We start from the raw sequence: 55,881 nt of genomic DNA on the forward strand, positions 1-55,881 counted from the left end.
ATGCCGCGACCGCCGCCGCCGCGTCGTCGAACGCGCGGCGGCTCCCGGAGGCGCGCACCACACTATCGGGCTGGGCGAGCAGAAAACCGTTCATGGTTTCTCGACCATATCCCCGCTCATCACGGTGCTCTCGTTCGAGCGACCGAAATCTCATCCGGCCGCGGGCACGAGTCAGAAGCGCTGTGGTTCCCTGCCCGGCGGGACCATGAGTACGGGCCGATGGCAATGTTTGAGTACGGCGTCGGCGACGCTGCTGTGCAGCAGTGCGCGGATGCCGGTGGCGCCCCGGGTGCCCGCCACGATGATGTCGACGTCCAGGTCGTCGGCGCATTCGACGATGGCGTTCCAGATCGTGGTCGTGCATTCCGCCGTGCGGGCCTCGGCATTCAGACCTGCCAACTTGGCCAGCCGCACGCCCTCGGTATTGATGGTCTTGGCGTCGACGTAGGCGATGTCCTCGATCTCCTCGTCCGGCACCCACTCCGGCTGCATCACCCCGGACAGCCCCGACAGTCTGGCGGCCTGACGCACCATCGGTTCCCAGGCGGTGAGCACCACGGCTCTATTCGCCGACAAGAACCGTCCGGCGTATTCGATGGCGCGCTTGGCATTCTCGGAACCGTCGTAGGCGATGAGCATCAGGTCGCAGGGCACGATGACCTCCTGGGGAGAGTCTCACGGCTATCTCCCAAGGCTACTCCCGGCGAGTCGCGCGGCAGGGGAGGCGGCGCGCGGATAATCGGCGCTACGGCAACACGGTTGAGCAGCGAAAACAGATCCGTGGGGAGTGCGATGGACCAGATCGAAGCGGTGTTCTTCGGCAGGCTCGAGTCCGACCCGCGCGCGTTGCTGTTCTTCGAATGGCGCCAGCGTGTCGAATCCGGGTATGCGGTGGCCGAGTTCGACGCCGAGGTACGCACCCTGGTGGCCGCCGACCCCATCGACGCGCCCGCCTGCCGGATCCTGCTCGACCGACTCGAAGCGGCTCCGCGCGATGCCGCGTGGGCCTACGACGAACCGGAACCGCCCGAGATGAGCGGGCCGACGACGACGGCGATATCCGGCTCGCACGACGATGGGTGGCCCGCTGCCACAGCGGACGCGCCCGCGCTGGCGTACCGCGCGGGGACCTCCTCCGATGAGCTGTTCGACCGTATCCACGGGGGCTGGCTGGGCCGCTGTGTGGGCTGCACCCTGGGAAAGCCGTTGGAGAACGGATTCGTCTGGACCCCCGGGCATATCCGCTCCTACCTGGAGCGAGCCGGGGCGTATCCGCTGACGGATTACGTGCCCGCGCTGCTGCCGCCCTCGCCGAAATTCCCACTGAATCCGACGTGGACGGTATCGGCGCGCGGCCGTATCGACGGCGGCCCGCGTGACGACGATATCGACTACACCGTGCTCGGCCTGCACCTATTGGAGACCCGCGGCACCTCGTTCGGCACCGCGGATGTCGCCACCGCCTGGCTCGAGCGTCTGCCGTTCCTCCAGACCTATACGGCCGAGCGCGTCGCCTACCGCAACCTGATCGACGGATTGTCCGCGCCGCGGACGGCCCGCCATCGCAATCCTTATCGCGAGTGGATCGGCGCTCTGATCCGCGCCGACATCTACGGCTACATCAGCCCCGGCGACCCGGCCCGCGCCGCGGCGCTCGCCGCCCGTGACGCGCGCCTGTCGCATACCGCCAATGGTGTGTACGCCGCGATGTGGGCCGCCGCTCTGATCGCCGCGGCATTCGCCGCCGACGGCCCACGCGCGGCGCTGACCCTTGCCCGCCAACACATTCCGTCGCACTCGCGGCTGGCCGTGGCGCTGTCCGAGGTGTTCACCGACCACGAGCGCGGCGTGACCTGGGACCGGGCCGTACAGGACATCCACCGGCGGCACGGCCATTACAACTGGGTGCACGCCATACCCAACGCCTGCCTGATCACCGCCGGATTGCTCTGGGGAGCCGGAGATTTCACCCGCACCATCGCCTATACCGTGCAAGGCGGTTGTGACACCGACTCCAATGGCGCCACCGCGGGCTCGGTCGCCGGAATCCTGCTCGGCGCCCAGGCGATCCCCGTCCACTGGACCGATCCGTTCCACGACCGTCTGCATACCGCGGTCTTCGGATACGACGGCAGCCGCATCTCCGAGCTGGCTCGCCGCACCTGCGCACTGGCCCGCCCCGGCATCTGGGATCCGATCTGAGCGTTTTCCGCCGCGTCCGCCGGCTCCGCCGCCGGCCGATCGCGTGCGCCGGTATCGCGATCGATGCATTGCCGTGACCGACCCGCGGGCAATCGGATCGGCCGCGCGCACTACCGTGGGTGACCATGAGGAAGACGCCTCTCGTCCTGCTCGCGATTTGCGCCGCTGTGGCGACCGCCTGCGCCGGCGGTGGCTCCGATACCGCCGCGCCGACGACGGCGGAAACGCCCGATTCGACCACGACCTCGATGCCGGCGGTCACCCCGGCGCAGCGGGACTGCGGAGCCGCTTACCTCGCGCGGTTCACCCCGCGTCAGAAGCTGGCACAGCTGCTGACGGTCGGGGTCACCGGAACCGCCGATGCGCTGGGCACCGTGCAATCCGAGCAGGTCGGTGGCATTTTCATCGGCGGCTGGACCGATAAATCGCTCCTTTCCGCCGGACAGCTCGATCAGGTCAAGGCGGCGGCCATCGTGCCGCTGATGGTGACCATCGACGAGGAGGGCGGCCGCGTCTCGCGGGTCAAGGATCTGATCGGTCCCGTGCCCTCGGCCCGGGACACCGCGCAGACCATGACCACCGAACAGTTCTACGAGGCCACGCTGACCCGCGGTCGTGCGCTGAAGGATCTGGGCGTGACGGTGAACTTCGCGCCGGATGTCGACGTCAGCAGCCAGCCCGCCGATTCGGTCATCGGGGACCGCTCCTTCTCCGACGATCCGGAGGTGGTCACCCGCTACGCGGACGCGTACATCCGCGCCATGAACGAGGTCGGCGTCGGCGCGGTGATGAAGCACTTCCCGGGGCACGGCTCCGGCTCGGGTGATTCGCATACCGGCGCGGTCCGCACCCCGCCGTTCGAGCAGTTGCAGACCGTCGATCTGGTCCCGTTCCGGGAACTCATCGATTCCGGCGCGGCGGTCATGGTCGGCCATCTCGACGTCCCCGGCCTGACCGCCCCCGATATCCCGGCCAGCATCAGTCCCGCGGTCATGTCGCTGCTGCGCAATGGCACCGGTTACGGTGCGGAGCCATTCGAGGGCCCGATCTTCACCGACGACCTGAGCGGTATGGCCGCCATCACCAGCAGGATGGGGATCGAGGCCGCGGTGGAGGCTTCGCTCGTCGCCGGTGCCGACAATGCCCTGTGGATCAGCACCGATGCCGTGCCCAGCGTGCTGGATCGGCTGGAGGACGCGGTGACGAGCGGTCGGCTACCCACCGCGCAGGTCGACGCCTCGGTACTGCGCAACGGCAAGTACAAGGGCGCCGTGCGCTGCTGACGTACGGGCCGCTGACCTGCGGCTCGTCGAGCAGGCTATCCGCTGAGCGGGAGGTTTTACCCCGTCATGCCGGTTATCGCCGGGTCTGGCCGTAACGTAGGCGAGCCCGATCCACTACCGGATAACACCCGGAGTCGGACCGAAGTCCGATAGGTGTGACCGTGCACAGTCCGGGATTACGGCGACTAGTGAGCAAATCCAACCCGCCGAACTTACCTTGGAGTAATATAAAGGTTTCACATGCGGTAGGAGAGTGGATGGCGGGCGGAACGAAGCGACTTCCTCGGGCGGTTCGTGAGCAGCAGATGCTCGACGCGGCGGTCGAGGTCTTCTCGCGTAAGGGGTTCCACGACACGTCGATGGACGCCATTGCCGCCGAGGCGAAGATCTCCAAGCCGATGCTGTATCTCTACTACGGCTCCAAGGATGAATTGTTCCGCGCCTGCATTCAACGCGAGGGGCTGCGGTTCATCGAGTCGGTGGCGCCCGCGGGCAACCCGCTGCTCTCCCCGCACGAGCAGGTCCGCACCGCGCTGGAGGGGTTCCTCGGCTTCGTCGATCGGAATCGGCGCTCCTGGCAGGTGCTCTACCGGCAGGCGATCGGTCAGCAAGCCTTCGCCTCGGAGATCGAGAATGCCCGCGAGCGGGTCATCGAACTCACCGCGAAACTGCTGGAGTCCAGCGCTAAGCACCCCGAACCCGGTACCAACTTCGATGTTGTCGCGGTGGCTGTTATCGGTGCGGGTGAGGCTATCGCCGACCGCCTCGCCAGCGGCCGCATCGAGGTCGCCGAAGCCGTGGATCTGCTCGACGACCTGGCCTGGCGCGGTCTGGCCGGGCGGAAGAAGGCCGAGTAAGTACTCGGCCAATACCTCACGGGCCACGCCTGCATCGCCGACCACACTCGCCCGTGCAGCGGCCGCCGGAAGAGGGCCTGGCGCAAGCGCATGGATTGCTGCGACTGCGCGGATTGCTGCTGTGACTGCTGATATCCGGCCCGTCGTGGTCGATCGAATTGGCCTCGCATGCACTTCCGGCCCGATCCGGTCGGCCTGTGGCGGAACACGGGTAAGGGGAACACCCGGGTCGCGCACAGGTTGACGGCCTGTCAGTATTCGGGAGATCAAAAGTAGGACCGGCCACGATCACGGCCGGAGAAAACGGGGCGGAAAGTGTTCGGGATGCTCAGGCCGTGTGCGCACGGCGCCGAGAAGTATGGGATCGATGCGGCCGAGTGGCGGGCGCATATGTGCGGCCTCTGTCTCGGCCTGCGCGACGGCCACGGCCAAATGGCCCGCACCGCAACCAATACCGATGCGATCGTCCTGAGCGTGCTGACCGAGGCCCAGTCCTCGGGCGCGATGCGGCGCACCACCGCGGGTCGCTGTGCCCTGCGCGGCATGCAACGCGCCGAGGTGGCCGCCGCGAACTCGCCGGGTGTGCTGCTGGCGTCCACCGCCTCACTCCTGCTCGGCTCGGCCAAGATTCGCGACCACGTCGACGATGGTGACGGTTCCGTGCTCACCCGCCGCCCGATGACGAAGGTCTCGAACCGCTGGGCCGAACGCGCCCGCACCCAGGCCGACCTCATCGGACTGGATATCGCCCCACTGGTGGCCGCGATCGGTGCGCAGGCGGATCTGGAGCACCGCGCGATCGCCAGCCACCCGGGCGCCGGACAGCATTCGCATACCGCCGGTGTCGCGGTCCCGATGCGCGCGCTCGACGAACTGACCGGACCCACCCAGCTCTGCGCGGGGGAATTCTTCGCGCACACCGCTTTTCTGGCCGACCGCCCGGAGAATATCGCCCCGTTGCGCGAGGCGGGAAGGTATTTCGGCCGTATCGCCCATCTCGCCGACGCCGTCGAGGATTTCGACGCCGATCGCACCCGCGGCCGCTTCAACCCCCTCGCCGCCACCGGCACCACCATGCCCGAGGCGTACGAGCTACTCCGCGAATCGGATTCGGCGCTCCGCGAGGCCATCGCCGAGGCGCACATGGCCGACCTGCCCGCGGTGCGCTGGATCCTGCTCGACCCGCTGACCGCATTGCTGCGGCGGCTGCGTCGCGGCATCGGTCTGCCGATCGCCCACGCCTGCGCCACCACTCACGAACACTCCACCCCGCATGCCCACCTGCCCGGCGCTGACCGCCGTCCGCCGACCCGTCGCCCCGATCTCGGTACGGCCCTTGCCCTCGGCCTCGGCGTCTACTGCACCGGTTACGCCTGCTGTGCCGACCACACCAGCCCCTGCACGGGCGAGCGCAAGGATGCCTGGTGGAAGAGCTGTGACTGCGGCTCCTGCTGCGATTGCGGTGAGTGCTGCGGCAACTGCGGCAGCTGCTGCGACTGCGATGGTTGCGGCTGCTGCTGCGATTGCTGATCCCGACCCTCGAGGGAACTCGACCCGCGATCCCCATGCGCGGCAGGCGAATACGACGGAAATGCGGACGGCCCCCGGATCACATCGATTCGGGGGCCGGTCCGGTGCCGGATCAGCGCAGGGTCGCCGTCAGGTGCGGGTAGCCCTTCTTCGGATGCAGCAGCGAGAGTTCCCAACCGCCGTCGACCTGATCCGCGTACACGTTCACGGTGGACGGCAAGAGGATCGGCTTGCCGAATTTCACCGCGTAGGTGGCCTTTTCGGGGATGCGGCCCTCGATATTGCCGAGGATGTTGGCCGCCGACCACATGCCGTGCGCGATCGGCTTCGCGAAGCCGAATGCCTTGGCGCCCAATGTCGAGGTGTGGATCGGGTTGTGATCACCGGAGGCAGAGGCGTACCGGTTGATCATCTTCTGATCCACCCGCAGCGCACGCATCGGCGGCGGGGGCACTTCCTCGGGCTTGGGCTCCGGCTTGGGTCCGCCCGACAACGAGGTCCACTGCTGGTGCAGGAAGGTGGTCACCTGCCGCCACACCAGTTCACGTCCGACGCTCACCTCGGTGACGGCGTCGACCAGCAGTCCCTTCGGATGCTCGCGCAGATTCTCGATGTGGGTCTCGAAATCCAGCGGCTCGGATACCGAGATCTCACGGCTGCGCTCGATCCGGTTCTCCGCGTGCACCGCGCCCACCGCGACGAACGGGAAGTCACGGGCGACGACCAACCGCATGGCCAGCGGGAAGCTGAGCACGAACGGGTAGGTTAGCGGCAGCGAGTCACCGAAGCGCAGCCCGGTGGCCCGGCAGTAGGCGGCCAGATGATCCGGGTCGACCCGGTAGCCGTCGAGCCGGACGACCCGATCCGGCAGCGACGACTTGCGCTGCGACAGCAGCGGAACGGGCACCGCGCCGAGCGCGGCCTTGACGAACAGGCTGCTGTTCTTCGGCGGTTCGGTGAGCATGATCATCTGCGTCATCATGCTCCGATCAGGCTCTGCCCGCAGACCCGAACGATGTTGCCGCTCACCGCGTTCGAGGCCGGGCTGGCGAAGTAGGCGATGGTCTCCGCGACATCGACGGTCTGGCCGCCCTGCAGCAGCGAGCTCATCAGGCGACCGGCCTCGCGGGTGCCGAGCGGGATGGCGGCGGTCATCGCGGTCTCGATGAAGCCCGGCGCCACCGCGTTGATGGTGATGCCCTTCTCGGCCAGCTTCGGCGCTTCGGCGTTGACCATGCCGATGACGCCGGCCTTGGAGGCGCCGTAGTTGGTCTGGCCGCGGTTACCGGCGATGCCCGCGATCGAGGACACATCGATCACCCGGCCGCCCTCCTTCAGCGCACCGCGGGCCACCAGGCCCTCGGTGATCCGGTGCGGTGCCGCGAGGTTCACGTTGATGACGGAGCTCCAGCGGCCCTCGTCCATATTGGCGAGCAGCTTGTCGCGGGTAATGCCCGCGTTGTGCACGATGATGTCGATGCCGCCGAAGCGGGCGGTGGCGAACTCGGCCAGTTTCTCGGCGGCGTCCGGGGCGGTGACGTCCAGGGCGAGGGCGGTGCCGCCGACCTTGTTGGCGGTCTCCGACAGCGCCTCACCGGCGGCCGGGATATCGGCCACGATCACGGTGGCGCCGTCGCGGGCGAAGACCTCGGCGATGGTCGCGCCGATGCCGCGGGCCGCACCGGTCACCACGGCGATCTTGCCGTCCAGCGGCTTGTCCCAGTTGGCCGGTGCGACGGACTCGGCCGAGCCGACCCGGATCACCTGGCCGTCGACGAACGCCGACTTGGCCGAAAGTAGGAAGCGCAGTGTGGATTCCAGACCGGTCGCGGCCGGCGCGGCGGCCGGGGACAGGTACACCAGCTGGGCCGTGGAGCCGCGCAGCAGTTCCTTGGCGACCGAGCGGGTGAAACCCTCCAGCGCGCGCTGGGCGATCTGCTCGTCGACGCTCGCGGTCAGCTCGGGGGTGGTGCCGATGACCACGATGCGGCCGGAGGCGGTCAGGCTGCGCATGGCCGGCTGGAAGAACTCGAACAGCTGCGACAGATCTTCGATGGAGCCGATGCCGGTCGCGTCGAAGACGAGCGCGCCGTACTTGGTCCCCTGGCTGGGCCCACCCACCCCGTCGGCTCCGCCGACTGCCGTCCCCGTAGGCGAGTCCGCAAAGGTGTAGTCGGTCAGTAGCGCGCGCACCGGTTCGGCCACGCGACCCTTGCCGCCGACGAGCACCGGGCCGACCAGCGGCGACTCGCCCTTGGCGTAGCGACGCAGATTCTCCGGCTGCGGAAGACCCAGCTTGCTCGCCAGGAACTGGCCGGGGGCGGAGTGTACGAACGATCCGTAGAGGTTGGGAGCACCCTTGCTCTTGCTGGCTGCCACGGTTCCTACCTTTTCTGAGTGTCGTGGTGGTTTCGTTCACTGCATGCCCCGAAGCGGAATTGCGCACACGTGCGGGGTACGGTGTCGACAATGAACTTACTCCAGAGTAAGTTTAAAGTAAACCGATACACACGGGGCGCCGATCTGCGCGGAGTGTTCCGCCGCGACACCGGAGCGCCGACGGTTGTGTCAGCAAGATGCCCACCCACGAGACCTGGAGACTCGAGTGACAAGCAAAGCCCGTTCGGCGAAGACCCCGGCCAAGACAACGCGGCAGCCGCGCCCGATCGCGATCGTGGGTGGCAACCGGATCCCGTTCGCCCGCTCCGACAAGGCCTACGCGCACGCCTCCAACCAGGACATGTTCACCGCCGCGCTGGACGGTCTGGTCAGCCGGTTCAATCTGCAGGGTGAGCGTCTCGGCATGGTCGCCGGCGGCGCCGTCCTCAAGCGCGTCGGCGAGCACGGCATGATCCGCGAGAGCGTGCTCGGTTCCAAGCTGAGCCCCTACACCCCGGCCCACGACCTGCAGCTCGCCTGCGGCACCGGCCTGCAGGCCATCGTCACCGTCGGCGACGCGATCGCCGCGGGCCGTATCGACGCTGGTATCGGCGGCGGCACCGACACCACCTCCGACGCGCCGATCGGCGTGAGCGAGGGCATGCGTGAGTGGATGCTCGACGCCAACCGCGCCAAGACCAATAAGGACCGCCTCAAGCTGGTCGGCCAGCTGCGTCCGGGCATGCTCGGCATCGAGATCCCGCGCAATGCCGAGCCGCGCACCGGCCTGTCCATGGGTGAGCACGCCGCCATCACCGCCAAGGAATTCGGCATCGCGCGCGAGGCCCAGGACGAACTCGCCTACCTGTCGCACAAGAATATGGCGGCCGCCTACGACCGCGGCTTCTTCGACGACCTGATCACCCCGTTCCTCGGGCTGACCCGCGACGACAACCTGCGACCGGGTTCGACCATCGAGAAGCTGTCCACCCTGAAGCCGGTCTTCGGCGTCAAGGCGGGCGAGGCCACCATGACCGCGGGCAACTCCACCCCGTTGACCGACGGCGCCTCCGCGGTGCTGCTGTCCACCGACGAGTGGGCCGCCGAGCGCAACCTGCCGACCTTGGCCTACCTGGTCGACTCCGAGGTCGCCGCGGTCGATTACATCCACGGCCCGGACGGCCTGCTGATGGCCCCGACCTACGCGGTGCCGCGCATGCTGGCCCGTAACGGCCTGACCCTGCAGGATTTCGACTACTACGAGATCCACGAGGCCTTCGCCTCCGTGGTGCTGGCCACCCTCCAGGCATGGGAGTCCGACCAGTACTGCAAGGAGCGTCTGGGACTGGACGGCGCGCTCGGCTCGATCGACCGCAGCAAGCTCAATGTCAACGGCTCCTCGCTGGCCGCGGGCCACCCGTTCGCCGCAACCGGCGGCCGCATCGTCGCCTCCACCGCGAAGATGCTGGCGGAGAAGGGATCCGGGCGCGCCCTGATCTCCATCTGCGCCGCGGGCGGCCAGGGCGTCGTCGCCATCCTGGAGCGCTGATACAGGTGTAACCAAGGCGGGTATCCGGTCTATCCGCGACCGGGTGTCCGCCTTACGTCTGCGGTTGGTTGCTATACGGCAGAGCCTTCAAGCGCCGCGCGGCGCAAGCGCAGTTCTTTTTCGGTGCGGTGCAACGGTGATCCGATGAACGGAAGCCCCCGAAAATCGACCGACGCGGCAGCTCTCAACGCCATTTCGCGTGCCGAGGCCGCGGCGCGGTCGGGTAGCCCTATCTCGGCGGCGAACCCGACCCAGTCGTGCGCCCGCAGGCGTCGCGTGCGTCCCGCGATCGGCAGTGCCATCGAATCGTCCCCATAGATCAAAGTGCATGGGATGTCGTAGATCGGAGCGATGCTCCATTTCCCGCCGTGATCCCACAGCACACCGACGTTCTTGGCGTGCAGATCTCCGTTGCCGGTCAGCCAGGCGAAGAGGAATTGCAGGTAGAGATTTCGGATCGCCACCAGCGGCGCATCGGTGATCCCGGCGAGAGCGGCAACGACCGTCGCCGCATCCGTTTGATACTTCGCCGCGGGTGGAAGCCCGAGCACTTGGGTCGCATCCTCGAATGCAAGACGGATCCATGCGTCGCCGTCCACGACGCGATCGAAACGCTGCACCAGAAGCCCGTATTCGCCGGTCCGATCGGTAACGAGCTGTGATCGCGTGACCGCGAGCTTCAGCATATGTGCGGCCCGCAGGTGCGCGGCCTCGTTCTCGACGAGATGTGGAAAGTCGGGCTGCGACAGTTTGAGAATGAAGCGGCCGTAGCGAGCCGAAAGCGGCACGCTGATCATTGATGCGCTCGCTTTGCGCTGCACCCCGGGAATCGCATGGGGATCGACATCGTCGACAAAGCTGGCGAAATCGAGTTCCGACGGCGAATCTCCCTCGACGAGTGCCGCGGTGTCGGCAGGCGGTTCGCCCGCGGGAACGATCTGAACGTCCCCCGGAGCGTCCGAACCGACCGCCAGGAGCAGGCTCAATTCGTCGTCGGTGCTTGTCTTGACCGCCCGTCGCAGCACGGTCAAGCGATGCCCTTCGGGGAGCAATCCTTCGAAGAATGCGGGCACCGATCCAGCGGGGCTGTGCACCGGCGCTGGATCCAGCGGCAATGTGGTTGCGATTTGCTCGCCATCGCCTGCGAGATATGCATCGAGGTATCGGAATTCGGTGCCGCCATCCGCTGTGCGGGTGAGTGTCGCCGCACACATGCCCGCTTTGTACACATCTGCCCCACGGATGTGCCGAAGTTCCTCGAGGCGGGTCAACCGACGACTCCCAGGGTCAGCCCGACCGCGTCGGCCGCGGCGGCAACGGTGGCAATACTGGTCGATCCGCTGCCGTGTTCGATCTCGCGGATCGTTCGTGTCGAAGTGCCTGCGAGCTCGGCCAGCTGCTCCTGGGTCAGCCGGTGTCGCTGTCTCGCGGCACGGATCGCCTGTCCGATGCTGGTAATCGCAGACATATCGCCTTCCTATAGCGGCAATATCTCGCCGATTGAGCGGAATGCTGCCGATCATACCGGGAGATCCGGACCTTTTCGGCAGAATGCTGCCGATCAAGATCTATCCGTCCCTGATTCGGGGGTGCTGACAGTCGAATCGGCGTAATTCTGCCGATTGCGGTCGTGGCTCGGTGTCGTGAACTCTGGCGGAGAAGGGATCCGGGCGCGCCCTGATCTCCATCTGCGCCGCGGGCGGCCAGGGCGTCGTCGCCATCCTGGAGCGCTGAGCGGGATCTGGAGCGCTTAGCCGGATAGTGAACCGAAAGGTGGCATCCGATCCTTCCCCGGGACCGGATGCCACCTTTTGGGGTCGGTTTACCGCACCAGACTGCCTCGGGCGGCGCCGAACCGGACCAGCCCGGGGGCCAGCCGCTGAAAAACGTACTGCAGTCGGGCTTCCGGGGTGACCGGAACGACCTGTTTGTTCTTCTGGACCGCGCGGACGATCTGTTCGGCGACCTTGTCCGGGCCGTAGCCGCGCAGCCGGTACAGGCGGTCGTAGATCTGCTGCCTGCGGGCTTCCGCATCGGCCGAAACCCCTGACATGCGGGTGGTACGCACGATATTCGTATGCACGATGCCGGGGCAGACGGTGCTGACGCCGATGCCGCGGCCCGCCAATTCCGCGCGCAGGCAGTCGGAGAACATGAAGACCGCCGCCTTGCTGGTGGAGTACGCGCTGAAACCCTGCTGCGGTGGGTAGGCGGCCGTGCTCGACAGGTTGACGATATGTCCGCCGAGCCCGCGATCGGCCATCGGACCGGCAAAGGCGCGGCAGCCGTTGACGACTCCGCGCAGATTCACATCCGGTACCCGCTGGAAGTCGTCGGACGAGGTGTCCAGGAAGCGTCCCGCCTGCCCGATGCCCGCATTATTGATCAGCACGTCGGGCACTCCGTGCTCGGACAGTACATCGTCGGCGTGTTCGCGCACCGCGTCCTCGTCGGAGACATCCAGTTCGTAGGCGTGGCCGAGACCGCCCGCCTGCGCGATCAGCGCCACTGTCGCCTCGGCGGCGATGCCGTCGATATCGGAGACCACGATCTCCGCCCCCTCCCGCGCGAAGGCCAGCGCGGTCTGCCGGCCGATTCCGCTACCGCCGCCGGTGATCACGACCAGTTGGTCCTCGAACGGCGCGCGCCGCACACCCATTCGGGCGCGCCGCAGGCTGCGCGCGGGTGGTGCGCCCGCCGTCGCATCGATCAGTTCCACGGTGGCGGCGGCCAGTAGGGCCGGATGCGAGAACGGCAGCCAGTGCCCGCCTTCGACGACCCGCGGCCAGACCGCGTCGGCCCAGCGATCCTCATCGGTGTAGCTGGACCGGCGCACCGCGGGATCGCGGGTGCCGATAATGATCTGCACCGGCACCTCGGTGCGCGCCTCGCGGGCCCGCGGCGGATTCGAGGCCCAGGTCGAGCGGTAGATGCGCAGCCCGTTCGCCATATCCTGTTCGAAGGTCGGCGCGAGATGGATATTCTCCGCCGTCGCCCCCTCGGTCGCGGAAAGCATAGTGCGCCAGAGCCGTTCGCTCGTGCCGAACTCGAGCGCGGTATTCGGTAGCACCGGCAGCGCGAGGACCGTCGAATAGGCGAACGAACCGAGCTGTGCCAGCGGCAATGCGATATTGCGCGGTGTCGGCCGGGTGAGCCGGCTGCGGGCCCAGGCCGCGGTGTGCGCGAGGCTCGGTCCGCAGACCGAGGTGAACGAGGCGACCAACCGCGCGGCGTCCGGCCGGCACACCACCTCCCACATCGCCACGCTGCCCCAATCGTGTGCCAGCACGTGCACGGATTCGTCGGGACACAGCTGCTCGATCACCGCGACGTAGTCCTCGGCCAGCGCCTCGATCGAAATGGCCAGGCTGCCTTCGGGGTTGGTGGATTCGCCGTGACCGGGATTGTCCACGCTCAGCACGCGAAATCGATCGATGAACTCCGGAACGACGTTGTCCCACAGATGATGACTGTCCGGCCAGCCGTGCAACAGCAGGATGACCGGGCCGTCCGGGTTGCCCTGCTCGTAGACGGCGATATCGACCTCGCCGTTGCGCACCATGTGCTTCACGACCATGGAGTCACCCCACTATCCGGACCGCATGCCGCCGTCCGTGGACCTCATTGTCTCGACCATTCTGTCTCAGACGGTACGATTCGGGGAGTTCCACGGAGGTCGCGACGCGCCGTTGCTCGATGATGCGCAATAGGTCGACCTTTCTCATCAATTTCACCCGGGACATTGCTCGCAATTCGGCAGCCGCGTCGAAAGTGATAATCGGCTATTGTCGGGAAAATTCAGCGCATACACGGCGCGCGGCCTCGTGTGGCGCGCCAGTCGAAGGGTATGTACCGCTTACACCTGTATGTTTATCTGCAACTTACCTGGTGAAACATTGAGAGCAAGGCTTCGCAACCGCTTGTTCTGAAAATTCTCGTTCGATTCATGGCAATCGATGGGGAAATCGACTTCGGTGGCGACCTGGTCGGATTTCGATCCGATGCGCGCACTCGAGCTCGGCGCGAAAGGGGACCGTGCTCCGAAAGGAGCGCGGTACCTGTCGGTTTCGGCCGAATCTACTTCTGCGGCAGCTCGTGGTGTCCGCCGAAGGCCTGACGCATGGCCGAGAGCATCTTGTCCGCGTACAGCGATTCACCCCGTGAGGAGAACCGCTGGAAGAGCGCGGCCGACAGCACCGGCGCGGGCACGCCGGTATCGATCGCGGCGTCGATCGTCCACCGGCCCTCGCCGGAATCCGAGACCCGGCCGCCGAAGGAATCGAGGTTCGGGTCCGCGTACAGTGCGCTCGCGGTGAGATCCAGCAACCAGGAGGCGACCACCGAACCGCGTCGCCACACCTCGGTGACTTCGGGCACATCGATGTCGTACCGGTAGTACTCCGGATGTTCCAACGGCGTCTCCTCGGCGGAGAACTCCGCGTCGTGGCTCGCCCCGATATTGGCTTTGTGCAGGATGTTCAGGCCCTCGGCGTAGGCGGCCATGGCGCCGTACTCGATGCCGTTGTGCACCATCTTCACGAAATGCCCGGCGCCCGCGGGCCCGCAGTGCAGGTAGCCCTGCTCGGAGGTGGAGGGTGCACCGGTGCGTCCCGGGGTCCGCTCGGCGGCCTCGATGCCCGGTGCGATGGATTTGAGCAGCGGATCGAGGTACTCGACCTGCTCGGCTTCGCCGCCGATCATCAGGCAGTAGCCGCGGGTGAGGCCGAAAACGCCGCCCGAGGTGCCGATGTCCAGGTAGTGAATGCCCTTGGGCGATAGCTCCGCGGCTCGCTTTATGTCCTCGTGGTAGCGGCTGTTGCCGCCGTCGATGATGATGTCGCCCGGCTCGAGCAGCTCGGCCACCTGGTCGATCACCGCACCGGTGGCGCCCGCGGGGATCATCACCCACACCACGCGGGGGGTCTCCAGCGCGGCGACGAACTCCTTCAGGTCGGTGGTGCCATCGAAGCTGTCGCCCAGTTCGGCCTTCAGTTCGTCGATGTGGTGGGGTTTGCGTTCGAAGCCGACGGAGGTGTGCCCGTCCTCGACGATGCGTCGCACGATGTTGGCGCCCATTCGACCGAGGCCGATCATTCCCAGCTGCATTCCAACCATCTCCCTCGTATGTGGCGAGCCTGTGTCGAGAGTCGTGGTCGATTGTCTCGCGCTGGACCGACCTGTGCTGCTCGACGTGTGTAACGCGCGGTGCGCTGCGCCGATAAACAGATCGGCTCCGCGCAGTTGCCAGACCCCCGACCCGGCAACTGCGCGGGGCTCTTCCATGTGTCAGGTGGTTCTTTGCGTGAGGTTTGCTGTACCTCCGGACTGTGCGGAGGCCCGCGATAGGGGCCACTATCGTGGGTAAGGACTCGCACCGTGCGAGTTCCTTTTCACCTTCAGCGGGGAGGACGATTCGTGACGAGCGAGTCGAGCACCGGACGCCAGGACCGCAGCCGACAGCAAGGCGGCGAGGTCGGGCTACAGCAGCTCCTCGAGTCGAAGCGGAACGCGGGCGCGTATCCGGCGCCCGAATGGGGTTCGGACTCGGCTCCGACGCAGCCGCTGCCCACCCAGCAGCCCCGTGCCCCGCGCGCCGTCCGGCCGTCGAAGCCGAATCCGCCGCGGCCACCGGTCCAGCCGCCGAACAACCGTTCGAGATCGGGCGAACAACCGGCCCCGTGGTGGAGATCACCCGTGGCCAAACGCGTCGGCATCGCGGTCGGCGCGGTATTCGTGCTGGCGGGAATCGGCTACGCCACGGACTGGCTGCGCACCTCGGGTGAGGTGCCGCGCGGCGTGGTGGTGGCCGGTGTCGACATCGGTGGCCTCGATCACTCCGCCGCCGATACCAAACTCCGTGCGGCCCTGGGCGATCGGTCGAGTGAGGAACTGCCGTTGCGGATCGGTGACGTGCAGACCAGGCTGGTCCCGGCCACCGCGGGGCTCGAGGTGGACTGGGATACCACCTGGGACCGCATCGGCGATCAGCCGCTCAATCCCTACACTCGATTCATGTCGTTGTTCACCATGCGGCATGTGCCGGTGGCGAGCCGGATCGACGAGGCCGCACTGAATCAGCAGCTGACGGCGCTGCGTGTGCACGATCGCGCGACGGTCGAGGGCACCATCGCCTTCGATAAGGCCCGGCCCGTCGCGGTGCCCCCGGTACCGGGCAGGCAGTTGGATGTGGCCGCCGCCCGCACACTGTTGATCGACAGCTGGGTCCTCGGCGCGGCGGTGGACTTGCCGGTGGTGCCCGCGCCGCTCACGGTGCGCCCTGAGGCCGTCGAGAAGGCGATGCGCGAGATCGCGCAGCCCGCGGTGCGGGCCGACGTGGTTTTCGCTGGTAAGGGCGGCAGCGCCAAGCTGGATCCGGCCCAGATCGCGACCGTGCTCACCTTCGCGCCGGACGGGCAGGGTGGGCTCGCCGCCGCCTACGATCAAAACATCGCGGTCGGTTTGCTGGCGCCACAGTTGGCGTCCTCCGAGGTCGAGCCGAAGGATGCGACCTTCGCGCTGTCCGGCGGTACGGCCAATGTGGTGCCCGCGATCATCGGCGACAAGATCAATTGGCCGAAGACGCTGGAACAACTGCCCGCCCTGCTGACCGCCCCGCAGGAGCGCACCGGACAGACGGTCTACGAGCAGGTGGAGCCCAAGCTCACCACCGAGGCCGCCCAGGCCCTCCGCATCGTCGAACCCATGGGGGTTTTCACCACCAGTGGCTTCAGCGGTCCCTCCGGGGTCAATATCCGCACCGTCGCCGGCAAGGTGAACGGCGCCGTGGTGCGACCCGGAGAAACATTCTCGCTCAATGACTTCACCGGCCCGCGCGGCGTGGCCGAGGGCTACGTCGAGTCCGGCATCATCGATCACGGACGCCCCAGCACCGCCGTCGGCGGCGGCATCAGCCAGTTCGCCACCACCCTCTACAACGCCGCCTACTTCGCGGGCCTGGAGGATGCGGGCCACACCGAGCACAGCTACTACATCTCCCGCTACCCGGCCGCTCGCGAGGCCACCGTTTTCGATGGCGCCATCGACCTGAAATTCCGCAACAACACCGAGAACGGTGTCTACATCGAGACTTCGGCGACCGGCTCGGACATTACAGTCCGGCTCTGGGGCACCAAGACGGTCGAGGTCGAATCCATTACCGGCGAGAAGAGCAAGCCCACCGAGCCCACTACGGTCACCCTGCCGAAGGGTAAGGAATGCATCGCCTCCGAAGGCGCCCCCGGCTTCACCATCTCCGACACCCGCGTGATCAAGGATCGCAAGACCGGCCGCGAGGTCTCGCGGACCACCCGTACGGTGAAGTACGACCCGATCCCGATCGTGAAGTGCGAGTAGGGATTACCGCGCTGCACCGCGAGTAACCCGTGCGCCATAGCGAACAATCGGCAATTTTGCTTTACGGTGTCATTACTTACAGGTCACCGCGAATCCCCATGTAGCCCGGCGACTTTGGCGCGCCCCGGGCGATTCGATGGGATATAACTACCCTGATTCTGGGACGCGGGTCTGATTCTGCCCCCGGGTCGCTGCTCGAAGTAGGGCGAATGAGATGAAGGGGAACTGAGGTCGTGGAGCATTTCTCGGTGTCAGAGCTAGTAACGGTCCGGGGTATCGATGTCGCGGCGGCACTCGGGGCGGCTATTGGGGAGGATGCCGCCCAGCGAGTCCTGCACGGCGGTGCGACGGTATGCGATGTGGTGCTCGCCTCCTGGGCGCTCGGCGTCGATTCGGTGCAGGCGGTTGTGGAATACGCCGAGGCCGCGTTCGGAGCCGCCATTCCAGGCGCGGCGGATTCGCGCTGCGCCTGACCTGATGCATCGGGGCCCGCCATGGCCCCGTTTACACCGCCGCGAGTCCACCGCGCGGATCGAACGATTCGAGCCGGGCGGCGTGCTGTTCGTGGTGCGTGCCGCCGGATCAGCTTTCCGGACGCTCGATATCCTTCAGTGCCAGTGTGACGAACTCACGCATGGGGATCTCCAGCGCCTCGCACAATGCGTGCAGCTGCTGCATGTCCGGGGAACGCTCCCCGTTCTCGAATCGCTGGATCGTGCTGACCGCGAGTCCGGTCAGCTCGGCCAGCTGCTGCCGGGTGAGGTCCCTGCGCGCCCGCGCTGCTCGCAGCTCGTTCCCCACCGCACGATTGATATCCGAAGCCGTCTCTTTCGCACCCATACGGACCATTCTGAGGTCCGAATGGCTACCTGGCAAACGACATGCCGCGTGTCCAGGCGTTTTTCTCTCCTGTCTGCACGTGGAGTTGGACCAACTCCATTTGGAGTTGCAACTAGTCCGAATGGACCTTATTGTATTCCGTATGGATCAGTTGGATGTGATGGTTGCGGAGGGTGTGCAACGTGCGCTCGCTGAAACCGGACTTGGAATAAAAGACCTGGTCAAAGGCACTTCCATACCGCCTTCGGTGTTGTGTCATCAATTAGCTGCCGAGACCTCGTTTACGTTGTCGGATCTCGTCCGTGTCGCGTCGGCACTCGGCCGTCGGACCGTCGATCTGCTGCCCGATGTGGGGCGTATCCCGTGACCGATGCCGCCACCGGGCAAGCGTCCATCGCTTCGTCGAGGGGGCTCGTCAAACAAACTGTGACTGGAATCACTGTGTGGCGTGGATCGGAATCGTGCCGATGAGCGATCGATCAGCAACCGTGGTGACGGGGTCGTCCGGCGCGTCGCTGGCGGAATTCCGCCGCAATATCGGCCGCCGCGTCCTCTTCGTGCCGCCCGCATCCGGCCGTACCGAGCGCGGCACCGTCGCTCACGTGGACCACCGGATGGTGTATGTCGACTACGGCTATCCCAACCCGGTCCGGCCCGAGCTCGGCAACGCCATAGCCACTCATCCGAGCAATCTCCGTCTCGAACCGCCTGTCCCGCAATCGGATACGTGCCTGCACTGCGCCGCTCCGGTGTTCTCCGACGCCGCACCGTAGTGACCGAGCGCCTCGTTCCCGAACCCGAATAGGAGACCAATCATGTCCAGCTTCGGCTCGAATCATCTTCGTGCACTGTGGAATCCATCGACAGCTGACGAAATCTTCGAAGTGCTGATCGTCGGTGGGACGTGGAACCCCGACGGCGAGGCCGTGACCGCGACCTTTTCCGCCGCGCTCGATCCGGCACGGTTCCGTACGCGCATGGTCCCGTATCCGGCCGACTACGGCAGGCAGGTCGCCTACGCCGACAGTGTGGCGGCGGGGCGCAGCGCCCTGATCAACGCGATCGAGTCGACCCCGCACCGGGTGATCCTGGCGGGGTATTCGCAGGGCGCGGCGATCGCGGGCGATGTCGCCGCCGAGATCGGGCGGGGCGAGCTGGCCCACCTCGAGGTGGTGGCGTGCGCGTTGATCGCCGATCCACTGCGCCCGGCCGACAGCTACCTCGGGGCCGACCCCGGCGGATACGGCATCGCGGGGCAGCGATGGGTTCCCGGCATCCCAACATATTGGGTTGCGGCCCAGGGTGATCCGATTACGGCACTGCCCGCCGGAAATCCGTTGCGCCTGATCGCCGACCTCAGTGCCTATTTCAGCCTGTCCGACCCGGAGGCGGCCCTGCGCTGGGGACAGAGCCTCATCGATGTCGCCGCGCGCAGGCAGCTGCAACGATGGTGGTCGCCGCGGAACTGGCGCAGCTGGGCGGGCGCCATCGCCTACGCCCGCGGCTACCTCTTCGACGGCAGGCATACCGACGACTACGTCCGCCACGGCCATGCCCGGCGGCTCGCCGAGGCCCTCAACGACCTGACGATCGAGCGGGCGGGTTCGCGTTGAGCGAGCACCCCGGCCACCTCTACCTCGACCGCACCGAACTACGCGCCCTCGCCGAACTGCTGCGCGAAATCCCGGATCTGGCCGATGATCTCACCATCTCGAGGACGAGGCAGTCCAGGACCGGCGCGCAGGGCGACTTTCGTATGCACCGGCGTCCGAGTGAACAACCCCTGCCGTACAACCCGGCCGCCGCGCGTGCCGCCGACGAACTGCACGCGGTCCTGGTGTCGTGGGTGCGCTTGGTCTGCGAGCAGCGCGGTATCGACTACCCGGGTTCACCGTCGACGGCGGGGATGGCGCGTTGGCTGGACCGGAATCTGATCGCGCTGGCCATGACCGAGGGTGTCGTGCAGGCGCCCGCCGAGATCCGCCGGGTGGTCCAGGCCGCGCAGTGGATCGTATGTCCGCCGAGCGCCCCGATCGTCCTCGACGAATCCGAGCTGGCCCGGGCGCGTGCACACCGTCTCAATGCTTCCGGAATCGCCACTCTGGCAAAGGAACTGGGGGAGGAATACCGCACGCTCACGGTCCGCAGGGTGCAGACCTTGCGCGATGCGGGAAAGATCGCGCCGCTGCCGGGACCATGGGCGCCGGATTGGCCCGAGCAATTCCTGGTCGGGCATGTGCTGGATCAGCACATCGCACATCCGAGCCGCGCCCGCCGTGTTCCTGCCGACCGCTAGCGCAAACCTCTCCGGCGATCTGTCATTGGCTCACCCTGATCGGAAGTGGAAGCGCTCTGTTACAGGTATATCGAGTGAACTTTCCCTCATCGTAACTCGACAATTGCTGAGATTTGAACGGGCAATACGGAATTCGAGATCGGCGGATCGTCTCCGGCTCTTCGGACGCTCGAAGTCGAGAATAGCTACCGGTTGGATTCCTTCGCTTCCTGCGGTTCTGCCCCGGTTCCGTGCGGTCGCCTGAAGATGTGTTTCACCGACGGAGAATGCGGGTATCAGGCTGTAGGGCCGACTGTCCACCCTCGGGATGCAACCCTCGCCTCTGTCCGAGTTTTCGAGCTCGAGTCTTTCAAGTCGAAGTGCCCGTTAATATTCGGTGAATGGAAAGTTTTCTATTTGCCGGGCAGATTGCCCTGGGTTCCCGCAGTCCTGTAATAGGACTGTCCGGGTCGACAGCCCGATCGCGGTCGACTGCGAAAACTCTTCGAGGGGAATGGTTCTGAATGAAGAAGCTTTCTATGCTTGCGCTCGCCGGTGCCGCTGCGGCGGGCATCATGATCTCCGGCGCGGGCATGGCCGCCGCTGACAACACCACCACTCCGCCGCCCGCCGCCGGCGGGGGCAACAACGATGGCGGCGCCGGCACCGGCTCGGCCTCGGCGCTGGTGGACATCGTCAAGCTGCTGGTCACCGGTTCGGCCGAGAAGCCCGCCGATCCGATCAAGCCGTAATCGGTCGCGGACTCGAAGTGCCCCACCTCGCCGAGGTGGGGCACTTCGTCGTTGCTGCCACCATGGGACGTCAGGTGGTTGTCCCGCCCCGATGCGTGCGGGAAGGTTGGTCATAGGTGGCCATGGACATCATGTGTGGCCATGCGCGGAATGATCAGTGAACGTGTCGGGAGGGTCATCTTATGAGTCGATTCACATTTCGGACCGATGACGACTCCGAAGAGTTCTTCACAGCGATAGCGGAAGAAATGGTGGCGGTCTTCGGTATCTCGGAAGACGAAGCGATAGCGCGGATAAACTACCAGTTCGATGGTCAGGCAATGGTCGGGTCCGACAACGTCATCTACTCCGAACCGGAAGACTTCTGGGCCAGGGATCTCATGTACGGGCATCACACATTCTGGTGGCGCGATGAGGATGCGGCCACGCCACTTCCGTTCCCGCCGACTGCGTGACCGATCGCGTTGCGCGCGGCGGGTGTAGCGATCCGCGTCGAGTTGCGGCGCCCTCCAATCCGCCGCGAGGAGGTGGGCGCCGCTCTCTGCTGTAATCGCCCAGTGTCACCGAATCATCCGCCCCACCTGCGTATTCGGAGAAATCTGACGCGCGGGGTTGACATCTGAGCACGGATCGGTGAGACTTTGTGCAGCGCCAGAGCTGCGCCCTTATCCAGAATGATCAGGAACCCTCTGAACGGGAATCCTCCTCAATCCCAATCTTTCCGAATACGTTCGACCCGTGGCCTCGTGCATCCACTCGGATGCCCGGGGCCACAGTCGTTTCCGCCCCGGGACGCCGCTTTCGGCGCTCCCGCCCCGATCCATGCGGCACGCCCCCGGAACCCTTTCGATGTCTGTTGACAAGCGGGACAGAGCCTGCCGCATGCCCGCCCCGAACTCGCCCCCGTCTCCCGCCCATGCCAGCGCGGTCGCAGACGCACCCGCGACGTTCGGGGCGTAACGCCCCACCCCCGGTCCGCCCCTCGGCCGGGGGTGGGGCAACCACCGAATCGGCGCTGTGACAAGGGAATTCCTGTGGTAGCGCCGGTGTGATCTTCCTCGGAGGCGAGCATGACCGATCTGCTCGAACTGCTCGAGATGGCAGGCCATGGCGAACCGGCCACACCACTCGACAGGGACCAGGCGCATGCGGCCATGCGCGTGCACCGTGACTGCGCCATCGACGACTGCCGCCGCAAGGCAGCGGCCTTCCACGCCTTGGTCGCGGCCGGCCGTATCGTGCCCGATTCGTCGCGACGCCACTGACCGACGGGACCGTACCCGGACCCGCCCCGACCCGCTCCCGTTTCCCGCAGGCCGAATGCCGCGGTCGCAGACGACGTGAGCGTCGGGGCGCTCCGCCCCACCCCCGGAGCCACCGCGGACCGGGGGTGGGGCCACCGAACGAACGAGAGGAGGTGAATCGATGCCAACGCTCGCGCTCGAACTGCTGGAGCTGACCTGCCGGATCGCTCCGCTGGTCCTGCCCCTCATTCTGCCGCTGCTCGGCTTGTAAGCCCTTGCCGCCCCGTGCAATTGCTACCTGGACCACACGCGCTGCACCGCCTTCTCGTCGGGAGCTATTGATACAGTCCCAAGCGATCCAGAAGCTGGAAGCCGCTGGACGATCGTCGCAGTCGAGGTGTGGGGCGCCATGGCCGTCACAACTCGCATCCCGATCGTGCGGTGCGGGGAGGGGGTGCGACAACAGGGGTTCGAGGTTCACCAGGGGGCTTGGCCGATGGACGTACCGGCCAAGCCCCCGTCGAAGAGATGTCATCGAGTGTTGTCGGGGGACAGCGCAAAAGGGGAAGTGTGATCGTGGATCGAAGCAGTCAATCATTGTCGTTCGCCCACCAATTCGACGCCGAGTCGATCTACGCGGTGAGTGATCATTTGGGGCCGGATGTCGCGGAGCGTATCGCCCGGGACCACCCCACCCTCTGCGACCTGATCACCGCCTCCTTCCTCCTCGGCCGCGATCCCCTGGAACTGTTCGGGCAAGCGGCGGCACCTACTGTCGTGGAATGACAGCGAGCGGTCTATGCGCGCAGGTCGTCGATCGGGACTCGAGCCCTGGGCCCGAATATCGTCGAGTTCGAATCTATTCCGTTGGATGAAATCCTGCTCCGACCTATGCAGTGATTGTTACTCGGATTTCTACGCGGTCGGATTGTCCGACCGCATGTTGTTCGTGGGCGGCGCTCGGAAGTGATCGCCTACCTGTACTTTTCGAAATCTTCTGATCTTGGTGTTGACAATCCGCTTCGCTTAGGTGAGGCTCTTTGCAGCGCCACAGTTGCGCCTGATCGAAGCTAGGTTCGCACCCGAGCTTCGATCGCACCCAGAGATGAAGCCCCGATCCAGACCATGGATTCGGGGCCTCACGCATTCCCGGGTTGCTTCTCCGCACTACCTCGGTGTCGTCTGGTGCGACTGCATCGACGATGCCGGCGTCGAAAATGACACCGATCCGGCAACTTCCGCCCCTCGACAGGTCATCATCGCCGACTTCTACGTACGGGGCAGCGCTCTGGCTCGACTCCGAATCTAGCGGTGCTACCACCAAATCGGCGATCTTTTTCGGTGCGGCATACCCACGCTCGAACGCCGCGCAATCCCAGTCGATTTCGAAGTCGACTCGCACTGTCGTCCTGGGCATCTGTATCGAATGCGCAGGGCCACAGTCTTTTCCAGATCAACGGGATCCCGCAAGCCGCTGACGATGTGCTGAGCCATGTAATCCGGCGTGCTCCCTGATCATTTTCCGCTGCTCGATTCCAACTCGCCGCACCGCGCCGTGCGGCAAGTCTGAGCTCGACCGTTACGCGAGGTGTCTTCGGATGGTGAAATCGGCGTTCGATATCGGGTGTCCAGCTGTCCCGGGCTGTGTCCAGCTCTTCGGTTGTTTTCCTGAGTGGCGCGGCGTCGTCGGTCAGGCGGCATGAACATGGACTTGTCTTGGGTTCGCGAGCACGCGGGTTGGTTCGCGGGTTTGATTCCGACAATCGGGACCGACACGAATTCCGCTGACCAGCCGGACGATGAGAACCCGAGGGTGCACGACTTCTTCGGAATGACCCCGGCCAGCGCTGCCCGCATGCTGGAGCGCAGCTTCCGCCGCCAGAACCTGATCCAGGAAGTCAAGCAGGAACGCAGGCCGGTCCCGCCAAAACCGGCCGCCCCGGATGCACCACCGAATCCCTTTCTTCCGGTACCACCCGGTCAGGGCACATCGCCTTCGAACTCGATGGAGGCCTACTTCGAGGATTTGACCCGCGAGGTTCCGCAAATGGCCGACACGCAGGTCAACGTACCGGAGGGTATGCCGCCTGCGCGTCCAAGTGCGCCGGCGCGGCCGTCGGAGGAGCAGCGTCCGCGGCCCAGCGAGAACGACCCGATCGAGATCCGTAACCGTGCCCAGGCCAGGTACGACGAGCTGGTCAATCAGATGCTCAACGGTGGTTCGCCCAGCCGTGAGGAGTTCGATCAGGTCCAGCAGCTGCTGGATTTCTATCGGCCGTTCGACCACTACAGCGACGGCAAGTGGTGGGACAGCGCCGGCAACCAGCTGGTGGTTGTGGATGGGAATCTTGTCCGATTCGATCAGTCGGGGAAGTACATCCCGCCGGTCGGAGTGGTCGACGAGCCCACCTATATTTCGCTCAATCGGCCCGGCACGGTCGAGGGTCGGCAGGTCGATGGGACCGTTGCCCTGCCGGGTCGTCCGGGGCTACTGCTGCTGACCAGGATCAGCTCCCCGGACGGTGACCCGGCGAAGTCCTGGTATGTCGCCTGGCAAAAGGACCCGACCTCGCCGACTGCCGACGCCAATGGCGACGACACGGTTGCACTCATTGTCGAGGACCAGGACGGTTTCCATCAGGTCACCAACGCGCCGACACTCGGCTCACTCCAAGCCGGTGTCGCGACGGTGCTCGACCCGGTACCTGGCCTCAACGGCCCAGATGGCATGGGCGGCAACGGAGGAAAGCCCATTCCCGCGAAGCCGCCGACCGTCACCGCGCCGCCTGTCAAACCCGAGATAACGGTGCCCGGGCAGAAACCACCCACCCCACCCAAACCAGCGGACCCTGCCCCCAAACCACCTCCCGCCAAAAAGCCGCCCCACACTCACGACCCCGACTTCCCGGAGCTCCCCGAAATCCAATACCCCGGTGCGGATGACCACGATCCGTCCGAGGAATCCCCGCCGGAACCCGAAACACCCGGCGCGCCAACAGATCCGTCGGCACCCCCGCAGTTCGATCCGTTCGACCCCGGATACCCGCACGGGCCGGATGATCCATCCCGGATTCCCGATCCGACACCACAACCGGCCCCTTCCGACGATGACGAAGAGCAACCAGGCCCTCACCTACCACGAGCCCAAGCCGAGCCTGATGAGCCTCCGGCATGGCAGGAGGACTACAACCGGTGGCTTGAAGGTGAAGATCAGCGACAGCAGGAAAAGGAGGAGCAACAAGAGGAGGCATGGGGACGGCAGCCAGGGGAAAGGCGACAGCCGGATGAGGAATTGGGACAAGTCCGGACGCCGAACCGATGGAACAATGTCCCGAACGGTTATCAGGATCCGGCGGTACTCAATGCGGCCAAGAACCGTGCCCATATCTTCTGGGGTGATTCCGACAATCCAGACGGCGGTGGACACTTCTACCGCAGCGGACGTCCAGGCAAGACGGTCTTCCCTGAGCGCTGGAATACCGAGCAGATTATTGCCTATGCAGAGGATCTCGCCCGAAATCCCGACAGCGACCCGGTACGCAAGGGGCGAGACGGCAACTGGAAGATCGAAGGAACACGTGACGGGGTGGACTTCTACGTATATGTCGATGATGACGGCAATATACTCTCGGCTGTACCGACAGGTGGCGACGGTGTCGAAATCAACGACGCAGAGGGCCGCCCGCGGGAGCTCAGCTGACCAGACAGTGGCGGACGATCGAGCGCGGAGTGCAACGGCTCGTGAACGAGGAGGCTTTACCGGTATGGATTCAACTGAACTCTGCTCGAGATCGGAACGACTGCTCGATCAGCTCGCCGACCGACTGCCCGTGGACTGGCTCGTGGAGTTTCGAGCACTCCTCTTCGCCGGCGAACTACGGCTCTTTGCCAACGAACTTATGGCGGGTCTAGTTGAACATGGAATACCTGTGACCGCCGCAGAACGTGCGAGCTTACGGGAAATACTGTATTCATTCAGCATTCCTAGACAGTCGTACAAGCTGATAAACAACCGCGACGAGGCGATCGCTTCGTTGGTTGTCCGGGAAACGGCAGTGGATAGCTCGGGCGAAGAGCGGGCAGGGCAGGCGTCTGGATCGTCGAACGACGGCGGACTTGGAATGCTGAGCCCGGAGGCCAGAGATCGACTTGCGACGGTTACGTACCGTGTGGACGATCGTCAGGTGCCGCTCGACTCGCTCATGTCGACTTGGGTCGAGGGTGTCAAGAAGATCAATCATGATCGGCTTTCCTCGCGAGGGGATGCGAATACGTGGGACGCCTCCGAGCTCGTCGCGCTATTACGTGTACGCGATCACATCGGTGATGCAGTGAGCGAATTAGTTGAACCGTTTTGGGAGAGCGTAAGAATCTGCATCGCTCGTTACGATGACCTCTATAAATCTATTACGATCGAGGATCGTAGCGGATGGCTCGCGTTCAAGGCTGGATTTGATCGTCCCCGACAAGACTGGTGGTGGCGTCGGACGCCAAGTCGCGGTCCAATCGCTGAAGAGTTCGATAAATTCATCGAGGAATATGAACAATGGAAGAACGATCGTGATTCCCGTATGCAATAGTGTCGTAACACCGCGGCGGGTCACGCTGAAATCTTGTTGTTGATAATCCACCGCGTTTGGGTGAAGCTTTTTGCGGCACCACAGTTGTGCCCAGATTGAAGCCGGGTTCGCATCCGAGCCTCGGTCGCACCCAAAGATGAAGCTCCGATCCAGCCACTGGATTCGGGGCTTCATGCATTTCTGGGTGGTGCATGTGCCGAACACCGACGGCAAAGCCGGTTACGGCCTCGGCATCATGCGGGTCGAAACCGAGTGCGGTCCGCTGTGACAGCACACCGGCGGCGTCCTCGGCTACGACGCCTGCTGGCTGGCTAGCGACGACCGCACCGAAAGCGATCCTCGTCGCGGCCAACGAGTACCACCAGACCCGCGGCACTCCAGGCCTGTACGCCCTCGGCTAGGCCGCACTCGCGTACTGCGCGCTCTGACGTGTCGGAATGCCGACGCCGATCCATCCGCATCGCGGGATCCGAACGGTCCTTCTCCGCACGGCTTCGGGCCGTTGCCACGGGAGTTCCTCCAATTCGATTGATAGGTCAGGTGATTTCGCATGGCGAGATTCGCTTCGGGCCCGGAATGGTCTGCCCCAGGCCCGCACTGCGCGACAGGGCGGGCGGTGTGAAGTGGATCTGTCTTGGGCTCGCGATAACGCGGGCTGGTTCGCGAGGCTGATCCCGGGAGCGAATACCAGGTCGGGTTCTTCGAATCAGCCCTCGGACTCGCCCGGGCGGGTCGAGGACTTTCACGGTATGACGCCGGAGAGTGCGGCTCGGATGGTCGGACGGATCTTCGATGTGCAGGACATGGTTCGGGCTATTGAGCAGCAGATTGCTCCGAAGTCCGGTGTGCCGCAGGCGTTGCCGATTGTCGATCCGCAGGCGTTCACCGATCTCGATGAGAAGGGTGAACGGATTCCGAAGCCGGATACCGTGCCGAATCCGGAGTATCCGCGAGTGGCGCCGCCCGATCCGGTGTTGACCGATCTTCCTCCGGCCGTCACGACGGTGGATCCGAAGGTGGCGCCGACGGATCCGCCGTATTACGCCGATGGTCCTGGTTTGCTGCCCTCGACGCCGGCGCCGCTGCAGCTCAGCTATGTGGATCCGGAGACCGGCGAGGTCAAGCCGATGAATCTGCCCTCGCCCAAGCCGGAGCCCGGTGTGGTGCAGACTCCCGGCGGCACGGTCGGTGTGGACAATTTCGATGGTTCGACGTGGGAGTTGAAGCCGGTCAACCCGGATTCGCCGAATGCCAATACGACTCGGCATCTGGTGTACAACGGCGCCGATGGTGAGCAGAGGACGTTCACGGCTTCGTATGACGAGAACGGCAAACTCATCGGCATTTTCGATCCGCAGACGAGTGCCTACGTCAACTTCGGCTATGACGACGGTGAACTGATCATCACCGGAACCGGGCAGCTCGATCCGGGCCAGGCCTCGGCGACGACCGAAGAGGTGGAGAACTTCTTCTCGCTGGTCCTGCCGCCGGTCAAGGGTGTACGTCCCGCTGTCCAGGGTGGCAAGGGTCTGTACAACCTCCTCAAAGACGACCCACCGCCCGTCGCCACACCCCCGAAGGTGCCCGCGGTACCCCGCAAACCCGAACTCGATCCACCACCGGTGAATCCACCCACCATCAGACCGCCTTACCCGGATGGCCCGGACTTCCCGGGCATCCCGGACCTCCCCGAGATCCTGAATCCGGGCGGCGCCGGCGGTGATGAGGCTGACGACCCCCCACCTGAACACACGACTCCCACCGACCCGTGGAGTCCGCGGGTACCCGATCCGGTCGATCCCGGAGATCCCGGCGGACAGGATGATCCCTTCGAGATCCCGGAACCGTCGCCGCCGGATCCTCCGGATGAAGAGGGTGAGCCCACGGGACCGCGCTCTCCGACCGCCGAGGCGGAATCCGCTGAGCCACAGTCGGATCAGTCCGAGACCAGCGCAGAGCCGCAGACAGGGCAGCCTCCGGCGGCATCCGAACCGGATCGCGAGTCGTCCCATGGCCTGGACTCGATGCCGACAATGAGGGAACTGCTGAACACCCCCGAAGGTGAGCTGCTCGAGATCCTGCAACGTGGGCTGGACGGTGAATATGGCGGTACCAGCGAGGATGGAGCGCCGCCCCTTCGTTTACAGATCGACCATGTCGAGGCGGGGCGGCATCCACACACCGGGCTGCCGTACATAGAAATCGGCGGATCCGTCCGGGATGGCGAAGGCAACGAGGTGGGCCGCGTCCAACGAATCTTCCAAGAGGATTCCGATGGAGACCTGATGGTCGAACATGCGTGGTTCAGCCTGAACAAGGACGTCCGTGGCCGGGGCTTTTCGTCCGGACTGTTCAGGGCCCTCAAAGAGTACTATGTCCGTTCAGGGGTCACCGGGATAACGCTGCACGCCTCGCTGGAGGATGGTGGTTGGGCATGGGCACGAGCAGGCTTCCATTGGAACAATATGATGCCGGGGCTGGAAGAAGAGAACCGGAGGTCCATGCTCAGCCAGATTCAGGAGGTCATGAGTGACCCGAGCATTTCGGACGCCGATCGGATCCGTCTGGCCGAGCTGGCGAATCTCTTCAATGGTCCCTCAGAGCGGTGGCCTTCGCCGCAAGATATGTCGGAGCTGGCCGGGGAATCCAACCCGCGTCTCGGTGAACGAATCCTGCGGGGTTCCTCGTGGTATGGAGTGATGTGGTTGTGAAGAATCCGGGTAGTCCGGCGGTTCAGCAGTTCCAGAAAGAGAGCAGCCGCGCGTTCGCGAGATTATTCGACGAGTTCGTTCTTTCCCGTGGGTTGGACGTCGATGACCAGTTCTGGTCCGAGCAGGACAGAGCCGAATTCGCCGTCAAATACTCCGCTTTGGTGGCTGAGCGGCAGCGCAAGGCGGAAGAGTTATGGGCCGCGGAGGACGCTCAGCGCGAGAAGGGCAATTAGTTTGCGCCCTTTGTTCATCCTGTCTTTTGTCGATATTCGATCTCGGTGTTGACATTCGATCGGAATTGGGTGAAGCTTTTTGCAGCGCCAGAGTTGCGCCCGGATCGTGGTTGAGTCCGCACAGCACTCCTCGATCCTCATTCATGAAACGAAGCCTCGATCCCGCAGAGGATCGGGGCTTCTCGCATTCCCGGATACGGATTGCGGGCCAACGCGACGTCGCCTTCCGGCGGTAGGGCGGAATCCCGCTCCACTCGAACCCTTCTTCGCCGCACCATGACTCGTCGGCGGAAAGGCACACGATCACTACCAACCTCATAGGGCGGCGCATAAAAACTATGTCTGACAAGGAAATCATTCGATCCGTACAGTTCGGTAACCATCAGCCACCGCCGAACTACACCAAAACCGACACCGGACAGCTGGTTACGCCGGAGTTCCTGGCCATCATCCAGCACGCGCTGTCCGGCAAGCTCGCCGAATCCGAGGCGACCGCCGAACTCGATCCGCAGGTGCGTGCGCTCGCGGAGGAGTTGTCGGTGATCCACCTGCCGGAATGGCGCGACGGTGTGGGGCGCAAGCGTGCCGAACCCACCGTCACGAATATCAAACAGGCCACCCGGGTCGCGGATTACCTCGTCAAACGTGGCGTACGAGTGCATCCCGAACTCGAGGAGCTCCGTTGGGCGCCGACCCCGGGTGGTATGCCAGGTGCGTTCGATATCGGGTTGCACATCACCAAGGACGAGAACGGGCAGTGGCCCACACCCGATCCGGAATCGTTCTATGACTTCGAGGACATCGAGGTCAAGCAGACCGATGAGGGGCTGTGGTGCGCAACCCATCCGCGTGGACTCGCCGTGGAGGCCACGACCAAGACCGAAGCCTACGCCGGGATCGTCGATCGACTGCGCGAGCGGATCGAGCGGGCCCGCGAAGCCGATGAAAGGCGGCCGCACGATGAATGAACGAATCGTGTACCCCGATATAGAGAAAACGCTCGTCGACTACCTGACCGCCGAACTGGCCGCGCTGTCGGATACCGCGCAGGTCGTGACGCGGGTTCCGGATCCGCGACCGGCCCGGATGGTGCGCATCCTCCGCAACGACCGCAAACGCCGCAACGACCGTGAGGATCGCGAGGGCATCCGCGGACCGAACCTCATTTTGGACCGCCCGCGGGTAATCCTCGAGTGTTCCGATGATGCCGGAGCCGCGGGCGGTTTGGCCGCCACCGTGCGCGCTATCCTCTCCGTCGCGTCGCCCGGCTACCTCGGCACCGTGTGGTGCGACTACATCGACGACGTCGGTGTGGAGAACGACACCGATCCCGCGACGAACGCCCCGCGGCAGCTGATCATCGTCGACCTGTGCGTGCGAGGCAAACTCCTCGCCTGACTTCGGCACCCGCAGGTGCCGACACATCTGTGCAGAGCATCGCTCTCACATGACTCCCATCCGGGAGTCGCACAACTGAAAACCGAATCCCTAGGGCCTGCGCAACAATCCCGAAGGGAAAATCGAAATGGCTCTGCCTTCCAGCAAGTACATCGGCGCCGGCACCCCGAACATCGCCGTGACCGGCGGCGTTCTGGTCGCCCCCCTGACCGCCGCGCTGCCGACCTCGGCCGCGGACGCCCCGAATGCCGCGTTCAAGGCCCTCGGCTACGTCTCCGAGGACGGTATCGAGTCCAAGGGCGAGCGCAAGATCGAGATGATCAAGGACTGGAACGCCGATATCATCGCGCAGCTGCAGACCGAGCACTCGGTGCGATTCGCACTGACCCTGTACGCGGTCTGGGACCAGGACGTCCTGAGCGAAGTGTTCGGCTCGAGCAATGTGACGGCCACTGCGGCCACGTCCTCTTCGGGCAAGCTGATCAAGGTCGAGGAGACCGGCTCGGTGCTGCCGCACCGCGCCTGGATCTTCGATATGAAGAATGAGGACAAGAAGCTCCGCATTGTGCTCCCGAACGCCAAGATCACCACGGTGACCGAGAAGAAGTTCGTCTCGAAGGAGCTGGCCGGCTTCAACATCACCATCGAAGCGTTCAAGAACGACGCCGGTGTGAAGGCCTACCGCTACCTCGACGACGGTATCCGCACCGCCTGATAAGCCCCCAGTGGCGGCGGGAATCGAACCTATGCGCAGGCCCGCCCGCCGCCGCTGGGCCCCTCGAACGACAACCTGCGCATTACTTTTCATGAAAGGGCCTGCGTTATGCCTGCAAACAACGAACCCCAGAACTCCGACAAGGTACGCGAGGACTTCGTCCGCCAGGTCGGCGACGTCGAAGTTCGGCTGCCGTCGCTGACTTACCTGAAGCCCGGGTTGATCCGGCGCATCCGCCGTCTCAGTGATGTCGACGCGATGTACACGCTGATGGAGATGACGTTGCCGCTCCAGGCGCTCGCCGCCCTGGACGATATGGATCCGGAGGAGTACTCGACGCTGCTCGAGGACTGGCGCGAGCACTCCGGGATCAGCCTGGGGGAATCCTGAGCCTCGATGCCCTTGTCGAAGAGCATAGCGAGGCAATCGAATACGACCTGATCGCACTGGGATTGCGACTGCGGCACCTCGGTACCGAGGTGCTGGACTGGCGTGATCTCAAGGCGATCGTCCGCGGCCTGCCCGAAACCTCGGCGCTGGTGCGCGTCATGCACCCTGAGCGGCACCAGTGGCAGCTGACCCAGTATCTCCTCGCGGATATGGCTGATTCGCTGCGCTGGCTGGTGTGGTCGAAGACCCGGGCGGCACAGGACGGCCGCGATCGTCCGAATCCCATACCGAGACCGGGACTTCGGTCCCCGAACGAACGGATCGGCACCGCTACGGGCATCGGGGATATGCGGCGCTTCCTGAACTGGTAGCAAAGCGGGCTTGCGGAACTCGCTCGTGCGGCTTCCGATAGTTACTGTGGCCGAACCGGGCTCGGGATGCGAATTCCACTGTGGCATACCGAGATCGGCAAAAATGATCGGAAGCCGTCAGGAGCAGAATATGAGCGATCGATACGCCTACTTCGTATATGGATACGACTACCTCGTGCGCGACGAAATCGAACGGTTGCCATATTCGGAGTATCGGTCGTCGAGTGTTTGGCGTTGCGCCGAAGATAAGTGGGAATGCTTCAAGTTCAGAGACCGGCAATGGCATCCGGTGGTTGGTCACATGAAAGTCCCGGACCATGCGGCAATGCAGCCGATTACTGCCGAACGGGCGTCCGAGCTGGTTCGGAATAAAGCGTTGTGGACAAGGTATTTCGCCTATTACTCATCCGAGAATGACTGGGATATCGAACAATCGCCCACCACGGTGGTGCGAACGCTGATAAACGGCCCGGATCTCAAACCGGACGAGATCTTCTGGGGCCGCCAGCGTGGTTGGACGCGAACGCTAGCACTTATCGAATTCCTCAATCAGGGGCGGCATTCGAAACCGCCGCACTTGGTGGAGATCGACGCGAACGATGCCGATCGGATCGTGTGGGAGGTGTTCGACATTAGAGGAGCAACTGAATTATGAGCGAAAGTGACAGGCCGGGCTTCTGGCCCGATTGGCTGCCCGACCAAGTGCCGCCCGATGAAGCCACCATACCCGCCGCTGACGGCGCGTTCGCCGCCTGGGCCGCAGCTGCCGGGGTTGGGCCTGGCGCCTGGTCGGGGAATGTCGATGGCGTCGAGTTCAATCTCGATGCCACCGACAACCGGGCGGTAACCCGGTATTGGCAAGACGCGAAATGGCAACGGCTCCAGTTCGATCTCATGATGCGGAGGATGGCCGGATCGCTGGGGCCTCTCGGCGGACGACTTGCGGGTCTGCAGTATTCGTTGAAAGATCTGGAATCGCTACGGCGAAAAATCGCGGGCGAAATGCGGGACAGCGACGGAAATGTTGTGAAGTCGGCCGCGACGGCGTTGGCGGAGAACAATGACGTAACGAGATATACGATAACGTTGCCCGCCGATGATTATGTCGAAGGAAGCAAGGCTGGACTGAACTGGCTCAATCGTAACGAAAACAAGGTTCCACCCAAAGCGTTCAAGAATTTTTGGGGGAATGCCAAGTATAAAGGTTTCAACACCACTTGGGAAAGTTTACGTTTCGGCCGTCTATTCGAGGTTCAGTTCCATACGCCGGAAGGCTTTGCCGCAAAGTCCGTCACACATCCGATCTATGAGCTGGAGCGGACCGGCGCACTGGCGGAGGAACTCGGAGACCCGGCGCGCGCCAAGGCCGCGACCGATTTTATGCAGAACAGGGCATACGACAACGTCAAGATTCCTCGGGGGCCCCTTCGGCTACTGCCGGGATGGCGCGGCGACACCAGCGTTCCGACGCCGCCGCCGAACGACGTTGCGGTCGCACAGCGGATGTTGGACGCGAGCAATGAGGCGGTCGTCGAAAAACCGTCACTGACAACGAGAATCGCCAACTCTCAGGTTGGGCAGATGGCCGACCGCGCCGTGAATTCCGTTCCCGGACAGCTCGCCACCAAGGTGATCGACGCGCCGAGTCACTACGGTACGCAAGTCGGCGAGGCTCTGGCTCCGAAGGTCGCGCCCGTGGTTCAGCCGGTTGCGAATTCCACTGTTGTCAACAAGATTACGAACAACAGCGTGGTCAACAAGGTCGGCAATGTGCTCGATTCGACGGGCGGCCGGGCCGCGGGCAAGGCGCTCGGCGCGGCCGGTGTCGGATTGGCCGTCTACAACGACATCAAGGAAGGCGATTCGGTCGGCAAGGCCGTGACGCGCGAGGGACTCGGCCTCGGCGCGGCCATCGCCACCGGCGCGGCGGTCGGCACCATGATTCCGGTTCCGGTTGTCGGCACCGTGGTCGGCGCCGCGACCGGCGCGGTGGTGGGTATCGCGGTATCCAAGGGCGTCGACAAGGCGTGGGACCCGGTGAAGAACGGTGCGAAGAAGGTGTGGAACAAGCTGTTCAACACCGGCGGCTTCGTTTCCGGCCCTGGCACCAGCACGAGCGACGATATCTTCGCCCGGTTGTCCAACGGTGAGTTCGTCATGAATGCCGCGGCGACCGCGAAGAACCTGCCACTGCTGCAACTGCTCAATTCGGGCTGGGTGCCCTCCCCGGAGCTGCTACACCAGATGGTCCCCGGATTCTCCTCCGGCGGTCCGGTCGGTATCGATCCGGCGCAGCTACAGGGCTTCCGCGAGTACTTCGACTCGATCCTGAAGACACCGAAGCTGACCCTTGATCCGGCCATCTTGGGACAGGGTGCCAAAACCCTGGAACTGCCGATGACGATGGAACAGCCGTCCGAGCCGACAGAAGTTCCGGAAAACCAAACGCCGAAGGTGAAGTGGGAGGGCCTCGATCAGAGCGAACTCGCCAAATCCGGGCTGCAGGGCGTGATTTCGGGTGCCGAGCAGGGCGGCCTCGTCAAGGCGCTGACCGGCGGGATCTCCGGTCTGGCCTCTTCCGCGGGTGGCCAGATCGGCGCCGCCATCGGGACCGCGATCGCACCGGCGCTTGGTCCGGCAGGCATCATCGCCCCGGCTATCGGCTCGGTGCTCGGATCCATGGTCGGCGGTAAGGCGGCGGACCTGGTCACCAAACCGATCGAATACGCCGCCAACACCGCGAAAGAGCTCGTCGGAAGCGGCTTCGGCCTGCTCGATCTCGCGGAAGGGCCCGGCGGTTACACACCGCGACAAGACATTTACAACTTCAACGGCATGGATCCGAAGAGCGTCGCGATTGCGGTGGAACGGGTCCATCGGCGCCGCTCACTGGCGCAGCAACGCGGAGGAGGGCTCGGGCGATGACCCACCAGCTCCTGGACATGCAGGATACGAAGATCGTCATCTGGGACGTCAACGGACGGGTATGGCACCTGTCCGGCGCGAACGGCGGCCGCGAGGGTGTGCGATTGTCGAAGCAGACCGGAAATATGTTCGCGCCGGTGAACTTGCTGATCTCCGAGGGTGCGCGGCAGGACGGCGCGACCTTCCTGCGATCGGTGCGGTCGAAGAAGGAGTGGGATTTCGTCGTCCTGATCTCCGCCGCGGCGAAAAACGGTGGCAGCAACACGGTCCGCGATTTCTACGCCGTGCACGACGCCTGGTTCCGCGGTTGGTCCACCGATAAACCGGTCACTGTCGGGTATTACACCCGCCACCAGGGCTGGCGATTCCAGCAGGCGCAGGTCGATGCCGCGCCCGAGGCGGTCGGTGATGTGGATCCCGCGCGAAATGCGCTGGCGATCTACAAGATGTCGGCGGTTGCCATGGACCCGCTGGAACGTCACTTCGAGGAAACCTCGGTGTGGACCAACACCAACGGTTTCGGCGAAGGCACCGTACGGGCCCGCAATGCCGCGGATCAGCCCGCGTGGCCGCGCTACACCATGAACGGTCCGGGGCGGTGGTCGATTCTGGATCCGGTGGGCGGTGAGCTGCCGCGCATGGTGCAGACACCGATGCTGACAGCAGGGCAGACCCTGCGCATCGATACCCATCCGAGGCATCGCACCGCGCGGCTCTACTCATCCGTCAATTCCACACCGGTGAATGTGTGGCCGCAGCTGGCGGGCCGCCGATGGATGGCCTCATTGCCGCCGTGGAGTTCGACCGATATCACGGTGCGGGTCGAAGGCGGTAACGCGCAGTCGAGCCTGATCGTCGCGGTGACGCCCCGATCCTCGAGGCCGTTCTGATGAGCGCCTGGGATCCGCGCGCCGAATCGGAGCGCATGGACAGGGCGCGGCTGGACGAGCAGGAGCAGTGGCGCAATCCCGGTGTGCTGGTGCGCTATTGGGATAAATACATGAACGAGGTGGGGGAGGAGCACAGTTATCTCTCACTCCAGTTCACCTACCCGCGCAACTCCCCCGGTGGCCTGAAGATGATCTGCCCCCGGGATATGGTGCACTTCGATCACCTGTTCAACAACAAGGACGACGAAGACGCGACCATCCCGATCACGGTGAATACCGCGGGTTTCCGCTGGGACGGCTATGTCACCAAGGCCTCCATCGTGCGCGACGAGCACGGGGTGGAGACCGTAGATATCGAGGCGATCCACTGCTGGAACCACATCGCCACGATCTGTTGCTGGGCAAGCCCGTTCGCACCGATTCTGGCGCAGTTCCCGCGCCACCACATACTGTTCGGACCCGCGCGCAGCATCATCACCACCTACCTCATCGCCAACTTGATGCGGTTGCAGGCTCCCGGCTGGGTGCCGAGCCACCTCGCGGGCTCCCCGCAGTGGGGCGGTGTCGGCAATACGCTGTTCCCGATTGCCGTCGTCCCGGTGGATCCGCTGACCGACACCAGTAGGTGGAATGCCGCGTCAGCGCGATTCGATATGGCGGACAAGCTGTTCCAGCCGATTCTGGAGGATTCCGGCGTCAATCTGACGGCCCGCTTCTTCCTCCCGAGAGAGGATGAGCAACCCGCACCGGAATACTTCTATCTGGAGCGGCCGACCGTCGTCCTCGACACCGTCGACAAGTCGGGTGTCACCGGCCCCACCGGCACCCTGATCGACGGGATCACGTCCTGGATCGAGGAATTCACCGAGGACGGGACGACCCCGAAGCGCTACCCGAATCTCGATTCCACCACCGAATACGAGGCGGTGTACGGGCACCGTGGCCATCTCGGCACCTTCAAGAACTTCCCGTGGGTGTGGTACTTCGAAGGGGAGTACTCCGGCATCGGACCGTCCGAGGTCGCCCTGCACAAGCCGCTCGCGACCGACGTCATCATCGGCGGTCGGTCGCCGGGTTGGGTCAACGCAGGCATCGAACTGGCGATCAAGGGTCTGCTCTCGCTGATCGGCCTGGACTGGCTGTATCGCGGCCAGCTCGACGACGTCTTCCTCGCGTGGATGGTCTACCGGGATATGCGCCGCGTCGAGCGCGCGGGCCCGTTCGCCTTCCGTGAGCTGTACATCACCGGCAGCGATAAGGCGTTCACGTTGGACGGGCTTGTCGCCGGGCTACAGGGCCTGCATATGACCCGCGGATACACCAGCAAGCGGGTCACCGTCGAAGACAACGCACCCTACATCCTCGGCAAGGACTACGAGCTCGGTGATCAGATCGGCTTCGCGCTCGGCAAACAGGTCTTCACCGACTTCGTGACCGAATTGACCTTCACCGATGACCGCGAATCCTCGGCGAAGTGGCAGATCGTCGTCGGCGACGGTGCCGACGAAGAGGATTCGATGATCAAGGCATGGCAGCGGCTCGGCCGTGTCGCGTCCGCGATCAAGGATCTCGCCACCGACGTCGGCGCGGACCTCGATCTGCTCATCTTCTGACTTCCCGACGAGGAGTAACCATGGCGGACATATCATTTCCCGCCCATATCACCGTGCGACGGCAGGCCGACGTGGATGGCTTGCCGATTCTCACCGCCCAGACCGCGGTATCACCGGAGGTGGCCGCGCTGCCGTTGCCGCCCGGCCCACATGGCGAACCCGGTCGCCGAGGGCGACCCCGGACAACTTTCCGCAAGATGGGCCAGATCGCCAATGCGGCAGCCCGCCCGACCGGGCTGGGCGCCGAGGACCGCGGCAAGTGGTGGCACCGGCTGGACAGCAACGGCATGGATGTCTGGACCGGAACCGCCTGGCAGCATTCGCCGGACGCGGTCGGCCCGCAGGGGCCTATTGCCACGCCCAACACGATCACGGTCGCCAAAGCCGAGCATAAGGAGAGTCTGACCGAACCGGCCGTCGAATTCGACGGAACGGGAGCGGCGCAGCTGTTGAAGGTGACCGTGCCCGCTGGGCCACGCGGTCCGAAGGGGCCGGCTGGAGCTTCGGGACGGATCACCACATCGCCCGATTTCGACACCGCCACGGCACCCAACCGCGGCGATGTCTTCGCCTACGACCGAGCGAGCCGGAAGTTCCGTTCCTCGCCCGCGCCGCTGGGTTCCGGGCCCTGGTCGTGGTACCAGGAGGACTTCCCCACAGCTGAGCAGGTCGTGGCGACCAGCCGGATCGATGCGGGCACCTTCACGATTCCGGCGCAGCCGTTCGTATGGCGGCCGGTCGTCTACGGCCACTGCTACGCATTCTCGGTCAACAACGGCGCTCAATCCGTGGAACTGACGGTGCGGCTGAATCATTCACAGGGTGAGATCGTCGCCACCGCCGCCGCGCATTCCGGCGGCTGGATATACGTGCCGATGTTCCCCTGCTATCGCGATGGCACAACCACCAAGGTGCTGTCGCCCACCTCGGATTTCGCGACTGTTCCCGCGGGGCAGCCGGCCAGTCTCGTGGTGGGTGCCGAACGCGTCGGCTCCGGGACCGCGAGTATCGGATGGAAACCGGTCCGCGCTTCGATCGTCGTCTTCGCCGAACCCATTGAGAGGTGAAATGTCTACCGTAGGACAATATTTTGCGTCCACGCAGATTCGGGGCATCGATGAGGGCGCTGGCACGCCCGGCGTCGTCCAGGCGATGCACGGAACGCCACGTGACGGGTCGCTCGAACTGATGACCGGAACGCCGGGCAGCATGGGACCGCAAGGCGATCCGGCTCGGCCGTTTCGCTGGGAGGGTGATATCGCGGATGAGGCCGCGCTCACCGCGCTCGCGGCGAAACTGACGACCGTGCACGCGGGCAAGGCGTGGCGAATACTTTCCACCGGGTCACTGGTCTACTGGAACGGCACCGGATTCGATTCCTTCACCGACGCTTTCGGCGCGGCCGGACCTGACGGGCAGCCGTGCCGCATCACCATCGGTGCGGTCGACACCGGTCCGGTGGGCTCGGATCTTCAGGTGACCCTTGTCGGCACCGCGCCGGATCTGACCTTGAATCTCACCGTCCCACGCGGCATCAAAGGCCACAAGGGTGAGCCGGGAGGCCCCGGACCGATTCGGCAGGCACCCGACTATGCCGACGGACCGCATCAGGATCGGTCGGTGCCGGTGTGGGATGCGACCGCGGAGCGGTGGAAGCCGCGACCCTACCCGGGACTGCGTGGCCCATGGACCATTGTCGAGACCAACGCGTGGGACGGCGGTCCCGGCTTCGCGCCATCCCAAGCCGGTATCTCGGCGGTGACGAAGAATATCGCCCAGCTGAATATTCCTGCGCAGGACACCGATTGGCGACCGATCATCACCGGCGGTGTCGTCGTGCGTTCGGTGGAGAACGCGGATCAGTTCTCGACCCGCATCGACGCACAGGTCCACATCGGTTCACCCTCCGGACAGATCGTCGCGCTCGGGTCCGGTTTCGTCACGGGTGCGAGCACCAGAGCTCGATTCCAGCCGTTCTATGGGACCCGTGGCGTCACCCCCGACAGCGCGGTCGGGGTGGTTTCCGCTGGTCAGCCTGTGACACTGCACGTGGTGCTGCATCGCAATGCGGGCGAGGCCAGCTACGACTACACCATGGCCGGTGCACAGATTGTGTGCATGGCCCGACCCGTGGGGGCACCGTGACCACCGAGAACAGCCTGAACAATGAACCGGCCGTCGTCTATGACGACGATGTCATGATCACCATGCGCGGTGTCGCCGACTCTGTCGGATTGCCCTATACCGTGAACCCGTTCGAGCTCGTTGATCGGGAAGCCGTGGTCGAACTGCGCGAGGGTCCGCCCGGGGTGCCCGGCCCCGAAGGTGAAGCGGCCTGGCCCTGGTTGTGGCAGGGCGATATCGCCAACGCGGCGGCGCTTTTCGCGCTGGCTCCGGGTATGGCGGACGCGCGCAAGGCATGGCGGGTCGTCGCCGAGAACGCCGTCTACTACTGGACGGGGATCGAATTCATTGCCTTCGACAGCGCCTTTCGCGCCATCGGCCGCCGGGGCGCACCCAATCAGCTGACCGGCGCCGGGGTCGCGGGAGCAACCGGCTCCGCCGCCGCAGCGCAGATCAGCGCGACCACGCCCGGGCAGCACCTGCAGATCACCTTCCCGCGTGGCGAAACCGGCGATGCCGGTGACCCCGGTGCGGCCGGGCGCATCCAGGACGCCGCCGACGTGCTCATCGACGAGGCACATCCGCTCGATCAAAGTCATGTTCTCTCGTGGGATACCGCGGCCGGGAAGTTCCGCCCGGTGCCCAATCCTCGGCCGCGTGGGCCGTGGGTCATCGGCGAGAAGCAGTTCACCGGTGGCAGCAACCTCCGTGACCCATCGAAAGTTGTCGCGGCGCTGACGATTCCGGCACAGCCGACGGCGTGGCGTCCGCTCGTCGAGGGCTCGGTAGTGGCGCAATCGGCATCGCCGACCCGCTGTGATGTCGAGGTTCGCATCGGTGGCACCAATGGCGACCTGGTCGGATATGGCTGGGGCCATTGGGTTTTCCGCCTGGCCCACGTCCTGGTTTCGTCCGGCTTCCAGTATCCGATGCAGCCGGGGGCGACCATCGGGGTCGTTCCCGCGAATCAGACGGTCACCCTCTACGTCATCGTGAAGCGGGTCGAGGGCGACGGTAGCTACAACATCCACACCAACTACTCGCTGCTGTCCGTGCGCGCTCAACCCGTGTAACCGGGTTTCGACGCCACGACATATCCGCTCTCTCCGGCCCGCCATCGCTGGCTGTCCGCTGTCCGAAAGGCATTCATCCATGGCCGATCTGCCTCCGTTGAAGTACGGCAAAGTCGTCGGGCGTTTTCTCGCCAACGTCATCGACGGTCCCGATCTCGGCGAGCTGCCCGAATTCCCACCGCTGACCGGCACGATCTCCTTCAGTGCCGATGCACCGAAAGTCCTTGTGCCGAGCGCGCAACCGAGTCCGGCGACCTATGTCCAGCTGCCGAACCATTACGAATGCCAGCTGGATGAATTCGGGTATCTGACCTGGCGCGGCAAGCGCGGCGTACGGTTGGTCGCTCCTGGCGCCGCCACCAACCCCTCCCAGTGGACCTGGCGGGTGTCGTTCGATCTCTCCTATGACGGCGATCGAATCCCATTGGAAACTTTCAGCTTCACGGTGCCGGAGTATGTTCCCGGCCCCGACTCGGCGAACCCGGATGTGAATTCCACCGGCCTCGTCGACCTGACCCTGGTGTCGCCGGTGCCCGCCTCCACGGGTAACGCGGTGGTGATGGGACCGCGTGGCGAAGGTATCCAGATCGATGGCCAGGTCGCGACCTACGCCCAGTTGCCCGCCACCCCGGCCGAGGGCGCGCAGTATGTGGTGCAGGCGGACGGGCGGCTGTATGTCTACCACGCCGCCTCGGGTGGCTGGCTGCCCAACGGTCAGGGCGTCATCATTCGAGGCCCGGCGGGAACCACCGAATGGGGCGGCCTCACCGGCAAACCCGCCACCTTCCCGCCCACCATCGGCGACACCGCGACCACGGCGGTCGCCGGTGACGACCCACGTCTGACCAACGCGCGCACGCCGATCTCGCATACGCACCCGGCGAACCAGATCTCCGACTCGACCGCGCTGGGCCGCTCGCTGCTCACCGTCGTCGACGCGGCCGCCGCCCGTACCGCGATCGGCACCATCGCGAGCACCGATACGCGCCTCACCGACGCCAGGACGCCCACCGCGGCGGGCCAGGCATACGACATCGCGTTCAAGTCGCACACCGGGATCCGCACCGCGGGCGCGGGCAATGTGATGCCGGAGGGTCTGCGGATGGAACGGCAGGTCAGGGTCACCTCGGTGACCTATCGCGGGGAGACCGCGGGCACCGGCAATCTGGTGGTCGAACTCCGGCGCAACGGCACCGCGGTCGCCGGGACCTCGGCAACCATCGCCGCCGCCAACCATGCCCTGGACACCACGGTGACCGGTGACTGGACCTTCGCGGTCGGGGAGCGGATCACCGTATTCGTCGCGACCGTGGACAACCCCGCGGGCAAAGGCCTACAGGCCGGTCTCAAGGGGGTGACGGTCTGATGCCGGGCCTGCGCGTCGGTGGCCCCATGATCGACTGGGCCGCCATTGCGGGGGGCGGATCGCAGGAACCGGGCGGATCCGCCGATCCGGACGGTGTGCCGGAATGGGCCACCGCCCGATCGGGCTACCAGGGCAAGCTGAAACCGTCCGCCGAATCCGAGTCGGGCGGCAAGGAGTCGGAAACCACTGCTGCCCGGGAGGTTCGACTCCTTGTCAACGACCGGGTGGTGGCGACGGGTCCAATGGTCGATGGCGTCACCACGTTGACCGTGCCCGCCGATATCGGCATCGCCGCCGGGGATTTGCTAACGGTGCGGATCGCCGATGTAGCGGCGCAGCAAGCGGAGGTCGACTGATGGGGCTGGTCGTCGTCGGTGGCGTCGTGGAGCCCGCGGTGCCGATGGGTATGCAGAAGTCCGGTGATCAGCCGGTGCCTGCGGGTTCCACCAACCTGAAGGTGATCAGCTGGGTTGCGCGGGCCGGCTATGGCCAGACGGCGATCGTCGGCGACGAACTCGTCTCGAACGGCCCCGGTGCGGTCGTCGTGCGCTGCGGCATCTCTATCACCGGGACCTTGGCATTCCAAGGCACCAGGAACTTCCAGCTGATGCACAACGATACAACCGTCAATTTCCTGAACACCGGTGATTCGGCCGTGGTCCTGCCCGATACCCCACTCACGTTGGAGCGCGGTGATCGGGTGTGGCTCCGATTGACCGGTTCGGCGTCCTATACCGCAACCGTGAATTCCGGTACGGCCACCTATCTCTACTACGACCTCGCCTGACCGAAATCGAGTCGGGACACAAAGGATGGTGACCACCGATGTCACTGATCATTGTCGGCGGAAGTGTTTTTCAACCCTCAGCCATGACGAAGAACGGCGCCCAGGTACTGGGTACCAACGAGGTGTGGACGGAGGTGCCCGGTTGGGCCGCTGATTCGGCGGGATATCCGGGTTCGGTGGTTGTCGGTAACGGATTGCGTGCCAACGGCTCCTCGTCCAATGCGGCCATCACCGCAACACTTCCGTTCGGCAGTGCGGGCATGAGCGGTAACCATCAGGCACGGCTGGTGCTCAACGGAACGACGGTTCTCGGCACCGGAGCGGTGGTGACCGGTACATCCGGAACCATGACGGCCGCCGCGACAGTGAGTCTGAGCGACGGCGACATCGTCACCGTCCAGGTCTGGCACAACATTTCGTTCCAGATGTGGCGCGCCACCATCACGGCCGGCGCGGGGACATTTGTCCGAATCACCTGACCGAGAAAGGCAGGACACCCATGTCGTGGACCGCTGATCCGGTAGCGTCGTGCCCGTCGCCTGCACGCTCGAATCCATCTGTCCCGGAATGGGTTATGGTCGCGACGATCTCGCACTCTGCGATGCCGGTCGAAGGCTGTTGTAATACGGACGTCTTGGCGAGGTAGCCCGGCGTTGACCGAATCGCTTCGTCCGCTGTTCCGGCGGCACCTCGGGGCCGGGAGCTGGATCGGCGAGTCCGCCGAATGTGCGCGACCCGCGCGCTGCGGGTGAATTGGCTGCGCCGCCGCATGTTCCTCAGCTCGGCGGCTAAGGCTGCCGACGCGTCACGAACCAATCGTCTCCGCGGCTAACACCGCGGATAGAGGTCGGCAGCCTTAGAGCTACCCGACCATGCGAAGAAGTCCCGGGTGTGCATCGCCAGGGACCACATCGACGACTTCAACGGCACGCCGCGACGCACCGCCATTGCGGTGGAACGGATGCGCTGGCGAAGCGCCACGCGCGACCGCGCGGTGGTGGGTTCGGCAGGGAGCGTTTCGCACCTGCCCTGATCATGGGAGTTGGTCCATGACAAGAATTGTTCGCATCCTTATCGTCCCTAACACGGAGTGGACCAGCATCGAGGTGCCCGCGGGTGGCGAGCTCGTGTGGGCCGAGCCGGGTGGCGGGGTAGTCGTCGGCGGCGGTGTCCCCGGCGGCGGTGTCCCTAGCGGCATCGCCACCTACTGGCGTACCGAGGACTTCACGTTCGGTGTCGAGCGGTGTCTGATCCGCAGGGGTTCGCGGACCAATCCGCCGTCGCCGGGTGGCGGCGGCGGTGAGTTCGAGTACGTCGAATCCGGCCTCGAGGGTGCGATCCCGTTCATCAACACCGAATACCTCCTGTGGTGGCAGAAGAGCATATTCGACGACTTCCCGCCGAACTCGGGTTCGTAACGAGCCCAAGGCGTCGGCGTGCTGGGTCGCCGCCGCCCTCGCGGGCGCGAATATTGCGCTCGCACGGCAATTTCGATTGGAAAGGCAGGGCAACCATGTCTTGGACCGGCGATCCCGTCTGGTTGGCGGATGTCCTTCGGGAGGAGGGCTTGCGTGTGGTCGAATTCCCCGGCTGGCGCGAGCGCGGGCACGGCGATTTCGGCGAGATCTGGGGTGTCATCGCCCATCACACCGGTGGCTCCAACACGCCATCGTCCGAAATCGCCTACGGCTTCGCACATTTGGAGGGGCCGTTGTCGCAATTGCATCTCGACAGGGATGGCACCGTCACGGTCGTCGCCGCGGGTGTTGCCTGGCACGCCGGGGCCGGGCGCTGGCTGGGACTTCCGGAGGACGATGCGAACTTCCACACCATCGGCATCGAAGCGGTGAACAACGGCACCGAAGGCTGGTCGCGCGAGCAATACGACGCGTATGTGGGTTGCTGCGCGGCGATTCTGCGCAGGCTCGGCCACACGGCCGATCGAGTGATCGGCCACAAGGAATGGGCCGGACCCAAGCAGGGCAAGTGGGATCCGGGTGGCATGGATATGGATCTGTTCCGCGCGGATATCGCGGAGCGTTTGAAAGGCGGTGTGCTGATGGCACTCTCGGATATAGAGCAGCGGGAGCTGCTCGACAAATTGCGGCGGGTGCATTTCGAGTTGACCTATGGATTCCAATCGCGGGTCGCGGATTCGGAGTATCGCGACACGGTGGCGGGCTATGTACTCAATGCCGATGCCGCGGACTTTCGCAATGAGCAGCGGCTGCGGGCATTGGAGCTCAAGCTGGATCGATTGCTCGCCGCGACGGAAGGGATGAGCTGATGCGTATCAACGGAATTCCTGAACCGGCGCTGATCCGCTCGGTACTGGTAGCGATCACCGGGGTAGTCGCCTACCTCGTCGGGCACCAGGTCGATACCGCGTGGATCGAATCGGTGCTGACCATCTATGGCTTGCTCACCCCGGTGCTCGCGGGGCTGGCCATCCGCCCGGCTGTCACCCCGATCGACCGTCCCGGCAGCGAGGCGTGAATGCCGCAATCATTACTGACTCCCGAATTGGTGCAGGCCGCGGGCATGGCCTTGGCGTCGGTGATCGGCGCGGTCACCGCGTGGCAGGCCAGGGAGGTGGCCAAGCTCCGTGCCCGGGTGGAATCATTGGAAACCCAGGCGGCCGACGACAAGTTGCGCTTCCGTGACGCTATTCGGCTGATACGCGCCTTACAGCAGCATATCGACGAGTTACTCGGGTTTCTGCGGATCCACGTGCCCGGTCAGGAACCGCCCGAGGCGCGCTACCAGGTACCCGATACGTTGCGGGAAGAGCTCTGAGACAACGCGATCGGCACTGGGCGGTCATCGTTACAAAACAGGTGAGGTGAATTTTATCTCACCTTTACCGGTTGGTCGCTGGCCGTGCCCGAGTTGACCCCAGAATTGGGGCTCTTGTCGCGCACGCTATTTCGGGCGGTTGTTTTCCGATGTCTCGCCGTCGCTGTTCGGAACCTTGTGGCGGTTCGCATCATTCGTAACGAGTCTTTCGAATCGAAAGGCTCGGCGAACTGGTCGCTAACTGGCCTTCTCCGTCATTTCCGCTGGTACACAACGGTTTACGGGCCGTCGTGATAGACCTGTTCGGGTCGGCAGCCGGGTTGCTGCCGACGAAGTTCGACTATCGAAAAAGGGAATGATTCCGCATGAAGAAGCTCAGCACACTCGCGTTCATCGGTGCCGCCGCGGCCGGACTCATGATCGGCGGCGCGGGCCTGGCCGCCGCCGATCAGGTCGTCGACCGGACGCCGGTTATCGCCCCGGGTGAGCCGAACCCGAACGGCACCGGTTCCGCGGCGGTGCTGCCCGAACTGGTGAAGGCGCTGTCCACCGGGTCCGCGCAGAAGCCGACGAAGTAGTAATCGCTGTGCCCCGAGTGCCCCGTCTCTTCCGAGGCGGGGCACTTTTCGTATGTTCACCGGACCGTATGTTCCGTGGTGAAGAACCTTTTACTCGCCATTTGCGGTGCGTTCATCGTCGCGTCGGAGCCGGCAAATCTTGCGTGATAAATATGTCCCGATCGGCCAACCCCTCGGCGCCGACTCGGCTTTCAAGAAAGAGAATTTTCATGCGCAAGATTCGTCTGCTCGGTGCCGCCGTCGCGGCCGCCGGTATTGTCCTCGCCGGCGCCGGAGTCGCTTCGGCCGATGTTCCGGCGCCCGCCGCGGTTGCCGAAAGCACCGGCTCCGGAACGGGTTCGGCGAATTTCGGTGCCGGGCTGGCGAAGCTTCTCTCGACCGGCTCCGGCGATGTGAAGCCGCTGCCGACCGCCGCGGTTGCCGATAACACCGGCTCCGGCACCGGTTCGGCGAATTTCGGTACCGGGCTGGCGAAGCTTCTCTCCACCGGTTCCGGCAATGTGAAGCCGCTGCCGGTCGTCGACGGCTACCCGAACCCCTACCTGGACGGCTGGGGCAACGGCTCGGGCAACCTGGCGCTCGGACTGACCAAGCTGTTCGGGACCGGCTCGAGCGGCGTCCCCACCCCGTGATGCGGTAGCCCCTCTCAGGCCCGCGCCACATGACAGCGGCGGCTCGGCAGGATCCGGGCCGCCGCCGTCGTATTCGCGATTGTCACAACGGTGTTCGCATGAGCACCACGTTGTACTGGGTGTGCACGGTGAGCAGGAAGTAGAGATCGCGCCCGGTCTGATACGGGAAGATCATCGGCGCGTAGGCGGTCGGCAAGGTCGGGGCGTCGATGAGAACGCGAGGCGCGCTCCAGGGACCTTCCGGGGCGGGCGCGGTGCGCAGCACCACGGAATTGGCCGGATCGGTGGTGAGCATGACGAACTGACCGAGGTAGTCGTTCCACATCACCGACAGTTCCGCGACACCGTCGACGATCGGCGCCGCGACCTTGATGTCGGGCTTCCACTCCTTGCCGTCCCAGTATTCGTAGCCGTCCATATTCGCGATGGCGGCTTCGCTGGTGCGGGAGATGAATCCGGGGTTCGCGCGCCCCGCGGGGGTGCCGTACCGGTAGATGTAGCCGCCGTCCTTGACGAAGGCGTTCTGCTGGAAGTTCTCCCAGCCGTCCACATTCGCGCGGCGCGTGGTGGGCAGCGGCGCCCAGGTCTGGCCGCCGTCACCGGAGGCGGCCAGGGTGGAGAAGTTGGTGGTCCACTTGCCGTGGTCGCCCCAGCCCAGCACCGACATCATGCTCATGTATTGCACGCCGCCCACCGAAATGCCCGCGGTCGGAATGAGACTGATCTCGATGCCCGGAATCTTCGGGCTCGGCACCGGATTCGGGACCACGCTGTCGAAGTAGATCCCGTTCGAGGGATCCTTGGTGGTGCTGCGGAACAGTACGTTCGAACTCCACGCCCACATGCTGCCCGCGAGTAGGTTGGGGAAGCCGAGTCCGGCGCTGTCGCCGAAGGCGGTGATCATCCGGCCGCCGCCGTCGTCCCACATGATGCCCAGGTCGGTGCCGAACACATTGACGTTCTGAGTGCGGTTCGGGCTGTCCATCCCCGTCATCTGGAAGACGGCCCGCGTCGGTCCCGGCAGCTGCGGCAGTCCACGCCAGCCATTGAGTCCCGGAATCGGATTCACATTGTTCGGGTCGGCGACGGCGGGCCCCGCGACACCGACCGTGAGCGCCACACCGACGGCACACACTCTCGCGAGTGCGGACAGCGATCGTTTCATCCGGACATCCCTTCTGCGGCGGGCGCGGTCTGCCCCGAACATTCTGCACGTTCCGCGCGGATTCATGTGGTGACCGCACTGTGGCCCGGCACACGTTCGCCCTAGACTGCTCGGATGGCCTGGTGAGATAGCGACGATCGACGACCGCGGTCGAGACTATGGGTGAGTCGATGGATAACGGCAAGACATGGCGTGCGTGGTGGCGCGATCCGGTCGACTACGGCTGGCTGATCCGCACCTTGGCGGCGAGATCCGCACTGCGGCCGCTGAAATGGCTGGTGGGAGCGGCAGGCGTCGTCATGGCGATCATGGCCGCGGTGATGTCCGGTGCGCCCGCGTGGCCGGAAGATCAGCCGGGTCTGGCGATAGTCCTGGGCGCTCTGGCCCTTGGATTGATGTGGGCGCTGCGCTGGTGGCTGCTGGCATGGCCGGGCAAGACCGAGTCGGTGACGCTGATCGGTTTCGCCGATGTGGTGTTCACCGTGGCGTTCCTCCAGGTGTCCGACCGTCTCTTCGGGGCCATGGGCGCGGTGCTGTTCGTGGTCACCGGCAGTTATCTGGCCTTCTTCCACAGCGCCAAAGTGCTGGCCGTGCACACGGTATGGGCGTTGCTGTCGGTCGTGGTGCTTTCGGTGCGGATCGCGTCCGGCGTCGGCGATATCCGTTTGGCGCTGGCGTCCGTGCTGCTCATGATGGGGGCCGTGGTGGGCGCACTGCCCGCATTACAGTTCATGTACTGGCTGCTGCGCACCGAATCGCTCTCGGATCCGCTGACGGAGCTGCTCAATCGGCGCGGGCTGGAGAACCGACTGTCGCGACTGGTCGACGGCACCACCGCGGTCTGCGTCATGACCTTCGACCTGGACCGATTCAAAAGCGTCAACGACACCTGGGGGCACCGCGTCGGTGACGCCGTGCTGATCCGCACGGCGCGACGCCTGCGCGCGGCCGCCGGTCCCGACGCGGTGGTCGCCCGCACCGGTGGCGAGGAGTTCGTGGTGGTGGCGCCGATCGCCGCCGCCGATGCCCGAACGGAAGCGGAGCGGCTGCGCTGTGCGGTCGCCGCGGCGAGCGAATCGGCGGTGCTGGTCACCGCCAGCGTCGGGGTCGCGGTATTCGACGCCGCTACCGGTCCCGAATGTCCGCGGCCCACAACGGAATTCCTGCTGCAATCGGCGGACGCCGCGATGTATCGGGCGAAACAGTCCGGCGGGAATATGGTCGTCATCGACGAACTGACCTCCGCGCAGGACAGGCACCCGTCCGATACGAAAACCTCCCCGTCATACTGACTTTCGCCAGAATGACGGGGAGGTTACGACTGATCTCGTGAGTACATGGGTAACTCATCGGGGACCGGCGGACTGGTCTGTCAACCTGACCGCCGGCCGCCGACGTTACCGATGTGGCACTCGAGTCCGGCCCGAATTCTCGGGGAGGCGGATCAGAACGCCGCTTCGTCGAGCTCCATGATGTCGTTGTCCAGGTTCGACAGGATGGCACGGGTCGAGGTCAGCTCCGGCAGGACATTGCGGGCGAAGAACTGCGCGACGCCGACCTTGCCGTTGTAGAACGCCTCGTCGGCACCGGTGGCACCGTTGTCGAGCGCCTTGATAGCGACCTCGGCCTGACGCAGCAGCTGCCAGCCGATGAGCAGGTCACCGACCGCCATCAGGAAGCGCACCGAACCCAGGCCGACCTTGTACAGCTCCTTCGGCTCCTGCTGGGCGCCCATCAGGTGCCCGGTCAGGGTGGCGGCCATGGCCTGCACGTCCTCCAGCGCGGTGGCCAGCAGCTTGCGCTCGGCCTTCAGTCGGCCGTTGCCCGCCTCCGACTCGATGAACTTCTGCACCTGGCCGGCCACGTGGGCCAGTGCCACACCGCGGTCGCGGGCGATCTTGCGGAAGAAGAAGTCCTGCGCCTGGATGGCGGTGGTGCCCTCGTACAGCGAGTCGATCTTCGCGTCGCGGATGTACTGCTCGATCGGGTAGTCCTGGAGGAAGCCGGAGCCACCGAAGGTCTGCAGCGATTCGGTCAGGTACTGGTAGGCCCGCTCGGAGCCGACACCCTTGACGATCGGAAGCAGCAGGTCGTTGACGCGGAAGGCCACATCCTCGTCGGCGCCCGAAACCAGGTTCGCGATATCGGCGTTCTGGTGTGCGGCGGTGTAGAGGTAGATGGCGCGCAGGCCCTCGGCGTAGGCCTTCTGCATGGCCAGCGAACGACGCACGTCCGGGTGGTGGGTGATGGTGACGCGCGGCGCGGCCTTATCGGTCATCTGGGTCAGGTCCGCACCCTGGACGCGCTGCTTGGCGTAGTCGAGGGCGTTCAGGTAACCCGTCGACAGGGTCGCGATGGCCTTGGTGCCGACCATCATGCGGGCGTTCTCGATGACGTCGAACATCTGCGCGATGCCGTTGTGCACCTCGCCGACCAGCCAGCCCTTGGCGGGGACGCCGTGGCCACCGAAGGTGACCTCACAGGTGGCCGAAACCTTGATGCCCATCTTGTGCTCGACATTGGTGACGAAGGCACCGTTGCGGTCGCCCAGGGTCTCGGTCTCGAAGTCGAAGTGCCACTTCGGCACGTAGAACAGCGACAGGCCCTTGGTGCCCGGTCCCGCGCCCTCGGGGCGGGCCAGCACCAGGTGCATGATGTTCTCGAACAGGTCGTCGGAGTCACCGGAGGTGATGAAGCGCTTGACGCCCTCGATGTGCCAGGAGCCGTCTTCCTGCTTGATCGCCTTGGCGCGGCCCGCGCCGACGTCGGAGCCCGCGTCCGGTTCGGTCAGCACCATGGTGGCGCCCCAGTTGCGGTCGGCGATGATCTGAGCCCACTTCTTCTGCTCATCGGTGCCGTTGTTGTAGAAGACCTGCGCGAATCCGGCGCCGGCGGCGTACATCTGGGCCGGCGGGTTGGCGCCGAGGACCATCTCGCTGATTGCCCAGGTGATCGCGCTCGGGGCGGCGAGGCCACCCAGCTCCTCGCGGACGCCGATCTTCGGCCAGCCGCCGTCCTCGAGGGCGCGGTAAGACTTCTTGAAGGCTTCCGGTAGCGTCACGGTGTGGGTCGCGGGGTCGAAGACCGGCGGGTTGCGGTCGCCATCGACGAACGAGTCGGCGAGCGGGCCCTCGGTCAGGCGACGCACCTCGTTGAGCATCTCCTTGACGGTCTCGGTGTCCAGGTCGCCGTAGGCGCCTGCGTCGAGAAGGGAACCCAGGCCCAGGACCTCGAAAAGGTTGAATTCGAGATCGCGGACGTTGCTCTTGTAGTGACCCATGTCGGTCTCACTCTCCGTTGAGTTGGTGCGGTCGGTTGGTTGCCGTTCCCGCCCGTTGTTCGCTCCACCGGGTAGCCGGTTTTCCGCATGCTACTCGCGGGTAACTTACACGCCATATTACCGGTCGGTAATGGGTCGGCAAAGACGGGAGCGGGCAATGTGACGCGATAAACACCGGACGTGGTCGCCGCGGCGATGCTCGGCTGGTAGTGGCGGGTAGCTCGGCGCCGCGTCGACCGCCCTACGCTCGGCCTTCGCCGATTGCCGAGGTGACGGCCGCACCGTTGCGCTCGAGGTCGCGGCGGCGCTCGGGCGCTACCGTTGGGGTGTGCACATCGATACGAGCGCCGGACCGGCCGAGATCGAGCTCGACCGGCCGCGCGGCGCGCGCTTCCTGCTGCTGCTGACGCACGGATCCGGTGGTGGAGTCGACGCGAAAGATCTACTGGCGGTGCGTGATACGGCGCTGGAGCTGGGTGGCGCGGTGGCGCGGGTGGTGCAGCCGTATCGGGTCGCCGGACGCCGCGCGCCGGGGTCCGCGACCGTACAGGACGAGGCCTGGCTGGAGATCGTCGGCGCGCTGCGCAAGAAGGTACGAAAGGTGCCGCTGATCCAGGGCGGGCGCAGCAACGGAGCCCGCGTCGCCTGCCGTACGGCGATCGCCGCCGAGGCCATCGGCGTGATCGCGCTGTCCTATCCGCTGCATCCGCCGGGTAAGCCGGAGAAGTCCCGGCGTGACGAACTGCTCGCACCCGGGGATATCGAAGTGCTGGTGATCAATGGCGCCAACGACCCGTTCGGGGTGCCCGATCCGGCGGACGCCGCCGAGGTGGTCGTGATCCCCGGCCAGCCGCATTCCTTCCGCGCCGGATTCGATGCCATCCAGGCCGCCGTGGCGCCGTGGCTGCGGCGTTGGGTGGATCGCCCGGCCTGAACGGGCACGCTCGGACCGGTTCCGGCCGCTCCCTCCGAGATCGGCGCGCCCACCGGCAGAGTCGTCGCACCCGGAATCAGTCGTCCACCCGGAATCAGTCGGCCTCCGGCGCGGTCGGCTCGGGACTGGTCGCGACCACGAGGGCATCGATGGCGTCGCGCTCCTCGGTGGGACGCAGAATGCGCTCGGCGATGCGGACGCGAAGATGGCCGGACTCCGGGCGCAGGTCGGCGACGATATCGTCCGGGGTGAAAAGGATGGAGGGGTCCTTGGGACCGCCGAAGCCCTCGGTGAGGTTGCGAGTGTCGTGGCCGAGAATCAATAGGGTGCCCCCGGGGGTGAGCAGATTCGCGGCGCGGTGAAGCACGATCCGGCGCTGATCGGCGGGCAGGTGCAGAAAGACCATCAGGATGAGTTCGTACGGCCCGCTGATGCCCGCGGAGTCGAAGTCGGTGACATCGGCGCACTGCCAGGTGATCCGGCCGCGCACCGAGCGGGAGAGGCGGGTCGCGACGGTGCGGCCCTTATCGATGCCCACCTGTGAATAGTCGACGGCGTGCACCTGCCAGCCGTGGGTGGCGAGCCACAGTGCGTTGCGGCCCTCGCCGCACGCCAGATCGAGGGCGCGCGGCAGAGCCGGAATCTCGCCGCCCGGGGTGTCCGGGTGCAGCGGTGTATGCCGCTCCAGCCCGTAGACGTGCTCCACCACGGTGGCGTTCGGTGGTGCACCCCAGACCAATTCACTCTGCGCGTACCGCGCGTCCCAATCGGCCGGTTCCATGTCCGCGATTCTATTGATCCGCGCCCGCGGCGCCCCGCCCGCGGATGCGGATCGTCTACTCCGTCGCGGCCGCGAATTCGGGTAGCCACCCGACCGGCGATGTCTCCCTGATGTGGATCAGGGCGTCGAAAGCGTCGATCAAGGAGGTCACCTCGAGATTGGCCTCGGCGTCCTTGGCCGGATCGTAGATCCCGCTGATGGTGCGCAACTTCGCCGATCCGCGCCGCCAATGATCCACCGGTTCCGGAGCGTCGGCGCGCAGATCCACGTAGTAGGCGGCCTGGTCGACGGTGCCGAGCGCGGCGTCCACCAGATCGGGTGAGGGGTCGGGCGCCACGGTCATTCCCAGGTCGCCGTGGTGGAAGCCGACGCCGACCGCCGCGTATCCGACGCCCAGACGTTCGCGCAGATGGCTGCCCGCGCCGAGGAAGGCGGCGGCGGTCGTGCGGCCGACGCCCAACGCGACGCCCGCGGTATGCGCGATGCCGTCCCAGTAGACGATCTTGGTGTCGGTCGCCCGCTCGAGAATCCGTTCGGCCGAGGGCCATTCGTCGCGAGCGAAGCCGCCCTGCCCGGCGACACTGCGCAGGTGGAAGTCCGCGATGAATCGCGCGCGGGTCAGCGCGGCATCGCGTTCCGGGGTTTCGGGCAGCTCCTCGAGCAGTGCGAGCGCGTCGCGAGCGTGGTCGATGAACGGGCGGCCGGGATGTATGCCCTGGTGGCGCTGGACATGTTCGTCGATCCGGTGCGCGGTGCGGATCGGCGTCAGGTGGGCGGCGATGGTGTCGGACAACTCCGGCGCGGCTCGCCGGACGTAGTCGAGGACAGCGTCGTAGTCGGTGGGTTCCGCATGCGGGGGCTGGACGCCGAGGATCCCGATCGGGTCCACGGGATGCTGTTCGTTGAAGGCGCGGATCCACGCCAGGGTCGCGACCATTTCCGCGGTGCGCAGTGGCCGCCACGCCTCGGCGAGCGCCGCTTCGGCCGTGCCTGCTCCGGTGCGGACATAGGTATCGAGGCGGTCGCCGGACCGGGCGCTGTCCTGAATTGCCAGCACGCGGAAACCATGTCGTTCGACGAGTGCGCGGAAGATCCGTTCCCGCACGCCATAGGTCTGGCGGGAGAAGCGGGTCGATTCGCCGAGTCCGACGACCGTCGCTGCGCCGAGGCGAGCGATCAACGCGTCCAGGTCCGGTCCGGTGTGGGCCGGATCGGTATCGGGAATCGGGTGGGCGTTGACGCGCAACCAGTCGCGCACACTCGCGGCGGACGCGTCGGTGGGGCTGGGCGCGGAGACGGAGGTCATGGTTTCTCCCGGAGCTCGACGGTGGTTCGGCACTCAGCCTCATACATCAACCATTGTTGAGGTCAAGCCCGCCGGATCGGGGAGTCGAACCGGTGTCCGCGCGCCGCGGACACCGGCCACACTCACAGCGTGGTGCGCATCAAAACCACGTTGTACTGGCTGTGCACCGTCGTCAGGAAGTACAGATCGCGCCCGGTCTGGTAGGGGAAGATCGACGGGGCATATGCGCTCGGCAACTCGCGGGTGTCGATGAGCACCTCGGGATCGCTCCACGGGCCGGTCGGCGACGGGGAGCGCCGCATCACCACCGAGTTGAACGGATCCGTGGTGAGCGAGATGAACTGTCCGAGATAGGAGTTGTACATCACCGACAGTTCGCTGACGCCCCACATGATCGGCGCCGCGGCATTCACATCGCCACGCCTGGACCAGTTCCCGCCGTCCCAGTACTCGTAGGCGCCGAGGTCGGCGATGTCGTTCTCCGGCACCCGCGCCACGAAGGCCTCGTGGTTGCGGCCCGGCCGGGTGCCGTACTCGTAGACGAAACCGCCATCCTTGAGGAAGGCGTTCATCTGGAAGTTGGCGTTGCCGCCCTCGTTCGGCCGCCGGGTCGCGGGCAGTTCGGCCCAGGTCTCGCCGTTGTCGCCGGAGACGGCGAGCCCGGAGTAATTGGTGGTCCACTGGCCCACGTCGTCCCAGGTCTTGACCGACATCAGGCTCATGTACTGGACACCGTTCACCGAAATGCCCGCGGTGGGAATCCGGCTGATCTCCAGGAACGGAATCTTCGGGCTGGGGATGAGGTCACGCGCCTGCCCGACGACGTCACGAACCACGCTGTCGAAATAGATTCCGTTGGACGGATCCTGGGTGTGCGAGCGCACCAGGATATTGCTGCGCCACGCCCACATGCTGCCCGCGAGCAGATTGGGGAATCCGAGGCCCGCGGTATCACCGAAGGCGGTCAGC

Annotated in this window: 59 protein-coding genes (2 of these 59 running past the window's edge); 45 read left to right on the forward strand and 14 right to left on the reverse strand. The window is 65.3% G+C overall.

All coding sequences use genetic code 11. The features are described from left to right. Together AB0H61_RS13185 and AB0H61_RS13190 are read right to left on the reverse strand one after the other, a co-directional pair. Positions 1-94: the 5' portion of an isochorismate synthase gene (locus tag AB0H61_RS13185; protein WP_357302967.1), read on the reverse strand. It extends 1,001 nt beyond the left edge of the window; only the first 94 of its 1,095 coding nucleotides appear in the window; its start codon is at positions 92-94; the stop codon falls past the left edge of the window. Positions 95-171: 77 nt separating this feature from the next. Further along, entirely contained in the window at positions 172-654 is a 483-nt protein-coding gene (locus AB0H61_RS13190; protein WP_357302969.1) for a universal stress protein, read from the reverse strand. A gap of 138 nt (positions 655-792) precedes the next feature. On the opposite strand from AB0H61_RS13190, the gene AB0H61_RS13195 reads away from it, so the two are divergent. From AB0H61_RS13195 to AB0H61_RS13210, 4 genes are all read left to right on the forward strand, one after another. Further along, positions 793-2,202, forward strand: a complete 1,410-nt coding sequence (locus AB0H61_RS13195) for an ADP-ribosylglycohydrolase family protein (RefSeq protein ID WP_357302971.1) — start codon at positions 793-795, stop codon at positions 2,200-2,202. Between the two features lie 125 nt (positions 2,203-2,327). Beyond that, positions 2,328-3,485, forward strand: a complete 1,158-nt coding sequence (locus AB0H61_RS13200; RefSeq protein WP_357302974.1) for a glycoside hydrolase family 3 N-terminal domain-containing protein — start codon at positions 2,328-2,330, stop codon at positions 3,483-3,485. 257 nt (positions 3,486-3,742) lie between these two features. After that, complete coding sequence (locus AB0H61_RS13205; RefSeq protein WP_357302977.1) at positions 3,743-4,342, forward strand: TetR/AcrR family transcriptional regulator; 600 nt, start codon at positions 3,743-3,745, stop codon at positions 4,340-4,342. Positions 4,343-4,666: 324 nt separating this feature from the next. Beyond that, complete coding sequence (locus AB0H61_RS13210) at positions 4,667-5,872, forward strand: DUF5685 family protein (RefSeq protein WP_357302980.1); 1,206 nt, start codon at positions 4,667-4,669, stop codon at positions 5,870-5,872. A 112-nt stretch (positions 5,873-5,984) separates the two neighbouring features. On the opposite strand, the gene AB0H61_RS13215 is transcribed toward AB0H61_RS13210, so the two are convergent. Both AB0H61_RS13215 and AB0H61_RS13220 read right to left on the reverse strand, forming a co-directional pair. Beyond that, entirely contained in the window at positions 5,985-6,854 is an 870-nt protein-coding gene (locus AB0H61_RS13215; protein WP_357302983.1) for a MaoC/PaaZ C-terminal domain-containing protein, read from the reverse strand. Further along, positions 6,851-8,251 carry a 3-oxoacyl-ACP reductase gene (locus AB0H61_RS13220; RefSeq protein WP_357302986.1) on the reverse strand — a complete coding sequence of 467 codons (1,401 nt, stop codon included), beginning with the start codon at positions 8,249-8,251 and terminating at the stop codon, positions 6,851-6,853. The genes AB0H61_RS13215 and AB0H61_RS13220 overlap by 4 nt, the downstream gene beginning before the upstream one ends. Before the next feature lie 226 nt (positions 8,252-8,477). Between AB0H61_RS13220 and AB0H61_RS13225 the strand changes: the two genes are divergently transcribed. Further along, positions 8,478-9,800, forward strand: coding sequence for an acetyl-CoA C-acetyltransferase (locus AB0H61_RS13225; protein WP_357302988.1), 1,323 nt, complete (start codon positions 8,478-8,480; stop codon positions 9,798-9,800). Positions 9,801-9,871: 71 nt separating this feature from the next. On the opposite strand, the gene AB0H61_RS13230 is transcribed toward AB0H61_RS13225, so the two are convergent. The 4 genes from AB0H61_RS13230 to gnd all read right to left on the reverse strand — a co-directional run bounded on the left by AB0H61_RS13230 (position 9,872) and on the right by gnd (position 14,906). Then, positions 9,872-11,029 (reverse strand): HipA domain-containing protein, encoded by a 1,158-nt coding sequence (locus AB0H61_RS13230; protein ID WP_357303213.1) that lies wholly within the window; start codon positions 11,027-11,029, stop codon positions 9,872-9,874. A 38-nt stretch (positions 11,030-11,067) separates the two neighbouring features. Continuing rightward, a complete protein-coding gene (locus AB0H61_RS13235; protein WP_357302991.1) occupies positions 11,068-11,268 on the reverse strand; it encodes a helix-turn-helix domain-containing protein in 201 nt (66 codons plus the stop codon). A 354-nt stretch (positions 11,269-11,622) separates the two neighbouring features. Further along, complete coding sequence (locus tag AB0H61_RS13240) at positions 11,623-13,377, reverse strand: SDR family oxidoreductase (protein WP_357302994.1); 1,755 nt, start codon at positions 13,375-13,377, stop codon at positions 11,623-11,625. 500 nt (positions 13,378-13,877) lie between these two features. Continuing rightward, positions 13,878-14,906, reverse strand: a complete 1,029-nt coding sequence (gene gnd / locus AB0H61_RS13245) for a phosphogluconate dehydrogenase (NAD(+)-dependent, decarboxylating) (RefSeq protein ID WP_357302997.1) — start codon at positions 14,904-14,906, stop codon at positions 13,878-13,880. A gap of 309 nt (positions 14,907-15,215) precedes the next feature. On the opposite strand from gnd, the gene AB0H61_RS13250 reads away from it, so the two are divergent. After that, positions 15,216-17,153: a VanW family protein gene (locus AB0H61_RS13250; RefSeq protein ID WP_357303000.1), complete on the forward strand. Its 1,938-nt coding sequence runs from the start codon at positions 15,216-15,218 to the stop codon at positions 17,151-17,153. A 248-nt stretch (positions 17,154-17,401) separates the two neighbouring features. Continuing rightward, a complete protein-coding gene (locus AB0H61_RS13255; RefSeq protein WP_357303003.1) occupies positions 17,402-17,626 on the forward strand; it encodes a hypothetical protein in 225 nt (74 codons plus the stop codon). Between the two features lie 109 nt (positions 17,627-17,735). On the opposite strand, the gene AB0H61_RS13260 is transcribed toward AB0H61_RS13255, so the two are convergent. Beyond that, a complete protein-coding gene (locus AB0H61_RS13260) occupies positions 17,736-17,993 on the reverse strand; it encodes a helix-turn-helix transcriptional regulator (RefSeq protein WP_357303004.1) in 258 nt (85 codons plus the stop codon). 142 nt (positions 17,994-18,135) lie between these two features. On the opposite strand from AB0H61_RS13260, the gene AB0H61_RS13265 reads away from it, so the two are divergent. The 36 genes from AB0H61_RS13265 to AB0H61_RS13440 all read left to right on the forward strand — a co-directional run bounded on the left by AB0H61_RS13265 (position 18,136) and on the right by AB0H61_RS13440 (position 47,446). Continuing rightward, on the forward strand, positions 18,136-18,360 hold the full coding sequence (locus tag AB0H61_RS13265) for a hypothetical protein (protein WP_357303007.1): 225 nt from the start codon (positions 18,136-18,138) through the stop codon (positions 18,358-18,360). Between the two features lie 100 nt (positions 18,361-18,460). Continuing rightward, the gene (locus tag AB0H61_RS13270) at positions 18,461-18,766 is read left to right on the forward strand and encodes a hypothetical protein (protein ID WP_357303010.1); all 306 of its coding nucleotides are present in this window, start codon (positions 18,461-18,463) and stop codon (positions 18,764-18,766) included. Positions 18,767-18,808: 42 nt separating this feature from the next. After that, positions 18,809-19,606 carry an alpha/beta fold hydrolase gene (locus tag AB0H61_RS13275; RefSeq protein WP_357303013.1) on the forward strand — a complete coding sequence of 266 codons (798 nt, stop codon included), beginning with the start codon at positions 18,809-18,811 and terminating at the stop codon, positions 19,604-19,606. Further along, entirely contained in the window at positions 19,603-20,289 is a 687-nt protein-coding gene (locus AB0H61_RS13280; protein ID WP_357303015.1) for a hypothetical protein, read from the forward strand. The genes AB0H61_RS13275 and AB0H61_RS13280 overlap by 4 nt, the downstream gene beginning before the upstream one ends. A 518-nt stretch (positions 20,290-20,807) precedes the next feature. Next, a complete protein-coding gene (locus AB0H61_RS13285; protein WP_357303018.1) occupies positions 20,808-21,020 on the forward strand; it encodes a hypothetical protein in 213 nt (70 codons plus the stop codon). A gap of 182 nt (positions 21,021-21,202) precedes the next feature. Then, positions 21,203-21,475: a hypothetical protein gene (locus AB0H61_RS13290; RefSeq protein WP_357303021.1), complete on the forward strand. Its 273-nt coding sequence runs from the start codon at positions 21,203-21,205 to the stop codon at positions 21,473-21,475. Between the two features lie 615 nt (positions 21,476-22,090). Further along, on the forward strand, positions 22,091-22,285 hold the full coding sequence (locus AB0H61_RS13295; RefSeq protein WP_357303024.1) for a hypothetical protein: 195 nt from the start codon (positions 22,091-22,093) through the stop codon (positions 22,283-22,285). Positions 22,286-22,840: 555 nt separating this feature from the next. Further along, a complete protein-coding gene (locus AB0H61_RS13300; RefSeq protein ID WP_357303026.1) occupies positions 22,841-23,050 on the forward strand; it encodes a hypothetical protein in 210 nt (69 codons plus the stop codon). Between the two features lie 1,069 nt (positions 23,051-24,119). Then, a complete protein-coding gene (locus AB0H61_RS13305; RefSeq protein WP_357303029.1) occupies positions 24,120-25,964 on the forward strand; it encodes an EndoU domain-containing protein in 1,845 nt (614 codons plus the stop codon). A 64-nt stretch (positions 25,965-26,028) separates the two neighbouring features. Then, positions 26,029-26,844, forward strand: coding sequence for a hypothetical protein (locus tag AB0H61_RS13310; RefSeq protein ID WP_357303031.1), 816 nt, complete (start codon positions 26,029-26,031; stop codon positions 26,842-26,844). A gap of 136 nt (positions 26,845-26,980) precedes the next feature. Beyond that, positions 26,981-27,112 carry a hypothetical protein gene (locus tag AB0H61_RS13315; RefSeq protein WP_357303034.1) on the forward strand — a complete coding sequence of 44 codons (132 nt, stop codon included), beginning with the start codon at positions 26,981-26,983 and terminating at the stop codon, positions 27,110-27,112. 481 nt (positions 27,113-27,593) lie between these two features. Beyond that, positions 27,594-29,555 (forward strand): hypothetical protein, encoded by a 1,962-nt coding sequence (locus tag AB0H61_RS13320; RefSeq protein WP_357303036.1) that lies wholly within the window; start codon positions 27,594-27,596, stop codon positions 29,553-29,555. Beyond that, positions 29,546-29,788: a hypothetical protein gene (locus tag AB0H61_RS13325; protein WP_357303039.1), complete on the forward strand. Its 243-nt coding sequence runs from the start codon at positions 29,546-29,548 to the stop codon at positions 29,786-29,788. Before AB0H61_RS13320 ends, AB0H61_RS13325 begins: the two co-directional genes overlap by 10 nt. A 338-nt stretch (positions 29,789-30,126) precedes the next feature. Beyond that, positions 30,127-30,756: a hypothetical protein gene (locus AB0H61_RS13330; RefSeq protein ID WP_357303042.1), complete on the forward strand. Its 630-nt coding sequence runs from the start codon at positions 30,127-30,129 to the stop codon at positions 30,754-30,756. Beyond that, positions 30,749-31,186 carry a hypothetical protein gene (locus AB0H61_RS13335; protein ID WP_357303045.1) on the forward strand — a complete coding sequence of 146 codons (438 nt, stop codon included), beginning with the start codon at positions 30,749-30,751 and terminating at the stop codon, positions 31,184-31,186. The genes AB0H61_RS13330 and AB0H61_RS13335 overlap by 8 nt, the downstream gene beginning before the upstream one ends. Before the next feature lie 127 nt (positions 31,187-31,313). Further along, positions 31,314-31,901 (forward strand): hypothetical protein, encoded by a 588-nt coding sequence (locus AB0H61_RS13340; protein ID WP_357303048.1) that lies wholly within the window; start codon positions 31,314-31,316, stop codon positions 31,899-31,901. A 108-nt stretch (positions 31,902-32,009) separates the two neighbouring features. After that, on the forward strand, positions 32,010-32,291 hold the full coding sequence (locus AB0H61_RS13345; protein ID WP_357303050.1) for a hypothetical protein: 282 nt from the start codon (positions 32,010-32,012) through the stop codon (positions 32,289-32,291). 62 nt (positions 32,292-32,353) lie between these two features. Continuing rightward, positions 32,354-32,662 carry a DUF5361 domain-containing protein gene (locus AB0H61_RS13350; RefSeq protein ID WP_357303053.1) on the forward strand — a complete coding sequence of 103 codons (309 nt, stop codon included), beginning with the start codon at positions 32,354-32,356 and terminating at the stop codon, positions 32,660-32,662. A 130-nt stretch (positions 32,663-32,792) separates the two neighbouring features. After that, the gene (locus AB0H61_RS13355) at positions 32,793-33,317 is read left to right on the forward strand and encodes a hypothetical protein (RefSeq protein WP_357303056.1); all 525 of its coding nucleotides are present in this window, start codon (positions 32,793-32,795) and stop codon (positions 33,315-33,317) included. Next, positions 33,314-35,587 (forward strand): hypothetical protein, encoded by a 2,274-nt coding sequence (locus tag AB0H61_RS13360; protein WP_357303059.1) that lies wholly within the window; start codon positions 33,314-33,316, stop codon positions 35,585-35,587. Before AB0H61_RS13355 ends, AB0H61_RS13360 begins: the two co-directional genes overlap by 4 nt. Further along, entirely contained in the window at positions 35,584-36,477 is an 894-nt protein-coding gene (locus tag AB0H61_RS13365) for a phage tail protein (RefSeq protein ID WP_357303062.1), read from the forward strand. Before AB0H61_RS13360 ends, AB0H61_RS13365 begins: the two co-directional genes overlap by 4 nt. Next, positions 36,477-38,090 (forward strand): phage tail protein, encoded by a 1,614-nt coding sequence (locus AB0H61_RS13370; RefSeq protein ID WP_357303064.1) that lies wholly within the window; start codon positions 36,477-36,479, stop codon positions 38,088-38,090. The genes AB0H61_RS13365 and AB0H61_RS13370 overlap by 1 nt, the downstream gene beginning before the upstream one ends. 20 nt (positions 38,091-38,110) lie before the next feature. Further along, positions 38,111-39,157 carry a hypothetical protein gene (locus AB0H61_RS13375; RefSeq protein ID WP_357303066.1) on the forward strand — a complete coding sequence of 349 codons (1,047 nt, stop codon included), beginning with the start codon at positions 38,111-38,113 and terminating at the stop codon, positions 39,155-39,157. Positions 39,158-39,278: 121 nt separating this feature from the next. Beyond that, a complete protein-coding gene (locus AB0H61_RS13380; RefSeq protein ID WP_357303069.1) occupies positions 39,279-40,235 on the forward strand; it encodes a hypothetical protein in 957 nt (318 codons plus the stop codon). After that, positions 40,232-41,287 (forward strand): hypothetical protein, encoded by a 1,056-nt coding sequence (locus tag AB0H61_RS13385; protein ID WP_357303071.1) that lies wholly within the window; start codon positions 40,232-40,234, stop codon positions 41,285-41,287. Before AB0H61_RS13380 ends, AB0H61_RS13385 begins: the two co-directional genes overlap by 4 nt. Positions 41,288-41,366: 79 nt before the next feature. Further along, positions 41,367-42,653, forward strand: a complete 1,287-nt coding sequence (locus tag AB0H61_RS13390; protein ID WP_357303074.1) for a hypothetical protein — start codon at positions 41,367-41,369, stop codon at positions 42,651-42,653. Continuing rightward, on the forward strand, positions 42,653-43,009 hold the full coding sequence (locus AB0H61_RS13395) for a hypothetical protein (RefSeq protein ID WP_357303076.1): 357 nt from the start codon (positions 42,653-42,655) through the stop codon (positions 43,007-43,009). Before AB0H61_RS13390 ends, AB0H61_RS13395 begins: the two co-directional genes overlap by 1 nt. Further along, positions 43,009-43,440, forward strand: a complete 432-nt coding sequence (locus tag AB0H61_RS13400; RefSeq protein ID WP_357303079.1) for a hypothetical protein — start codon at positions 43,009-43,011, stop codon at positions 43,438-43,440. Before AB0H61_RS13395 ends, AB0H61_RS13400 begins: the two co-directional genes overlap by 1 nt. Positions 43,441-43,523: 83 nt before the next feature. Continuing rightward, entirely contained in the window at positions 43,524-43,919 is a 396-nt protein-coding gene (locus AB0H61_RS13405; protein ID WP_357303081.1) for a hypothetical protein, read from the forward strand. A gap of 410 nt (positions 43,920-44,329) precedes the next feature. After that, positions 44,330-44,473: a hypothetical protein gene (locus AB0H61_RS13410; protein WP_357303083.1), complete on the forward strand. Its 144-nt coding sequence runs from the start codon at positions 44,330-44,332 to the stop codon at positions 44,471-44,473. A 16-nt stretch (positions 44,474-44,489) separates the two neighbouring features. Beyond that, the gene (locus tag AB0H61_RS13415; protein WP_357303086.1) at positions 44,490-44,858 is read left to right on the forward strand and encodes a hypothetical protein; all 369 of its coding nucleotides are present in this window, start codon (positions 44,490-44,492) and stop codon (positions 44,856-44,858) included. Between the two features lie 95 nt (positions 44,859-44,953). Then, entirely contained in the window at positions 44,954-45,727 is a 774-nt protein-coding gene (locus AB0H61_RS13420; protein WP_357303089.1) for an N-acetylmuramoyl-L-alanine amidase, read from the forward strand. Beyond that, a complete protein-coding gene (locus AB0H61_RS13425) occupies positions 45,727-45,936 on the forward strand; it encodes a hypothetical protein (RefSeq protein ID WP_357303091.1) in 210 nt (69 codons plus the stop codon). The genes AB0H61_RS13420 and AB0H61_RS13425 overlap by 1 nt, the downstream gene beginning before the upstream one ends. Further along, positions 45,937-46,236: a hypothetical protein gene (locus AB0H61_RS13430; protein WP_357303094.1), complete on the forward strand. Its 300-nt coding sequence runs from the start codon at positions 45,937-45,939 to the stop codon at positions 46,234-46,236. It begins immediately after the preceding gene. 365 nt (positions 46,237-46,601) lie between these two features. Then, positions 46,602-46,814 carry a hypothetical protein gene (locus tag AB0H61_RS13435; protein WP_357303097.1) on the forward strand — a complete coding sequence of 71 codons (213 nt, stop codon included), beginning with the start codon at positions 46,602-46,604 and terminating at the stop codon, positions 46,812-46,814. 209 nt (positions 46,815-47,023) lie between these two features. Next, entirely contained in the window at positions 47,024-47,446 is a 423-nt protein-coding gene (locus AB0H61_RS13440; RefSeq protein ID WP_357303100.1) for a hypothetical protein, read from the forward strand. 82 nt (positions 47,447-47,528) lie between these two features. Here the strand turns inward: AB0H61_RS13440 and AB0H61_RS13445 are convergent, their stop codons facing one another. Then, positions 47,529-48,611 carry a DUF4185 domain-containing protein gene (locus tag AB0H61_RS13445; protein ID WP_357303103.1) on the reverse strand — a complete coding sequence of 361 codons (1,083 nt, stop codon included), beginning with the start codon at positions 48,609-48,611 and terminating at the stop codon, positions 47,529-47,531. 158 nt (positions 48,612-48,769) lie between these two features. On the opposite strand from AB0H61_RS13445, the gene AB0H61_RS13450 reads away from it, so the two are divergent. Then, positions 48,770-49,903, forward strand: coding sequence for a diguanylate cyclase (locus AB0H61_RS13450; protein ID WP_357303105.1), 1,134 nt, complete (start codon positions 48,770-48,772; stop codon positions 49,901-49,903). 152 nt (positions 49,904-50,055) lie between these two features. Here AB0H61_RS13450 and AB0H61_RS13455 read toward each other — a convergent pair whose 3' ends face one another. Next, complete coding sequence (locus AB0H61_RS13455; protein WP_357303107.1) at positions 50,056-51,891, reverse strand: acyl-CoA dehydrogenase; 1,836 nt, start codon at positions 51,889-51,891, stop codon at positions 50,056-50,058. A 328-nt stretch (positions 51,892-52,219) separates the two neighbouring features. Between AB0H61_RS13455 and AB0H61_RS13460 the strand changes: the two genes are divergently transcribed. After that, entirely contained in the window at positions 52,220-52,825 is a 606-nt protein-coding gene (locus AB0H61_RS13460) for an alpha/beta family hydrolase (protein WP_357303109.1), read from the forward strand. A gap of 94 nt (positions 52,826-52,919) precedes the next feature. Here AB0H61_RS13460 and AB0H61_RS13465 read toward each other — a convergent pair whose 3' ends face one another. The 3 genes from AB0H61_RS13465 to AB0H61_RS13475 form a co-directional block, all read right to left on the reverse strand. After that, positions 52,920-53,606, reverse strand: coding sequence for a methyltransferase domain-containing protein (locus AB0H61_RS13465; RefSeq protein ID WP_357303112.1), 687 nt, complete (start codon positions 53,604-53,606; stop codon positions 52,920-52,922). Positions 53,607-53,661: 55 nt separating this feature from the next. Further along, positions 53,662-54,912 (reverse strand): erythromycin esterase family protein, encoded by a 1,251-nt coding sequence (locus AB0H61_RS13470; RefSeq protein ID WP_357303114.1) that lies wholly within the window; start codon positions 54,910-54,912, stop codon positions 53,662-53,664. Positions 54,913-55,034: 122 nt separating this feature from the next. Next, on the reverse strand, positions 55,035-55,881 hold the 3' portion of the coding sequence (locus tag AB0H61_RS13475; RefSeq protein WP_357303215.1) for a DUF4185 domain-containing protein. It continues 263 nt past the right edge of the window; the window shows 847 of its 1,110 coding nt (coding positions 264-1,110); its start codon lies beyond the right edge, outside the window; it ends in the stop codon at positions 55,035-55,037.

This window comes from Nocardia sp. NPDC050710, from assembly GCF_040654375.1.
GTDB lineage: Bacteria > Actinomycetota > Actinomycetes > Mycobacteriales > Mycobacteriaceae > Nocardia.

What these genes read in the sequence shown, in the direction of transcription:
- AB0H61_RS13195 (WP_357302971.1), top strand. Translation starts at nt 793, where the DNA reads ATGGACCAGATCGAAGCGGTGTTCTTCGGCAGGCTCGAGTCCGACCCG.
- AB0H61_RS13200 (WP_357302974.1), top strand. Translation starts at nt 2,328, where the DNA reads ATGAGGAAGACGCCTCTCGTCCTGCTCGCGATTTGCGCCGCTGTGGCG.
- AB0H61_RS13205 (WP_357302977.1), top strand. Translation starts at nt 3,743, where the DNA reads ATGGCGGGCGGAACGAAGCGACTTCCTCGGGCGGTTCGTGAGCAGCAG.
- AB0H61_RS13210 (WP_357302980.1), top strand. Translation starts at nt 4,667, where the DNA reads ATGCTCAGGCCGTGTGCGCACGGCGCCGAGAAGTATGGGATCGATGCG.
- AB0H61_RS13215 (WP_357302983.1), bottom strand. Translation starts at nt 6,854, where the DNA reads ATGATGACGCAGATGATCATGCTCACCGAACCGCCGAAGAACAGCAGC.
- AB0H61_RS13235 (WP_357302991.1), bottom strand. Translation starts at nt 11,268, where the DNA reads ATGTCTGCGATTACCAGCATCGGACAGGCGATCCGTGCCGCGAGACAG.
- AB0H61_RS13240 (WP_357302994.1), bottom strand. Translation starts at nt 13,377, where the DNA reads ATGGTCGTGAAGCACATGGTGCGCAACGGCGAGGTCGATATCGCCGTC.
- gnd (WP_357302997.1), bottom strand. Translation starts at nt 14,906, where the DNA reads ATGCAGCTGGGAATGATCGGCCTCGGTCGAATGGGCGCCAACATCGTG.
- AB0H61_RS13260 (WP_357303004.1), bottom strand. Translation starts at nt 17,993, where the DNA reads ATGGGTGCGAAAGAGACGGCTTCGGATATCAATCGTGCGGTGGGGAAC.
- AB0H61_RS13265 (WP_357303007.1), top strand. Translation starts at nt 18,136, where the DNA reads ATGGATCAGTTGGATGTGATGGTTGCGGAGGGTGTGCAACGTGCGCTC.
- AB0H61_RS13270 (WP_357303010.1), top strand. Translation starts at nt 18,461, where the DNA reads ATGAGCGATCGATCAGCAACCGTGGTGACGGGGTCGTCCGGCGCGTCG.
- AB0H61_RS13275 (WP_357303013.1), top strand. Translation starts at nt 18,809, where the DNA reads ATGTCCAGCTTCGGCTCGAATCATCTTCGTGCACTGTGGAATCCATCG.
- AB0H61_RS13285 (WP_357303018.1), top strand. Translation starts at nt 20,808, where the DNA reads ATGCTTGCGCTCGCCGGTGCCGCTGCGGCGGGCATCATGATCTCCGGC.
- AB0H61_RS13290 (WP_357303021.1), top strand. Translation starts at nt 21,203, where the DNA reads ATGAGTCGATTCACATTTCGGACCGATGACGACTCCGAAGAGTTCTTC.
- AB0H61_RS13295 (WP_357303024.1), top strand. Translation starts at nt 22,091, where the DNA reads ATGACCGATCTGCTCGAACTGCTCGAGATGGCAGGCCATGGCGAACCG.
- AB0H61_RS13305 (WP_357303029.1), top strand. Translation starts at nt 24,120, where the DNA reads ATGCTGGAGCGCAGCTTCCGCCGCCAGAACCTGATCCAGGAAGTCAAG.
- AB0H61_RS13310 (WP_357303031.1), top strand. Translation starts at nt 26,029, where the DNA reads ATGGATTCAACTGAACTCTGCTCGAGATCGGAACGACTGCTCGATCAG.
- AB0H61_RS13315 (WP_357303034.1), top strand. Translation starts at nt 26,981, where the DNA reads ATGAAGCTCCGATCCAGCCACTGGATTCGGGGCTTCATGCATTTCTGG.
- AB0H61_RS13320 (WP_357303036.1), top strand. Translation starts at nt 27,594, where the DNA reads ATGACGCCGGAGAGTGCGGCTCGGATGGTCGGACGGATCTTCGATGTG.
- AB0H61_RS13330 (WP_357303042.1), top strand. Translation starts at nt 30,127, where the DNA reads ATGTCTGACAAGGAAATCATTCGATCCGTACAGTTCGGTAACCATCAG.
- AB0H61_RS13335 (WP_357303045.1), top strand. Translation starts at nt 30,749, where the DNA reads ATGAATGAACGAATCGTGTACCCCGATATAGAGAAAACGCTCGTCGAC.
- AB0H61_RS13340 (WP_357303048.1), top strand. Translation starts at nt 31,314, where the DNA reads ATGGCTCTGCCTTCCAGCAAGTACATCGGCGCCGGCACCCCGAACATC.
- AB0H61_RS13345 (WP_357303050.1), top strand. Translation starts at nt 32,010, where the DNA reads ATGCCTGCAAACAACGAACCCCAGAACTCCGACAAGGTACGCGAGGAC.
- AB0H61_RS13355 (WP_357303056.1), top strand. Translation starts at nt 32,793, where the DNA reads ATGAGCGATCGATACGCCTACTTCGTATATGGATACGACTACCTCGTG.
- AB0H61_RS13360 (WP_357303059.1), top strand. Translation starts at nt 33,314, where the DNA reads ATGAGCGAAAGTGACAGGCCGGGCTTCTGGCCCGATTGGCTGCCCGAC.
- AB0H61_RS13365 (WP_357303062.1), top strand. Translation starts at nt 35,584, where the DNA reads ATGACCCACCAGCTCCTGGACATGCAGGATACGAAGATCGTCATCTGG.
- AB0H61_RS13370 (WP_357303064.1), top strand. Translation starts at nt 36,477, where the DNA reads ATGAGCGCCTGGGATCCGCGCGCCGAATCGGAGCGCATGGACAGGGCG.
- AB0H61_RS13375 (WP_357303066.1), top strand. Translation starts at nt 38,111, where the DNA reads ATGGCGGACATATCATTTCCCGCCCATATCACCGTGCGACGGCAGGCC.
- AB0H61_RS13380 (WP_357303069.1), top strand. Translation starts at nt 39,279, where the DNA reads ATGACCGGAACGCCGGGCAGCATGGGACCGCAAGGCGATCCGGCTCGG.
- AB0H61_RS13390 (WP_357303074.1), top strand. Translation starts at nt 41,367, where the DNA reads ATGGCCGATCTGCCTCCGTTGAAGTACGGCAAAGTCGTCGGGCGTTTT.
- AB0H61_RS13395 (WP_357303076.1), top strand. Translation starts at nt 42,653, where the DNA reads ATGCCGGGCCTGCGCGTCGGTGGCCCCATGATCGACTGGGCCGCCATT.
- AB0H61_RS13400 (WP_357303079.1), top strand. Translation starts at nt 43,009, where the DNA reads ATGGGGCTGGTCGTCGTCGGTGGCGTCGTGGAGCCCGCGGTGCCGATG.
- AB0H61_RS13405 (WP_357303081.1), top strand. Translation starts at nt 43,524, where the DNA reads ATGACGAAGAACGGCGCCCAGGTACTGGGTACCAACGAGGTGTGGACG.
- AB0H61_RS13415 (WP_357303086.1), top strand. Translation starts at nt 44,490, where the DNA reads ATGACAAGAATTGTTCGCATCCTTATCGTCCCTAACACGGAGTGGACC.
- AB0H61_RS13420 (WP_357303089.1), top strand. Translation starts at nt 44,954, where the DNA reads ATGTCTTGGACCGGCGATCCCGTCTGGTTGGCGGATGTCCTTCGGGAG.
- AB0H61_RS13425 (WP_357303091.1), top strand. Translation starts at nt 45,727, where the DNA reads ATGCGTATCAACGGAATTCCTGAACCGGCGCTGATCCGCTCGGTACTG.
- AB0H61_RS13430 (WP_357303094.1), top strand. Translation starts at nt 45,937, where the DNA reads ATGCCGCAATCATTACTGACTCCCGAATTGGTGCAGGCCGCGGGCATG.
- AB0H61_RS13435 (WP_357303097.1), top strand. Translation starts at nt 46,602, where the DNA reads ATGAAGAAGCTCAGCACACTCGCGTTCATCGGTGCCGCCGCGGCCGGA.
- AB0H61_RS13440 (WP_357303100.1), top strand. Translation starts at nt 47,024, where the DNA reads ATGCGCAAGATTCGTCTGCTCGGTGCCGCCGTCGCGGCCGCCGGTATT.
- AB0H61_RS13445 (WP_357303103.1), bottom strand. Translation starts at nt 48,611, where the DNA reads ATGAAACGATCGCTGTCCGCACTCGCGAGAGTGTGTGCCGTCGGTGTG.
- AB0H61_RS13450 (WP_357303105.1), top strand. Translation starts at nt 48,770, where the DNA reads ATGGGTGAGTCGATGGATAACGGCAAGACATGGCGTGCGTGGTGGCGC.
- AB0H61_RS13455 (WP_357303107.1), bottom strand. Translation starts at nt 51,891, where the DNA reads ATGGGTCACTACAAGAGCAACGTCCGCGATCTCGAATTCAACCTTTTC.
- AB0H61_RS13465 (WP_357303112.1), bottom strand. Translation starts at nt 53,606, where the DNA reads ATGGAACCGGCCGATTGGGACGCGCGGTACGCGCAGAGTGAATTGGTC.
- AB0H61_RS13470 (WP_357303114.1), bottom strand. Translation starts at nt 54,912, where the DNA reads ATGACCTCCGTCTCCGCGCCCAGCCCCACCGACGCGTCCGCCGCGAGT.